General features: G+C 51.2%; 53 protein-coding genes and 17 tRNA genes (2 of these 70 only partly in view). 32 read left to right on the top strand and 38 right to left on the bottom strand.

Annotation, left to right across the window (positions count from 1 at the left end; translation table 11 throughout):
* The 4 genes from flgK to J0X00_RS08270 all read left to right on the top strand — a co-directional run.
* Nucleotides 1-716: the 3' portion of a flagellar hook-associated protein FlgK gene (gene flgK, locus J0X00_RS08285; RefSeq protein ID WP_282477888.1), read on the top strand. Its footprint begins 1,219 nt before the window's first position; the window shows 716 of its 1,935 coding nt (coding positions 1,220-1,935); its start codon lies beyond the left edge, outside the window; its stop codon occupies nt 714-716.
* Nucleotides 717-729: 13 nt separating this feature from the next.
* On the top strand, nt 730-1,923 hold the full coding sequence (gene flgL, locus J0X00_RS08280) for a flagellar hook-associated protein FlgL (RefSeq protein WP_218562788.1): 1,194 nt from the start codon (nt 730-732) through the stop codon (nt 1,921-1,923).
* A gap of 548 nt (nt 1,924-2,471) precedes the next feature.
* A complete protein-coding gene (locus J0X00_RS08275) occupies nt 2,472-3,611 on the top strand; it encodes a flagellin (RefSeq protein ID WP_136482370.1) in 1,140 nt (379 codons plus the stop codon).
* A 526-nt stretch (nt 3,612-4,137) separates the two neighbouring features.
* Nucleotides 4,138-5,271, top strand: a complete 1,134-nt coding sequence (locus J0X00_RS08270; protein ID WP_282477887.1) for a flagellin — start codon at nt 4,138-4,140, stop codon at nt 5,269-5,271.
* 244 nt (nt 5,272-5,515) lie between these two features.
* Here J0X00_RS08270 and J0X00_RS08265 read toward each other — a convergent pair.
* The 22 genes from J0X00_RS08265 to lolB form a co-directional block, all read right to left on the bottom strand.
* Nucleotides 5,516-5,600 (bottom strand) — tRNA-Leu (locus J0X00_RS08265).
* Between the two features lie 49 nt (nt 5,601-5,649).
* Nucleotides 5,650-5,724: transfer RNA gene (locus J0X00_RS08260), tRNA-Gln, on the bottom strand.
* Nucleotides 5,725-5,739: 15 nt separating this feature from the next.
* Nucleotides 5,740-5,826 (bottom strand) — tRNA-Leu (locus J0X00_RS08255).
* 124 nt (nt 5,827-5,950) lie between these two features.
* Nucleotides 5,951-6,035: transfer RNA gene (locus tag J0X00_RS08250), tRNA-Leu, on the bottom strand.
* A 54-nt stretch (nt 6,036-6,089) separates the two neighbouring features.
* Nucleotides 6,090-6,166, bottom strand: a tRNA-Met gene (locus J0X00_RS08245).
* Between the two features lie 36 nt (nt 6,167-6,202).
* A tRNA-Leu gene (locus J0X00_RS08240) sits at nt 6,203-6,287 on the bottom strand.
* A gap of 49 nt (nt 6,288-6,336) precedes the next feature.
* A tRNA-Gln gene (locus J0X00_RS08235) sits at nt 6,337-6,411 on the bottom strand.
* Between the two features lie 15 nt (nt 6,412-6,426).
* Nucleotides 6,427-6,513: transfer RNA gene (locus tag J0X00_RS08230), tRNA-Leu, on the bottom strand.
* 42 nt (nt 6,514-6,555) lie between these two features.
* Nucleotides 6,556-6,630, bottom strand: a tRNA-Gln gene (locus J0X00_RS08225).
* Between the two features lie 31 nt (nt 6,631-6,661).
* A tRNA-Leu gene (locus J0X00_RS08220) sits at nt 6,662-6,746 on the bottom strand.
* Between the two features lie 26 nt (nt 6,747-6,772).
* Nucleotides 6,773-6,857: transfer RNA gene (locus J0X00_RS08215), tRNA-Leu, on the bottom strand.
* A gap of 46 nt (nt 6,858-6,903) precedes the next feature.
* Nucleotides 6,904-6,980: transfer RNA gene (locus J0X00_RS08210), tRNA-Met, on the bottom strand.
* Nucleotides 6,981-7,062: 82 nt separating this feature from the next.
* A tRNA-Gln gene (locus tag J0X00_RS08205) sits at nt 7,063-7,137 on the bottom strand.
* Between the two features lie 15 nt (nt 7,138-7,152).
* Nucleotides 7,153-7,239 (bottom strand) — tRNA-Leu (locus J0X00_RS08200).
* Between the two features lie 43 nt (nt 7,240-7,282).
* A tRNA-Gln gene (locus J0X00_RS08195) sits at nt 7,283-7,357 on the bottom strand.
* Nucleotides 7,358-7,387: 30 nt separating this feature from the next.
* A tRNA-Leu gene (locus tag J0X00_RS08190) sits at nt 7,388-7,472 on the bottom strand.
* A 53-nt stretch (nt 7,473-7,525) separates the two neighbouring features.
* Nucleotides 7,526-7,602, bottom strand: a tRNA-Met gene (locus J0X00_RS08185).
* 329 nt (nt 7,603-7,931) lie between these two features.
* Nucleotides 7,932-9,023, bottom strand: coding sequence for a redox-regulated ATPase YchF (gene ychF, locus J0X00_RS08180; RefSeq protein WP_136482374.1), 1,092 nt, complete (start codon nt 9,021-9,023; stop codon nt 7,932-7,934).
* A gap of 11 nt (nt 9,024-9,034) precedes the next feature.
* On the bottom strand, nt 9,035-9,625 hold the full coding sequence (pth, locus tag J0X00_RS08175; RefSeq protein ID WP_136482377.1) for an aminoacyl-tRNA hydrolase: 591 nt from the start codon (nt 9,623-9,625) through the stop codon (nt 9,035-9,037).
* Between the two features lie 259 nt (nt 9,626-9,884).
* The gene (locus J0X00_RS08170; RefSeq protein WP_136482379.1) at nt 9,885-10,829 is read right to left on the bottom strand and encodes a ribose-phosphate pyrophosphokinase; all 945 of its coding nucleotides are present in this window, start codon (nt 10,827-10,829) and stop codon (nt 9,885-9,887) included.
* 29 nt (nt 10,830-10,858) lie between these two features.
* Entirely contained in the window at nt 10,859-11,761 is a 903-nt protein-coding gene (gene ispE / locus J0X00_RS08165; protein ID WP_282477886.1) for a 4-(cytidine 5'-diphospho)-2-C-methyl-D-erythritol kinase, read from the bottom strand.
* On the bottom strand, nt 11,743-12,357 hold the full coding sequence (gene lolB, locus J0X00_RS08160; RefSeq protein WP_136482383.1) for a lipoprotein insertase outer membrane protein LolB: 615 nt from the start codon (nt 12,355-12,357) through the stop codon (nt 11,743-11,745). The genes ispE and lolB overlap by 19 nt, the downstream gene beginning before the upstream one ends.
* 174 nt (nt 12,358-12,531) lie before the next feature.
* Between lolB and hemA the strand changes: the two genes are divergently transcribed.
* The 8 genes from hemA (at nt 12,532) to ybaK (ending at nt 20,526) form a co-directional block, all read left to right on the top strand.
* Nucleotides 12,532-13,791 (top strand): glutamyl-tRNA reductase, encoded by a 1,260-nt coding sequence (hemA, locus tag J0X00_RS08155; protein ID WP_136482385.1) that lies wholly within the window; start codon nt 12,532-12,534, stop codon nt 13,789-13,791.
* A 32-nt stretch (nt 13,792-13,823) separates the two neighbouring features.
* Nucleotides 13,824-14,912 (top strand): peptide chain release factor 1, encoded by a 1,089-nt coding sequence (gene prfA, locus J0X00_RS08150; protein WP_136482387.1) that lies wholly within the window; start codon nt 13,824-13,826, stop codon nt 14,910-14,912.
* A gap of 3 nt (nt 14,913-14,915) precedes the next feature.
* The gene (prmC, locus tag J0X00_RS08145; protein WP_136482389.1) at nt 14,916-15,767 is read left to right on the top strand and encodes a peptide chain release factor N(5)-glutamine methyltransferase; all 852 of its coding nucleotides are present in this window, start codon (nt 14,916-14,918) and stop codon (nt 15,765-15,767) included.
* Between the two features lie 26 nt (nt 15,768-15,793).
* A complete protein-coding gene (locus J0X00_RS08140) occupies nt 15,794-16,177 on the top strand; it encodes a SirB2 family protein (RefSeq protein WP_136482391.1) in 384 nt (127 codons plus the stop codon).
* A 101-nt stretch (nt 16,178-16,278) separates the two neighbouring features.
* Nucleotides 16,279-17,088 carry a SirB1 family protein gene (locus J0X00_RS08135; protein WP_282477885.1) on the top strand — a complete coding sequence of 270 codons (810 nt, stop codon included), beginning with the start codon at nt 16,279-16,281 and terminating at the stop codon, nt 17,086-17,088.
* Nucleotides 17,089-17,108: 20 nt separating this feature from the next.
* On the top strand, nt 17,109-17,960 hold the full coding sequence (gene kdsA / locus J0X00_RS08130) for a 3-deoxy-8-phosphooctulonate synthase (RefSeq protein WP_136482396.1): 852 nt from the start codon (nt 17,109-17,111) through the stop codon (nt 17,958-17,960).
* Nucleotides 17,961-18,192: 232 nt separating this feature from the next.
* Nucleotides 18,193-19,854: a bifunctional UDP-sugar hydrolase/5'-nucleotidase UshA gene (gene ushA, locus J0X00_RS08125; RefSeq protein ID WP_282478280.1), complete on the top strand. Its 1,662-nt coding sequence runs from the start codon at nt 18,193-18,195 to the stop codon at nt 19,852-19,854.
* A 189-nt stretch (nt 19,855-20,043) separates the two neighbouring features.
* Complete coding sequence (ybaK, locus tag J0X00_RS08120; protein WP_136482398.1) at nt 20,044-20,526, top strand: Cys-tRNA(Pro) deacylase; 483 nt, start codon at nt 20,044-20,046, stop codon at nt 20,524-20,526.
* Between the two features lie 88 nt (nt 20,527-20,614).
* On the opposite strand, the gene J0X00_RS08115 is transcribed toward ybaK, so the two are convergent.
* Nucleotides 20,615-21,862, bottom strand: a complete 1,248-nt coding sequence (locus J0X00_RS08115; protein WP_136482400.1) for a uracil-xanthine permease family protein — start codon at nt 21,860-21,862, stop codon at nt 20,615-20,617.
* A gap of 221 nt (nt 21,863-22,083) precedes the next feature.
* On the opposite strand from J0X00_RS08115, the gene J0X00_RS08110 reads away from it, so the two are divergent.
* The gene (locus J0X00_RS08110; RefSeq protein ID WP_282477884.1) at nt 22,084-23,319 is read left to right on the top strand and encodes a DUF2066 domain-containing protein; all 1,236 of its coding nucleotides are present in this window, start codon (nt 22,084-22,086) and stop codon (nt 23,317-23,319) included.
* Nucleotides 23,320-23,473: 154 nt separating this feature from the next.
* Here J0X00_RS08110 and J0X00_RS08105 read toward each other — a convergent pair whose 3' ends face one another.
* Genes J0X00_RS08105 through J0X00_RS08090 form a run of 4 tightly spaced genes read right to left on the bottom strand, consistent with a single transcriptional unit; the run spans nt 23,474 to nt 26,340 of the window.
* Nucleotides 23,474-23,908, bottom strand: coding sequence for a DUF2069 domain-containing protein (locus J0X00_RS08105; RefSeq protein ID WP_136482403.1), 435 nt, complete (start codon nt 23,906-23,908; stop codon nt 23,474-23,476).
* Nucleotides 23,905-24,480 (bottom strand): NAD(P)H:quinone oxidoreductase, encoded by a 576-nt coding sequence (gene wrbA, locus J0X00_RS08100; RefSeq protein ID WP_218562794.1) that lies wholly within the window; start codon nt 24,478-24,480, stop codon nt 23,905-23,907. The genes J0X00_RS08105 and wrbA overlap by 4 nt, the downstream gene beginning before the upstream one ends.
* Before the next feature lie 30 nt (nt 24,481-24,510).
* Nucleotides 24,511-24,861 (bottom strand): arsenate reductase (glutaredoxin), encoded by a 351-nt coding sequence (gene arsC / locus J0X00_RS08095; RefSeq protein WP_282477883.1) that lies wholly within the window; start codon nt 24,859-24,861, stop codon nt 24,511-24,513.
* 21 nt (nt 24,862-24,882) lie between these two features.
* The gene (locus J0X00_RS08090) at nt 24,883-26,340 is read right to left on the bottom strand and encodes a M48 family metallopeptidase (RefSeq protein ID WP_136482410.1); all 1,458 of its coding nucleotides are present in this window, start codon (nt 26,338-26,340) and stop codon (nt 24,883-24,885) included.
* 269 nt (nt 26,341-26,609) lie between these two features.
* Here J0X00_RS08090 and J0X00_RS08085 point away from each other — a divergent pair, with 269 nt between their 5' ends.
* The 3 genes from J0X00_RS08085 (at nt 26,610) to J0X00_RS08075 (ending at nt 30,013) form a co-directional block, all read left to right on the top strand.
* The gene (locus J0X00_RS08085) at nt 26,610-26,846 is read left to right on the top strand and encodes a sulfurtransferase TusA family protein (RefSeq protein WP_218562795.1); all 237 of its coding nucleotides are present in this window, start codon (nt 26,610-26,612) and stop codon (nt 26,844-26,846) included.
* Nucleotides 26,839-27,912 carry an AI-2E family transporter gene (locus J0X00_RS08080; protein ID WP_218562796.1) on the top strand — a complete coding sequence of 358 codons (1,074 nt, stop codon included), beginning with the start codon at nt 26,839-26,841 and terminating at the stop codon, nt 27,910-27,912. The genes J0X00_RS08085 and J0X00_RS08080 overlap by 8 nt, the downstream gene beginning before the upstream one ends.
* Before the next feature lie 229 nt (nt 27,913-28,141).
* Nucleotides 28,142-30,013, top strand: a complete 1,872-nt coding sequence (locus J0X00_RS08075) for a methyl-accepting chemotaxis protein (RefSeq protein ID WP_282477882.1) — start codon at nt 28,142-28,144, stop codon at nt 30,011-30,013.
* A gap of 57 nt (nt 30,014-30,070) precedes the next feature.
* Here the strand turns inward: J0X00_RS08075 and bcp are convergent, their stop codons facing one another.
* Both bcp and J0X00_RS08065 read right to left on the bottom strand, forming a co-directional pair.
* The gene (bcp, locus tag J0X00_RS08070) at nt 30,071-30,544 is read right to left on the bottom strand and encodes a thioredoxin-dependent thiol peroxidase (RefSeq protein ID WP_136482418.1); all 474 of its coding nucleotides are present in this window, start codon (nt 30,542-30,544) and stop codon (nt 30,071-30,073) included.
* Between the two features lie 22 nt (nt 30,545-30,566).
* Nucleotides 30,567-31,109: a glycine cleavage system protein R gene (locus J0X00_RS08065; RefSeq protein ID WP_136482420.1), complete on the bottom strand. Its 543-nt coding sequence runs from the start codon at nt 31,107-31,109 to the stop codon at nt 30,567-30,569.
* Between the two features lie 437 nt (nt 31,110-31,546).
* Here J0X00_RS08065 and dapA point away from each other — a divergent pair, with 437 nt between their 5' ends.
* Entirely contained in the window at nt 31,547-32,425 is an 879-nt protein-coding gene (gene dapA, locus J0X00_RS08060; RefSeq protein WP_136482422.1) for a 4-hydroxy-tetrahydrodipicolinate synthase, read from the top strand.
* Between the two features lie 57 nt (nt 32,426-32,482).
* Entirely contained in the window at nt 32,483-33,511 is a 1,029-nt protein-coding gene (gene bamC / locus J0X00_RS08055) for an outer membrane protein assembly factor BamC (RefSeq protein WP_282477881.1), read from the top strand.
* A gap of 77 nt (nt 33,512-33,588) precedes the next feature.
* Here bamC and J0X00_RS08050 read toward each other — a convergent pair whose 3' ends face one another.
* Genes J0X00_RS08050 through J0X00_RS08035 form a run of 4 tightly spaced genes read right to left on the bottom strand, consistent with a single transcriptional unit; the run spans nt 33,589 to nt 36,017 of the window.
* A complete protein-coding gene (locus J0X00_RS08050; RefSeq protein ID WP_282478279.1) occupies nt 33,589-33,831 on the bottom strand; it encodes a DUF2897 family protein in 243 nt (80 codons plus the stop codon).
* Between the two features lie 4 nt (nt 33,832-33,835).
* The gene (locus tag J0X00_RS08045) at nt 33,836-34,516 is read right to left on the bottom strand and encodes a M15 family metallopeptidase (protein WP_206208369.1); all 681 of its coding nucleotides are present in this window, start codon (nt 34,514-34,516) and stop codon (nt 33,836-33,838) included.
* Nucleotides 34,516-35,652: a succinyl-diaminopimelate desuccinylase gene (gene dapE, locus J0X00_RS08040; RefSeq protein WP_282477880.1), complete on the bottom strand. Its 1,137-nt coding sequence runs from the start codon at nt 35,650-35,652 to the stop codon at nt 34,516-34,518. The genes J0X00_RS08045 and dapE overlap by 1 nt, the downstream gene beginning before the upstream one ends.
* Nucleotides 35,653-35,669: 17 nt before the next feature.
* Nucleotides 35,670-36,017 carry an ArsC family reductase gene (locus tag J0X00_RS08035; protein WP_282477879.1) on the bottom strand — a complete coding sequence of 116 codons (348 nt, stop codon included), beginning with the start codon at nt 36,015-36,017 and terminating at the stop codon, nt 35,670-35,672.
* Between the two features lie 202 nt (nt 36,018-36,219).
* On the opposite strand from J0X00_RS08035, the gene J0X00_RS08030 reads away from it, so the two are divergent.
* From J0X00_RS08030 to galK, 4 genes are all read left to right on the top strand, one after another.
* Nucleotides 36,220-36,507 (top strand): helix-turn-helix domain-containing protein, encoded by a 288-nt coding sequence (locus J0X00_RS08030; protein ID WP_282477878.1) that lies wholly within the window; start codon nt 36,220-36,222, stop codon nt 36,505-36,507.
* 362 nt (nt 36,508-36,869) lie between these two features.
* Nucleotides 36,870-37,886: a UDP-glucose 4-epimerase GalE gene (gene galE, locus J0X00_RS08025; RefSeq protein WP_282477877.1), complete on the top strand. Its 1,017-nt coding sequence runs from the start codon at nt 36,870-36,872 to the stop codon at nt 37,884-37,886.
* Nucleotides 37,887-37,915: 29 nt separating this feature from the next.
* The gene (locus tag J0X00_RS08020; protein WP_136482438.1) at nt 37,916-38,971 is read left to right on the top strand and encodes a UDP-glucose--hexose-1-phosphate uridylyltransferase; all 1,056 of its coding nucleotides are present in this window, start codon (nt 37,916-37,918) and stop codon (nt 38,969-38,971) included.
* A gap of 54 nt (nt 38,972-39,025) precedes the next feature.
* Nucleotides 39,026-40,186: a galactokinase gene (gene galK, locus J0X00_RS08015; RefSeq protein WP_282478278.1), complete on the top strand. Its 1,161-nt coding sequence runs from the start codon at nt 39,026-39,028 to the stop codon at nt 40,184-40,186.
* A 297-nt stretch (nt 40,187-40,483) separates the two neighbouring features.
* Here galK and J0X00_RS08010 read toward each other — a convergent pair whose 3' ends face one another.
* From J0X00_RS08010 to J0X00_RS07990, 5 genes are all read right to left on the bottom strand, one after another.
* Nucleotides 40,484-41,494 carry a substrate-binding domain-containing protein gene (locus J0X00_RS08010; RefSeq protein ID WP_282477876.1) on the bottom strand — a complete coding sequence of 337 codons (1,011 nt, stop codon included), beginning with the start codon at nt 41,492-41,494 and terminating at the stop codon, nt 40,484-40,486.
* Between the two features lie 64 nt (nt 41,495-41,558).
* Nucleotides 41,559-42,287 (bottom strand): exonuclease domain-containing protein, encoded by a 729-nt coding sequence (locus tag J0X00_RS08005; protein ID WP_282477875.1) that lies wholly within the window; start codon nt 42,285-42,287, stop codon nt 41,559-41,561.
* Between the two features lies 1 nt (nt 42,288).
* Nucleotides 42,289-44,145, bottom strand: a complete 1,857-nt coding sequence (locus J0X00_RS08000; protein ID WP_282477874.1) for a DUF294 nucleotidyltransferase-like domain-containing protein — start codon at nt 44,143-44,145, stop codon at nt 42,289-42,291.
* A 93-nt stretch (nt 44,146-44,238) separates the two neighbouring features.
* The gene (locus J0X00_RS07995) at nt 44,239-45,870 is read right to left on the bottom strand and encodes a sodium/sugar symporter (protein ID WP_136482446.1); all 1,632 of its coding nucleotides are present in this window, start codon (nt 45,868-45,870) and stop codon (nt 44,239-44,241) included.
* 321 nt (nt 45,871-46,191) lie between these two features.
* Nucleotides 46,192-46,542, bottom strand: a complete 351-nt coding sequence (locus J0X00_RS07990; RefSeq protein WP_282477873.1) for a DUF2956 domain-containing protein — start codon at nt 46,540-46,542, stop codon at nt 46,192-46,194.
* A gap of 142 nt (nt 46,543-46,684) precedes the next feature.
* Here J0X00_RS07990 and J0X00_RS07985 point away from each other — a divergent pair, with 142 nt between their 5' ends.
* The 10 genes from J0X00_RS07985 to J0X00_RS07940 all read left to right on the top strand — a co-directional run.
* Entirely contained in the window at nt 46,685-47,149 is a 465-nt protein-coding gene (locus J0X00_RS07985) for a DUF2919 domain-containing protein (RefSeq protein ID WP_136483161.1), read from the top strand.
* Between the two features lie 131 nt (nt 47,150-47,280).
* Nucleotides 47,281-48,186, top strand: coding sequence for a Dyp-type peroxidase (locus J0X00_RS07980; RefSeq protein WP_282477872.1), 906 nt, complete (start codon nt 47,281-47,283; stop codon nt 48,184-48,186).
* 191 nt (nt 48,187-48,377) lie between these two features.
* Nucleotides 48,378-49,514, top strand: a complete 1,137-nt coding sequence (locus J0X00_RS07975; protein ID WP_136482452.1) for a flagellin — start codon at nt 48,378-48,380, stop codon at nt 49,512-49,514.
* Nucleotides 49,515-49,876: 362 nt separating this feature from the next.
* Entirely contained in the window at nt 49,877-51,010 is a 1,134-nt protein-coding gene (locus J0X00_RS07970; protein ID WP_136482454.1) for a flagellin, read from the top strand.
* 230 nt (nt 51,011-51,240) lie between these two features.
* Entirely contained in the window at nt 51,241-52,371 is a 1,131-nt protein-coding gene (locus J0X00_RS07965; RefSeq protein ID WP_282477871.1) for a flagellin, read from the top strand.
* A gap of 68 nt (nt 52,372-52,439) precedes the next feature.
* Nucleotides 52,440-52,898 (top strand): flagellar protein FlaG, encoded by a 459-nt coding sequence (gene flaG / locus J0X00_RS07960; RefSeq protein ID WP_136482458.1) that lies wholly within the window; start codon nt 52,440-52,442, stop codon nt 52,896-52,898.
* A gap of 21 nt (nt 52,899-52,919) precedes the next feature.
* Nucleotides 52,920-54,908: a flagellar filament capping protein FliD gene (fliD, locus tag J0X00_RS07955; RefSeq protein WP_282477870.1), complete on the top strand. Its 1,989-nt coding sequence runs from the start codon at nt 52,920-52,922 to the stop codon at nt 54,906-54,908.
* Between the two features lies 1 nt (nt 54,909).
* Entirely contained in the window at nt 54,910-55,215 is a 306-nt protein-coding gene (locus tag J0X00_RS07950; RefSeq protein ID WP_218562814.1) for a flagellar protein FliT, read from the top strand.
* An 11-nt stretch (nt 55,216-55,226) separates the two neighbouring features.
* Nucleotides 55,227-55,637, top strand: a complete 411-nt coding sequence (fliS, locus tag J0X00_RS07945) for a flagellar export chaperone FliS (protein ID WP_136482464.1) — start codon at nt 55,227-55,229, stop codon at nt 55,635-55,637.
* 227 nt (nt 55,638-55,864) lie between these two features.
* Nucleotides 55,865-57,237, top strand: partial view of a sigma-54 dependent transcriptional regulator gene (locus J0X00_RS07940; RefSeq protein WP_282477869.1) — the 5' portion only. Its footprint extends 94 nt past the window's final position; 1,373 of the gene's 1,467 nt are visible here — the first part of the coding sequence; its start codon is at nt 55,865-55,867; the stop codon falls past the right edge of the window.

Genomic DNA, 57,237 nt, shown 5'->3' with positions numbered 1-57,237 from the left:
AACGGGTGATTATCCGCCCTACCCGTGACGGGGCGGCCAATCTGCGCATGGCCACCGATGATGCGTCAAAAATTGCCGCTCAGAGCTATGAAGCCTCGACCGCTTTTGCGCAGGGGACCGCCAAATTCAATATTGAGCAGGCGGGGGACGTGCGTGAATTTGAAGCTTATGTGATTCAGCCGCGCGATGGGGACGGCAATCCAAGCGGCGGCCTGCAACTGCGGGTGCAGGATAAAGCCGGCAATATCCTGGTCAGTGAGCCTTACCAATTTGACGACAATCAGGAGCAACTGACCATTACTATTCCGGAACAGGAGAATGACGGGCGCGAGACCATCTTCACCCTGAGTCGTGGTGCCCTGCGTGATGATAAGTTTACCGCCAACCTGGTTCCGTCCGATGGTGACAACGGTAACCTGCGCAAAATGATTGATATTCAAAGCGATAAAACCGTGGATGACAACAACTCGACCATTATCGATGTCTACCACAATCTGAATACCGAATTTGGCCTCAAAATGTCGACCGCATCGCGTCTGACCGATGTGGCACGCTTAGAAAAAGAGTCTGCAGAATCACGGGTAGCTTCCGTCTCCGGGGTTAACCTGGATGAAGAAGCGGCCAATATGATGAAGTTTCAGCAGGCTTATATGGCATCGTCGCGCATTATGCAGGCGGCCAACGATACCTTTAACACTATTCTGGCACTGAGATAGGGGGAGCAACTGAATGTTTAATCGTATTTCCAGCTTCCACAATTATCAGTCGGTGCAAAATGATTTGCGTCGTCAGGAATCGAAAGTTCATCACAACCAGGCTCAGCTGGCTTCCGGTAAGAAGTTGTTGTCGGCGGCGGATAATCCGCTGGCGACTCACTATATCCAGAATGTGTCACAGCAGGAAGAGCAGCTGCGCCAGTACATTGATGCCATTACTCTGGTCCGTAACCGGCTTGAGCATCAGGAAGTGATTGTCTCCAACACTGAAGATTTTGCCGATAAGGCGAAACGCAACGTGATGGAAATGATCAACGGCTCACTTTCTCCTGAAGACCGGGCTGCTAAAGCCCGTGAGCTGGAGGAAATTTCGAACAACATGCTCAGCCTGGCCAATGTGCAGGACGAATCGGGTAACTATATTTTTGCCGGCACCAAGCCGACCACTCAGCCGTTCTTTCGCGATAATGCCGGCAATGTGTCGTACGCCGGAGATGATTACCAGCGCAAGATGAAGATCTCTAACAGCCTGGAAGTACCGTTTAATACTCCGGGCAGCAAGATGTTCATGGAGATTGAAAACCCGTTTGGCGATTACGCACCGGATTATCAGTTGCAGGAAGGATCAGAATTGTTGCTTGAGAGAGCGACCAACAGTGATCCGGATGACGATGGTCAATACACGCTGACCTTTGTCGATATGCAAAACGGTCAGTTCGGTTATCAACTCGAGCGCAATGGCTCTGTGGTGGCGGCAGATGATTTTGACCCGAAAACCGGTATTGAATATGAAGGGCTGACCATACACGTCAAAGGACAGCTGACTGCCGGCGACAGCATGTCGCTGACGCCACGCGATAGCTACAGTATTTTCGACACCTTCAGAGATGCCATTGAGCTTTCTAAAGGGTCAGTGTCTGATGCTTCAACCACAGCCAAGTTGCAGCAGATGACCGAAGAATTTCATACCGCTTTTATTCATCTTAACAAACAGCGGACTGATATTGGTGCCCACCTGAGCACTCTGGATATTCAGGAAGAGCAGCATGAAGATTTCAAAATCAGCCTGGCGAAGTCGAAAAGCCAGTTTGAGGATCTCGACTACGCGGACGCGGTGATCGAGTTTAATGAGAATTCCCGTGCGCTGCAGGCCTCTCAGCAAGCTTTTGGTAAAACCAAAGATTTGACCCTGTTTAATTATATTTGATCACGCCTGGCGCTGATTAGCACGATAGGTGGTGGTTGTTCTTTATCTGCTCGCAACTGCATCGTACTTCCCTGCCATATGAGCTATGCCATATGTGCGAAGTGAGATGACAGCAGCGAAATGAAAAAGGCACGCAGGCGAAGTCGGAGGGCCGCGCTACGTTAACGCTTTACCTGATGGGCATTTTTTTGCCGCGTTGGCAGGGCAGGGGTTGCCGCCTCGGGTGGTGAATAAATAAACGGCAATGATTATGGCAATGGTTGTTTGCCGCTCAGGGTAATGGTTAACAGCTGATAGGCCTTTAAAGCACAAGGTGTTAATTAACTCATTGAAAAACAGGTAAATAATTTTTTAATTACTTACAGGTTTTAAAGTTGGCACACAATTTGGATTGTTATTAGTAACCTTAAATTATTACCACAGTTTATAAATACGGTTCTAAAACGCGCAGTGATGCGTGTTTGGCAAGTTATTCACGGTCAGTGCTTCCAAAAGAGTCCAGCTGACCGCTTCGCATAAAGCTTGCGAACTCGATAGGAGAGCAAACTATGACCATTAACGTCAATACCAACGTGTCGGCGATGACCGCACAACGTTATCTGAATAAGTCGTCTAACGAGCTGAACACCTCGATGGAGCGTTTGTCGTCAGGTAATCGTATCAACAGTGCGAAAGATGATGCGGCCGGCCTGCAGATCTCAAACCGTCTGACAGCTCAGTCTCGCGGTCTGGATGTGGCAATGCGTAACGCCAACGATGGCATCTCAATTGCGCAGACAGCGGAAGGGGCGATGAATGAGTCTACCTCGATTCTGCAACGTATGCGTGACTTGTCACTGCAATCGGCGAACGGCACCAACTCAGACTCTGAACGTGGCGCGATTAACGAAGAAGTAAAAGCTCTGCAGGACGAATTGAACCGTATTGCTGAAACCACTTCTTTCGGTGGCCGTAAGCTGCTGAACGGCTCATTTGGTGAAGCTTCGTTCCAGATCGGTGCTAGCTCAGGTGAAGCGGTGATCATGGGCCTGACCAGCATTCGTGCTGATGACCATCGTATGGGCGGTGTGTCGTACCTTGCTGAACAAGGTAAGAGTCAGGACTGGGGTGTACCAGCGAATGCCAACACGATGCAGTTAGAGTACACCGGAGAAGACGGTGAGCCTGTGACGATTAATATCAATGCCAAAGCTGGTGATGATATTGAAGAAGTGGCGACGTACCTCAACGGCCAGACTGACATGTTTAAAGCCTCGGTTGATGATGAGGGACGTCTGCAAGTTTTTGTTGCGGAACCTAATCTGGCCTCTGGTTTGAGCATCTCTGGTGGCCTGGCCAATGAACTGGGTCTGAGTACCGATAACGGTGTTTACACCACAGTGCAGGACATTGATGTGACCTCGGTCGGTGGTTCACAAAACGCAGTCGGTATCCTGGATGCAGCACTGAAATATGTTGACGCACAGCGTGCAGATCTGGGGGCGAAGCAAAACCGTTTGAGCCACAGTATCAGCAACCTGGCTAACATCCAGGAAAACGTGGAAGCTTCGAAGAGCCGGATTAAAGATACCGACTTTGCGAAAGAGACCACGCAAATGACCAAAGCACAAATTCTGCAACAGGCAGGGACTTCGATTCTTGCCCAAGCAAAACAGTTGCCTAACTCTGCAATTTCACTATTGCAGTAAGATAGGGAGCCTTTATTTCCGGCTCAGACGTGAGCTTACGATGAAGGTCCCCTGGCAAAGTATGATAACCGGAGATTGGCAAGCTCTCTCACCTAAACCTGCTTGTTAAGCAAACGTTGTCATACACAATCTGGTAGCCAAAATGTGTTCATTTCTCTGATCTCCACATTGGCGTTGGCTTCCAACCCAGCCCCGGTTCTCTCAAAGGAAAGGGGCTTTTCTTTTGCCTGCTATTTACTCACGTCTGATTGACACCCCATTTACTTGCCCTGATGTGCACTTTGTTGCGCCGTCCGTTTTTGATTAATCTTTAGCCTTTTCTGTCCGGGGTTGTTTACTTTTGCGTCTTATCTCGCACTTCTTGCATCCATTGTTCGTTTTTTAACTTATTCGCTGCGTTTGTCTAAAGCTAAATTTAGCCGGGTCGCTATTAGAGATAACTTTGAGAGAACACTTTGGATTTCCGAGACGTCGGAAACCGTTCGTTAAGTTCCGCTACGTCTGAAAATTAACAGGAGATAATCTTATGGCGGTTAATGTAAATACTAATGTGTCAGCAATGACAGCTCAGCGTTATCTGAACAGTGCGACCAACGCCCAACAGGCTTCTATGGAACGTTTGTCGTCAGGTTACCGAATCAACAGCGCAAAAGATGATGCGGCCGGCCTGCAAATATCTAACCGCCTTAATGTCCAGAGCCGTGGCCTGGATGTAGCGGTGCGCAATGCCAATGACGGCATCTCGATGGCGCAGACCGCGGAAGGTGCAATGAATGAAACCACCAACATTCTGCAACGTATGCGTGATTTGTCCCTGCAATCGGCCAACGGCTCTAACTCTAAATCAGAGCGTCAGGCTATTCAGGAAGAAGTGACGGCGTTGAATGATGAACTGAACCGGATTGCGGAAACCACTTCATTTGGTGGTAACAAGCTGCTCAATGGTACCTTTGAAACCAAAGCGTTTCAGATCGGTGCTGACAGCGGTGAAGCCGTCATGCTGACCCTGAACAACATGCGCAGTGATAACCGCATGATGGGCGGCACCGGCTACCAGGCGTCACAAGGCAAAGGCAGTGACTGGGGCGTGGCAGCCGATGCGAATGATCTGACCATTACCCTCAATGACCGTTTTGGTGGTGAGCAGACCATCTCAATTAACGCCAAAGAAGGTGATGATATTGAAGAGCTGGCCACTTACATCAATGGTCAGACCGACATGGTCAAAGCCTCCGTGGATGAAGAGGGCAGGCTGCAACTGTTTGCTGACAATAACAAGGTCACCGGACCGGTGAGCTTTGGGGGGAGTCTGGCTAGTGAGTTGGGGATGCAGGATGGCCAGGCGCTGACTGTTGATACGATAGATGTTACCTCTGTAGGTGGCGCTCAGCAATCAGTGGCAGTGGTGGATGCCGCGTTGAAGTTTGTGGATAGTCACCGAGCTGAACTGGGTGCATTCCAGAACCGCTTTAACCATGCGATCAGTAACCTGGATAACATTAACGAGAATGTGAATGCGTCGAAGAGCCGTATCAAGGATACGGACTTTGCCAAAGAAACCACGGCACTGACCAAATCTCAGATCCTGGCCCAAGCTTCCGGCTCGGTGCTCGCTCAGGCAAGACAAGCGCCAAATACCGCGTTGGCGTTACTGGGATAAGTGCAGTGACTCAATAGTTGCTTCACAAACAGCTTCGTTGGCTTATGAACTGCGTATTGGCTTAGGATCGATTTAGTGAGTGGGTAGACTAAAGCTTGAGCGCGTAAACTAAATCGTGAATTTGAACATGAGACAGTGACTAACAGATCCCGCTTAGGTTGGATTTTTTAGTACCCAGACAGTAGGGAAATATAGGAACGACAGATAAAACAAAACCCAGCCGAGGCTGGGTTTTGTCAATCTATGGTGCGGAAGGAGAGACTTGAACTCTCACACCTTGCGGCGCCAGAACCTAAATCTGGTGCGTCTACCAATTTCGCCACTTCCGCAACTTGATTTGTGGACAACCCGACTTGGTATATCGAATCATCGTTGTAATGGCAGGTCTACCTGGATTCGAACCAGGGAATGGCGGCATCAAAAGCCGCTGCCTTACCGCTTGGCGATAGACCTACAAGATACTAAATTTGGTGCGGAGGGAGGGACTTGAACCCTCACGTCCTAACGGACACTAGCACCTGAAGCTAGCGCGTCTACCAATTCCGCCACCACCGCAAAATTTAGTATTACTCTGTTAAGCTATCTTGTGACAACCTGTTCCGTAATACTAACCGGAACTTAAGCTGTTGTCACGCAGCTTTTTGATAATATTGAAAAGTTTTTCATATTATCGTCAACATGGTGCGGAAGAAGAGACTTGAACTCTTACACCTTGCGGCGCCAGAACCTAAATCTGGTGCGTCTACCAATTTCGCCACTTCCGCATGTTTCCTAACTACTCTCGGTTCAGATGTTCTGATCTAAAAGCGTTTAGGAAATGGTGGCTACGACGGGATTCGAACCTGTGACCCCATCATTATGAGTGATGTGCTCTAACCAGCTGAGCTACGTAGCCACTCTGTTATTCTTATGTATTAATACTTAAGAATAATGGTGCGGAAGGAGAGACTTGAACTCTCACACCTTACGGCGCCAGAACCTAAATCTGGTGCGTCTACCAATTTCGCCACTTCCGCATCATGTTTTGTAGATAACCCGACTTGGTATATCGAATCATCGTTGTAATGGCAGGTCTACCTGGATTCGAACCAGGGAATGGCGGCATCAAAAGCCGCTGCCTTACCGCTTGGCGATAGACCTACAATCTACTGAATTTGGTGCGGAGGGAGGGACTTGAACCCTCACGTCCTAACGGACACTAGCACCTGAAGCTAGCGCGTCTACCAATTCCGCCACCACCGCAAATTCAGTATGTTGTCTGATAACCTCAGACAAGGTGTAAAATGGCAGGTCTACCTGGATTCGAACCAGGGAATGGCGGCATCAAAAGCCGCTGCCTTACCGCTTGGCGATAGACCTACAGCGGATAACGTGTCGTTATCGCAAATTATGGTGCGGAAGAAGAGACTTGAACTCTTACACCTTGCGGCGCCAGAACCTAAATCTGGTGCGTCTACCAATTTCGCCACTTCCGCAAAACAGTTTCAGAATATCGGGATGATGGTGCGGAAGGAGAGACTTGAACTCTCACACCTTGCGGCGCCAGAACCTAAATCTGGTGCGTCTACCAATTTCGCCACTTCCGCGTCCCGGTATTCTAAGTCAATCAGCAAAATGATTAACTTGAATAAGTGGTGGCTACGACGGGATTCGAACCTGTGACCCCATCATTATGAGTGATGTGCTCTAACCAGCTGAGCTACGTAGCCAACAATTTTGAGCGAGAAACTATAATACAATCTCGCATTCAGTTCCAATGGTTTTTAAATCGCATTGAAATCTAAAGAATTATGGCAGGTCTACCTGGATTCGAACCAGGGAATGGCGGCATCAAAAGCCGCTGCCTTACCGCTTGGCGATAGACCTACAATCTACTGAATTTGGTGCGGAGGGAGGGACTTGAACCCTCACGTCCTAACGGACACTAGCACCTGAAGCTAGCGCGTCTACCAATTCCGCCACCACCGCAAATTCAGTATTCTGCCTGATAACCTCAGGCAAGGTGTAAAAATGGCAGGTCTACCTGGATTCGAACCAGGGAATGGCGGCATCAAAAGCCGCTGCCTTACCGCTTGGCGATAGACCTGCAGGCGATAACTTACGTTATCTTAAATAATGGTGCGGAAGGAGAGACTTGAACTCTCACACCTTGCGGCGCCAGAACCTAAATCTGGTGCGTCTACCAATTTCGCCACTTCCGCATTATTTCCTAATTACTCTTACTTAATCAAGTTAAGCGAAAGCATTTAGGAAATGGTGGCTACGACGGGATTCGAACCTGTGACCCCATCATTATGAGTGATGTGCTCTAACCAGCTGAGCTACGTAGCCAACAATTTTTCATTTTCGTTGCTCGCTTCAAAGTTGCCTTATCGCTGAGAACGGAGCGCATTATGCGGATATGGCTCAGGAGCGTCAACAGTTTTTTTGAATAAATTCCCTGAAATTGACTGTTCGGGTTATTTTTAATCAAAGAGGCGTGTTTGTGATCAAAAAGCGCTAGTAAAACAACAGATTCATTACCTTTGACCTGAGCGAATTTCTCATATTTAACAGCCGTTAAAACAAAAAAGCCAACCGCTTGGTTGGCTTTTGTTCAACTGCCTGATTTTGCCTCAGGCGAGTTGAATGTTATTTAAACGGATAGGTCAACGCAGAGCTTAAACGTTGAAGCGGAAGTGGATAACATCGCCATCTTTTACGATGTAGTCTTTACCTTCCAGACGCCATTTACCGGCTTCTTTGGCGCCACTTTCACCGTTGAATTCGATGTAGGCATCGTAACCCACAACTTCAGCACGGATGAAGCCGCGTTCGAAGTCGGTGTGGATCTTACCGGCAGCTTGCGGAGCCGTTGCGCCGACAGGGATAGTCCAGGCACGTACTTCTTTAACGCCGGCGGTAAAGTAAGTGTGCAGGTTCAGCAAATCGTAACCAGAACGGATAACCCGGTTCAGGCCCGGCTCTTCGATCCCCAGATCGGCCAGGAATTCATCACGCTCTTCTTCTTCCAGCTCAGACAACTCAGATTCGATCGCGGCACAAACCGGAACCACCACGTTGTTTTCTTTGGCGGCGAATTCACGTACAGCATCCAGGTACGGGTTATCTTCAAAACCGTCTTCCGCCACGTTAGCGATGTACATGGTCGGCTTCAGAGTCAGGAAGTTGAGGTAACCAACGGCTGCCAGCTCTTCTTTTGACAGTGTCACCGTGCGGGCAGAACCACCTTCAGTCAGTACTGGCAGCAGTTTTTCCAGTACGGTCAGCTCGAATTTTGCGTCTTTGTCGCCGCCTTTGGCACGTTTGGCCTGGCGCTGGATGGCACGCTCACAGCTGTCCAGGTCAGCCAGAGCCAGTTCCAGGTTGATCACTTCGATATCTTCAATCGGAGAGACTTTACCCGCAACGTGAACGATGTTTTCGTTCTCGAAGCAGCGTACAACGTGACCGATTGCGTCAGTTTCACGGATGTTAGCCAGGAATTTGTTCCCCAGACCTTCACCTTTTGATGCACCTGCAACCAGGCCCGCGATGTCAACGAACTCCATCGTGGTTGGCAGAATACGCTCCGGGTTAACAATGTTTGCCAGTGCGTCTAGGCGCAAATCCGGTACCGGAACGACACCTGTGTTTGGTTCGATGGTACAAAACGGGAAGTTTGCCGCCTCGATACCTGCTTTTGTGAGTGCATTAAAAAGTGTTGATTTACCAACGTTTGGTAGACCAACGATGCCACATTTAAAACCCATGACTGTAAACCTTATTCAGCTTTGAACGTGTGTAAGCGGTTTTGCGCTTTCGTTAGGCCATCTTTGATTAAGATGTCGAGACAGCGAACGGATTCGTCCACCGCTGCATCCAGACACTCCTGCTCTTTAGCCGGAGCTTTACCCAACACATAGCCTGCTACTTTATCTTTATGCCCGGGATGGCCGATGCCAATCCGCAGGCGGTAAAATTCTTTGTTATTACCCAGTTTACTGATGGTGTCTTTCAGGCCATTGTGACCGCCATGACCACCACCTTGTTTAAACTTAGCAATGCCCGGAGGAAGATCGAGCTCATCGTGCGCGATCATGATCTCTTCCGGTTTTATCTGGTAAAACTTGGCCAGTGCGGCCACGGCTTTACCGGATAAGTTCATAAAGGTCGTTGGGATCAGCAGACGCAGATCTTCGCCGTTGACGACGATTCGACCGGTTAAACCAAAGAATTTTGGTTCATTTTTGAGTACCACATTATGAATGCGCGCGAGTTCTTCGACCACCCATGCACCCGCATTGTGGCGTGTCCTGGCGTATTCTGGTCCCGGATTGGCCAGACCGACCAGTAATTTAATTGGTTGACTCAAGGCTAGGATCCCTTCGGAAACAAAAAGCGCGGTATGATAGCACAGAAAAGCGCCGTGGGGCGATACTCTGCATTTTCGTGCGCGATGCGGGTAAATGACATGATGAGTATCAACCAGACCAGGGGTATCAGTGCGATAATAATGGGTTGCTCACGAAATAAGCCGCGCCAGGCGTAAATCTCACACCGTCAGCAAACAAAAAGCGCCTCATCCGAAGATGAAGCGCTCAATTTAGAAGAGATAATCTGAGCGAAGCTACTTAGTTGAACATCGCTGAGATAGATTCTTCGTTGCTGATACGACGAATCGCTTCAGCCAGCATGGTCGACAACGTCAGTTGAGTCACTTTACCGGTCGCAGCCATCTCTTTTGACAGAGTGATTGAGTCAGTGACGATCACTTGGTCAAGCACAGAGTTTTTGATGTTCTTAGCAGCATTGCCTGAGAACACCGCGTGAGTGGCGTAGGCAAATACACGTTTCGCACCGCGCTCTTTCAGCGCTTCTGCTGCTTTACACAGAGTGCCGCCGGTATCGATCATGTCATCAACGATAACACAGTCACGACCTTCAACGTCACCGATCAGGTTCATCACTTCAGATACGTTAGCGCGTGGACGACGTTTGTCGACGATCGCGATATCGATATCGCCCAGAGCTTTTGCAGTAGCACGTGCACGTACTACGCCGCCCAGGTCAGGAGAAACGACTACCGGATCTTCCAGGCCGCGCACTTTCATATCTTCCAGCAGTACCGGTGTACCGAAGATGTTATCTACTGGTACATCGAAGAAGCCTTGGATTTGCTCTGCATGCAGGTCGATGGTTAGCACGCGGTCAACGCCGACGTTAGAAAGGAAGTCTGCAACAACTTTTGCAGTAATTGGCACACGGGATGAACGCACGCGGCGATCTTGACGAGCATAACCAAAGTAAGGGATAACAGCAGTAATACGGCCTGCTGAAGCACGGCGCATTGCATCAATCATGACCACCAACTCCATCAGGTTATCGTTGGTTGGTGCACAGGTTGATTGAATGATGAATACGTCGCTACCACGAACATTTTCGTTGATTTGTACTGCGACTTCGCCGTCAGAGAAACGGGATACAGTTGCATCACCAAGGGAAATGTAGAGACGTTCAGCAATACGTTGGGCTAGTTCAGGTGTGGCGTTACCAGCAAATAGCTTCATATCAGGCACGGTGGAAACCTCAGGGTTGCGTCCAGTTTTTAAATAGGTTGGGTGTAGGCCAATTGGTAATCAGCCAGCGTCTCTTTCAGCGGTGAAACATTGCGCCCATAGGCAATAAACGCAGAGACGTTGTCAGGTAATTTGGCAAGGACAGCTTCCGCTTCTTTCTTGCTCAAAAACTCAGCAAAAACGCAAGATCCCGTCCCAGTCAATCTTGACGGCGCGTATTGTAGCAGCCAAGAAAGTTGCTTATCAACCTCTGGGTAAAGCATTCGGACAATTTTTTCGCAATCGTTTTCGTAACCAGTGTCAACCAGCGTTGCCAGATCACGCTTGGGGGTGTCGCGCGTCAGCTGCGGATGAGTGAAAATATCCTTGGTGGCTATGCTCACATTCGGGCGAACCACCAGGTACCATTTTTGCTCAGGTTCCACCGCGACTAACTGTTCACCCACGCCTTCGGCAAAGGCGGCAAAACCGCGTACAAACACTGGTACATCTGCGCCGAGCGCTAAACCAATCTCAGCCAGTTGCTCATCACCCAGGCCGGTTTGCCATAAAAAATTCAGTGCCACCAACACGGTGGCGGCATTCGACGATCCTCCGCCGATCCCGCCGCCCATCGGCAGAACTTTGTTGAGTTCTATCTCAGCACCTAACGAACAACCGGTTGCTTGCTGCAGGGCCGTAGCCGCTTTCCAGATCAGGTTATCTGTGGTGGCCACGCCCGGCAAAAGCGGCGAAAGGTCTATCTGACCACTGTTATTGGCTCGAATAGCCAGGGTGTCACCATGGTCGAGAAACTGGAAAAGAGTTTGCAGTTCGTGATAACCGTCCGCGCGGCGACCGGTGATGTACAAAAACAAATTCAGTTTAGCCGGTGACGGCCAATGGGTGGTTTGATCAACAATCGGGCCTTGGATCATGGGGTCAGAGTCCATTTAGATACCACCAGATTAATCGCGGTCTGGCGTTGGGTCAGTTTCAGTTTGTCCGGCAGAGGCAGGGCAGTGCTTTGCCACGGATATTCGCGGTAGCGGGCATAATCGACGTGCCAGCTGCGATTACCGGCGGTTTTGTCCAGGCTCTGCAGGGTGTTATTGCTGTTGAGCTGGTACTGATCGGCCTGAGACGGTAAGCCGAGGATCCAGTCCTGGAGCAGGTTGATCGGAATATCAAGTCCGGTCAGTTGCCAGATCAGTTGCTCTGCATTATCGGCAGTGTAGACCTGATCATCATAGGTTTCGACCCGTGCCCCCTGGGCAGAAATGGTCAGGTTGAGAATCGTCTGGCCAAGAAAGTTGGTCAGGCGCAGCTGACTGCTGTCGGCCTTTTTCTGCCATTGGAAATTAAATGATTCGCGTTGTTCCGGAGAGATATAGCCCATTTTTCCGGACAGACGGAATTGCGAAATATTAGCCAATCTGGCCTGGTGTGACTGCCATTGCACTTCACTTACCGGTTCAGGGGCCATGCTACAGCCAGCCAGAATCAGTAAAAGGGCAAAGATCAGGTAAATACGTGGCTTAAAAGTCATGATTTGCTCGTTATTTATCCAGTCTGTGTAAGGGAAGCGCTTCACTATACCATTGAAATCACGCTGTCGGGAAAACAAATCCCGGTGACTCTTTTAATATGACCCTTTCAATAAACGGGCCCATCAAGTAAAATTCGGCGCCTAGTCCATTTCATATCAGAGAACCCTCGATAGATGTCCTTGCTTGCTATTGGTATCAATCACAATACGGCTTCGGTTGAATTGCGAGAAAAAGTTGCTTTTGGTCCAGACAAATTGTCTGAGGCTCTGGGGCAACTGTCGGACAGCGCCTATGTGCATGGCAGTGTTATTCTGTCGACCTGTAACCGCACCGAAATCTATTGCGATGTGAAATCGTCGAGCAAGAATAAACTGATCGAGTGGCTGTCTCAGTTTCATCAGGTTAACCCTGAAGATCTCAAACCCAGCCTTTATGTACATGAAGAGCAGGCCGCGATTCGTCACCTGATGCGGGTGTCGTGTGGTCTCGACTCTCTGGTGCTGGGTGAGCCGCAAATTCTCGGGCAGGTGAAGCAGGCTTATGCCGACTCGCGTGAAGAGCGGGCGGTAGACCCGTCACTGGAAAAGTTATTCCAAAAGGCGTTTTCTGTTGCCAAACGTGTACGTACTGAAACCGAAATCGGCGGCAGTGCCGTTTCGGTTGCGTATGCGGCGTGTACGCTGGCAAAACATATTTTTGAATCACTTTCTGATGCGACCGTCATGCTGGTCGGTGCCGGTGAAACCATTGAGCTGGTGGCCAAGCATCTCGCCAGTCACAACTGTAAACGCATTATTGTTGCGAACCGAACTCGCGAACGGGCCATGACTCTGGCTGAGCAGTTTGACGGTGAGGTTATCGCCCTGAATGAAATCCCTGAGCATCTCGCCGCGGCGGACATCGTCATCAGTTCGACCGCCAGCCCGCTGCCTATTATTGGCAAAGGGATGGTGGAGACTGCGCTGAAAGCGCGCCGTTATCAGCCGATGTTGCTGGTCGATATTGCGGTCCCGCGCGATATTGAGGCTCAGGTCGGCGATCTCAATGACGCCTATCTCTACTCAGTGGATGATTTGCAGTCTATCGTCGATAGTAATATAGAGCAGCGCAAGGTTGAGGCGATTCAGGCCGAGGCGATCGTCAGTGAAGAGAGCGCGGCCTTTATGTCGTGGATGCGCTCGTTGCAGGCGGTCGACAGTATTCGTGATTACCGGAAAGCGGCGAATGAAATTCGTGAGGATCTGCTGAGTAAAAGCCTGCAGGCCTTGGCGGCTGGTGGCGATCCGGAGAAGCTGCTGACTGAATTGAGCAACAAACTGACCAATAAACTGATCCACACCCCAACGCGTGCAATGCAGGCTGCGGCCGAGCAGGGCGAACCGGGTAAACTGGCGGTAATCAGAGAAAGTCTGGGTCTTGATGACCCGCAATAATTTATCACTCCTTATTCATTAAAGAAGAAACTATGAAAGCGTCGATTTTAGTTAAGCTTGAATCCCTGGTAGAGCGTTACGAAGAAGTCCAGCATCTGCTCGGCGATCCAGCGGTGATTGGTGATCAGGACAAGTTCCGTGCTCTGTCAAAAGAGTACTCTCAGCTTGAAGAGATCACCAAGTGTTTCCAGGCTTATCAGCAGGCGCAAGATGACTTGGTGGCCGCCGAAGAGATGGCCAGAGAAGATGACGCAGAAATGCGTGAAATGGCACAGGAAGAGATCAAAGAATCGAAAGCCGCGATTGAGCGTCTCAGCGATGAGCTGCAAATTCTGCTGCTGCCAAAAGATCCTAACGATGACCGCAACTGCTTCCTGGAGATTCGTGCCGGAGCGGGCGGTGATGAAGCGGGCATTTTTGCCGGTGATCTGTTCCGTATGTACAGTAAATACGCAGAAAAGCGTGGCTGGCGTATCGAAGTGATGTCATCCAACGAAGCGGAACACGGCGGTTACAAAGAGATGATTGCCCGGGTCAGCGGTGATGGCGCCTACGGCGTGCTGAAATTTGAATCCGGCGGTCACCGCGTGCAGCGTGTACCGGCGACGGAATCTCAGGGGCGTGTGCATACCTCGGCATGTACGGTTGCGGTCATGGCGGAAGTGCCAGAAGCGGAAATCCCGGAAATTCGTACTGCGGATCTGAAAATCGACACCTTCCGCTCATCGGGCGCGGGTGGTCAGCACGTCAACACCACGGATTCTGCGATCCGGATTACCCACTTACCAACCGGTATCGTGGTTGAATGTCAGGACGAACGTTCTCAGCATAAAAACAAAGCTAAAGCGATGTCAGTGCTGGCTGCGCGTATTGCCCAGGCCGAAGAAGCGAAACGTGCCGCGGAAATTTCGGATACCCGTCGTAACCTGCTGGGCTCCGGTGACCGCAGTGATCGGATTCGGACCTACAACTATCCGCAAGGCCGTGTGTCAGATCACCGTATCAACCTGACTATCTACCGTCTGAGCGAAGTGATGGAGGGTGAACTGCAGACTCTGGTTGATCCTGTGATTCAGGAGCACCAGGCTGACCAGCTCGCCGCTCTGGCTGAGCAACACTGATTTATGTCTTTGACCATAGAAGCCGCCCTGAAGGCGGCGACTTTGCAATTGAGCGCCAGCGGCAGCGATTCGCCGGCGCTGGATGCTGCTGTGCTGCTGTGTCATGCTCTCGACAAGCCGCGATCTTATCTGCTGACCTGGCCGGATAAAGTGCTGGACAGTGACGTGCAACAAGGGTTTGAGGCCCTGCTGGCTCGGCGCAGCAGCGGTGAACCTGTGGCTTATATTCTCGGTGAGCGGGAATTCTGGTCATTGCCGCTTAAAGTTGCCCCCTCAACCCTGATCCCAAGACCGGACACCGAACGGTTGGTCGAACTGGCTCTGGACAAAGCGGTGACCCTGGAGGGGGATATTCTCGATTTGGGAACCGGGACCGGTGCAATTGCCCTGGCTCTGGCATCAGAGTTACCTCAGCGCCAGGTGGTCGGAATTGATTTACGTCCTGAGGCACAGCAGCTTGCCTGCGAAAACGGCCGCCGGTTAAATATCACCAATGTCACGTTTCTGCATGGCAGTTGGTTCTCGCCATTGGCGGCCGGTACAAAGTTTGCTTTGATTGTCTCTAACCCGCCTTATATTGATGAGCATGATCCTCATCTTGACCAGGGCGATGTGCGTTTTGAACCCAAAACGGCACTGGTCGCTGCTGATAACGGTTTAGCCGATATCAAACATATCAGTCAGGCTGCGCGGCAGCATCTGTTGCCGGGCGGCTGGCTGGCGTTTGAACACGGTTATCAGCAGGGCGCGGCTGTTCGCACCATTATGCAGGATTTAGGATATCAGTCAGTGAGCACAGAGCTGGATTACGCCGGCAATGACCGCGTCACTCTGGGGCAATTCCCGGCTTGCTGATTACGTTGAAATAAAAGAGGAATAGAATGTACGAAGGATTAAAACATTTTCACATGCTGACCATCGCCCTCAGTGCGCTGTTGCTGACTGTACGCTATGTACTCATGATGCGCGATTCAGCTCTGTTACAACATAAGTTCCTCAAAGTGACTCCCCATGTTGTTGATACCTTTCTGTTGCTGTCCGGCATCGGTCTGATTTCCATCACAGGTTTTATTCCATTTACGGCCGCCGCGCCGTGGATGACCGACAAACTGACCTGTGTACTGGCTTATATTGCCCTGGGTCTGTTTGCTCTTAAGCTAGGTCGTACCAAGCTGATGCGCACCCTGGCCTTCTTTGGCGCACTGGGCTGGCTGGCGATTGCTGGCAAGATTGCAGTGACCAAAGTTCCGATGTTCTTTGGCTGACAGGCTGCCAGTGGTGTCTTGCCATGTCATGTAAAGGCACGCCCTTGCCGCAGGGCGTGCAGACATAACCTGAAGAAATAACCAACCGATAGAGTAGTTTGATGCTGGATTTGTGTGATGAAGATTTTGATGCGATGGAGCTGGTGGACGGTGCTCTGGCGCTGAATAAAGCCATCAATCCTGACACTCAGGTTGCCTGGGCTAAAGTGGAACTTAAGCGTCTGCTGGATGAAGCCGAGCTTGCTCTGTTGCATGAGCGTGATGAGAAAAAACGCTTTGAGGCGTTTTTGCGCCTGTTTTATTTCGAGTGGGGTTTCGCCGGTGACAGCGAAGCCTACTTTGATTCCAGTAACGCTTTTATCGATAAAGTACTGGAGCGACGTAAAGGGATCCCGGTCAGTCTGGGGGCTCTGCTGCTTTATTTCGGCCGCCAGCTCGGCTTTCCGCTGCAAGGCGTGACATTCCCGACCCAGTTTATTGTTGAGCTGCACTGGCCGGATGAAGGGCCGCGTTACATCAATCCGTTTTCTGGTGAATATGTCTCGCTGCATACGCTGCAGGCGTGGTTGATTGGCCACAAAGGTCCGCTGACGAAACTGAAAACGGATCACCTCAAACCGGCCGATCACCCGACCATTATCGGTCGCTGGCTGGCGCTGGTGAAAAGTGCTCTGCTGCGTGAAGAGCACTATACTCTTGCCCTGCGATGTACCGATCTGGCCCTGACATTTGTGCCCGATGATCCGTACGAAATTCGCGATCGCGGTTTTATCTACCAGCAGCTCGATTGTCATCAGGTTGCCTTGACCGACTACCAATATTTTATAGAACAGTGCCCGGATGATCCGGCCGCAGAATTACTGAAAACTCAACTTAATGCCCTGAGTCACGATGCCGTGACCCTGCATTAAGCCTAACTAAGAGAAAAAACATGGAACAGAAAATTGTTCACGTAGGTGATATCCCGGTAGCGAACGACAAGCCGTTTACTCTGTTTGCTGGTATGAACGTACTGGAATCGCGCGATATGGCGATGCAGATCTGTGAACACTACGTAAAAGTAACTGAAAAGTTGGGCATTCCCTACGTATTCAAAGCGTCGTTTGATAAAGCGAACCGCAGTTCTGTCCACTCTTACCGCGGCCCTGGCCTGGAAGAAGGGATGAAAATCTTTCAGGAACTGAAAGATACTTTTGGGGTGAAGATCATTACTGACGTGCACACAGAAGCTCAGGCTCAGCCTGTTGCCGACGTTGTGGACGTGATCCAGTTGCCGGCGTTCCTGGCGCGTCAGACTGACCTGGTGGAAGCGATGGCGAAAACCGGTGCGGTGATTAACGTGAAGAAACCACAGTTTATGAGTCCGGGTCAGGTGGGTAACATCGTTGAGAAGTTCGCGGAATGTGGTAACGAGAAAGTGATTTTGTGTGAACGTGGTTCTTGCCACGGTTACGACAACCTGGTGGTTGACATGCTGGGCTTTGGGGTGATGAAAAAGGCGTCTAACGGCAGCCCGATCATCTTTGACGTGACTCACTCTCTGCAGATGCGCGATCCATCTGGCGCCGCTTCTGGCGGTCGCCGTGAGCAAACCGTAGAACTGGCTAAGGCTGGTCTGGCGACCGGTATTGCCGGCCTGTTTATCGAAGCGCATCCGACTCCGGATCAGGCCAAATGTGACGGCCCGTCTGCGCTGCCGCTGGACAAGCTGGAGCCATTCCTGGCCCAGATGAAAGCTCTGGATGATATGATTAAGAGCTTTGCGCATATTGATATCCGCTGATTGCTCTGCGCTGCAAATCTGAAAAACCGCCGTTTGGCGGTTTTTTTATGCGCGGCATCTCTCGAACGTACACGCTAAAACTGGCTTGAGCGCGATTTGTTGCACATACTTGGCGGATAAAGCAGATGCCTTCAGTGGGGACGGCCAGCAAGCGACAGATTTGCACCGGCGTAACCTGTTTACCGCTGAAGCGTATCACCGCAGTGGAACCGTATCAGTGGAACGCATTCTCATGAAACAAGGCTTACTCGTAAAATCCGCGCTGGGAAGTGTGCTGGCCGCTGTGCTGGCAGGCTGTGCCAGTTCACCTCAGCCCGCCTGGCAGGAAGATAAAACCTACACTCTGACCATCTTGCACACCAACGATCATCATGGCCGCTTCTGGCCGAATCAGTATGGCGAATATGGCCTGGCCGCACGTAAGACTCTGATCGAACAGATCCGGGCCGAGGTGACCGCGCAGGGTGGCAGTGTGTTGCTGCTTTCCGGCGGTGATATCAATACCGGTGTGCCGGAATCAGACCTGCTGGATGCGGAGCCGGATTTTAAAGGTATGAGTGTGCTGGGTTACGATGCGATGGCGATTGGTAACCACGAATTTGATAATCCGCTGGAGGTGCTGTTTAAGCAGCAGCAATGGGCTAATTTTCCGCTGCTATCCGCCAATATTTATGATAAAGCGACCGGGCAGCGTCTGTTCCAGCCGTATCAGATCATCAATAAGCAGGGGATTAAAATTGCTGTGATTGGCCTCACTACCGAAGATACCGCACTGATCGGTAATCCACAGTATATTGAGGGGCTGGAATTTCGTGATCCTAAAACCGAAGCCAAACAGCTGGTGGCTGAACTGCAGCATAGTGAACAGCCGGATGTGGTGATTGCGGTCACCCACATGGGGCACTATCAGGATGCGCAGCATGGCAGTAATGCGCCGGGCGATGTCTCCCTGGCCCGAGCTCTGCCGCATGGTGCGCTGGATATGATTATCGGCGGTCATTCGCAGGAGCCGGTGTGCATGGAAGGCCCGAATGTGATGGTGAAGAACTTTGCTCCCGGCGATGCCTGTCAGCCTGATCAGCAGAATGGCACCGATATCCTGCAGGCCTATGAATGGGGCAAATATGTCGGCCGTGCGGATTACCAGTTCCGCAATGGCGAACTCAACCGGATCAGTTATCAGTTGATCCCGGTTAACCTGACAAAAAAAGTCAGCGTGAACGGAGAGAGCAGCCGGGTTATCGCCACTCAAGCTATCGAGCCTGATCCGGCGCTTGAGGCTTTCCTGCGTCCGTATCAGGAGCAGGGCCAGGCACAGCTGAATGTCAAAATTGCCGAGACCAACGGCAAGCTGGAAGGCGATCGTGATGTGGTGCGTTTTAGGCAGACCAATCTGGGTCATCTGATTGCCACTGCGCATATGCAACGGGCAAAAGCCGATTTTGCCATCATGAACTCAGGCGGTGTGCGCGATTCGATCGCCGCCGGTGAGGTGACCTATAAAGATGTACTTCAGGTTCAGCCGTTTGGTAACACACTCAGCTATGTCGAGATGGACGGTGAGGAGTTGCTGGCGTATCTGAATGTCGTGGCGACCAAACCGGTCGACAGTGGTGCGTTTGCCCAATTTGCCGGTATTTCGATGACGATTGCTGACGGTCGGGTATCGAATGTGTTTATCAGTGGCAAACAGTTGCGTCTGGACGGACATTATCGCTTCAGCATTCCGAGTTATAACGCTGCGGGTGGCGACGGTTATCCGGATATTACCCGGCATCCGGGTTTTGTGAACACCGGCTTTGTTGATGCCGAGGTTTTGAAGGATTATCTGCAGGCGATGAGTCCGATTGACGTCAATCTGTATGCCCCATCCGGTGAGATTATTTATAAGTAAGGTGTGTCTATCCGCTGCCGAGGAATATTCCTGACAGTTTGACCGCAGAGATTGACGTTATGCGTGCGATCCCTTTTACTAGCCGCTGAGCGGCGCAGTTGCCAGAATTGAGCCGCTTTTGTGGACAGGCCGGCGGCATTAAGTCCGCCTGTTTTTGTGTTTGTTATCGGGGATAAGGACCTATTTCGCATGACTCCTGCCATTAATCTTGCCAAGAAGAAGAAAATTGCCCACACCATTCACCAGTATGAGCATGATCCCAGCCACAGCAGTTACGGACTGGAAGCGGCGCAGGCGTTAGGTCAGGATCCGAAAACCGTATTTAAAACCCTGCTGTTCTGTCTCAACGGTGAAGCCAAGAATCTGGCCGTGGCTATCCTCCCGGTTGATCAAAAGCTCAATCTCAAGCTGGCGGCCAAAGCGGCAGGCGCCAAGAAAGCAGATATGGCTGATCCGGATATCGCGCAGAAAACCACCGGCTACGTGGTCGGGGGCATCAGTCCGCTTGGCCAGAAGAAAGCGTTACCGACCTTTATTCATCGCAGTGCCGAGACCTTGCCGACCTTGTGTGTCAGTGCCGGAAAGCGCGGCCTGGAAATTGAGCTGGCCCCACAGGATTTAGCCCTGCTGACCCGGGCTAAGTTCGCGGAGTTGTGTCAGCCCGAGGGTTGAGTGGATACGCATCCAATAAAAACGGCCTCTGCAGAGGCCGTTTTGTGGTGAATTCTTACTGAACTCGCGCTGTGTTCAGACACGCAAATTAGTTGTCTTCTTCCATCTGGGCATTATCGACCACATGGTTTTCACCCAGATCCTGTGGCAGAACCAGGTTAAGAATAATCGCCACAATTCCGCACAAGCTGACGCCCTGCAGGCTGAACTCGCCGATGCCGAAGGCCATGCCACCGATACCAAAGACCAGAGTAATCGCCACAATCACCAGGTTACGTGATTTGTGCAGGTCAACATGGTTTTTGATCAGGGTGTTGAGGCCGACCGTAGCGATTGAACCAAACAGCAGAATCATAATACCGCCCATCACCGGAACCGGGATGGTTTGCAGCAGCGCGCCCAGTTTACCGACCAGAGCCAGAATGATAGCCGTCACGGCAGCCCAGGTCATGATGACCGGGTTGAATGCTTTGGTCAGCATGACTGCACCGGTTACTTCACTGTAGGTGGTGTTTGGCGGCGCACCCAGGAAAGTCGCTGCGATGGTTGCCACTCCGTCACCTGCGATGGTGCGGTGCAGACCCGGTTTTTTGATGTAGTCTTTACCGGTCACGTTCGAAATGGCCAGCATATCACCCACGTGCTCGACCGCCGGAGCAATGGCCACCGGAATCATAAACAGGATCGCATTGATATTGAATTCAGGGAAAGTGAAGTTTGGCAGTGCAAACCAGGCAGCTTGTTGCACCGGTGCAAAGCTGACCACTCCAAAGTAGAGTGACAGTGCATAACCGGCCGCAATACCGCCACAAATCGGCAGTAGTTTAAAGAAGCCTTTGGCAAAAACACTGATGACCACAGTGACCAGCAGCGAGACACAGGAAATCCACAATGCTGCGTCGCCGTTGACCAGCTGGACTGAACCGTCGCCGGTTTTACCCAGAGCCATATTGACCGCAGCCGGAGCCAGGCCCAGACCGATGACCATGATCACCGGGCCAACCACAACCGGTGGCAGCAGTTTATGGATGATGCCAACACCGCGCACTTTAATGACCGCACCCAGAATAATGTACACCACACCCGCGGCCATCAGGCCACCCATGGTCGCCGCAATACCCCAACTTTGGATACCGTACATAATAGGAGCAATAAAAGCGAACGAAGAGGCAAGGAAGATTGGCACTGAGCGGCGAGTAATGAGTTGGAAAAGAAGGGTGCCGACACCAGCCCCGAATAGTGCAACGTTAGGATCCAGACCGGTCAGAAGCGGTACAAGAACCAGAGCACCAAATGCAACAAATAGCATTTGTGCGCCTTGAATGGCATTTTTCATCGTTTTTTCCCTGATGCTGAAACAAAATTCGCGCGATTCTATCACTTTTGCAAACGATTGCCATGCAAACTGGATCAAAGTTTTTGTGGTTTTTATCACTAAGGCGGCAAAAGTACGCTGGAGCTGGCAGAGCCAATTTGACCTGAGACAGTAGGCGCGCCTTGCCCGAAGCGGGAGAGTTGCTTATCATCAGGCTTCACGATGTGGAAGGTAGGAAGAGTATGCGTTATTTAGCTTGGTTGATGATGGGGCTGATGAGTCTGCCCGCGTTTGCCCTGACAAAAGTCAACTTGTATCAAACGGAAGTGGTACTGGATCAGCAACAGGATAACGCCGATGCTGCCGCCCGTGCCGCGGGATTGCAGCAAGTGATCATCCGCGCCAGCGGCAATAAAGATGCGGCCAGTAATAGTGTGGTGCAAAAAGCCCTCGGCCGCACGTCTCAGTATCTCAATCAAATCAGCTATGCCCAGCAGGATGACGCCAAAGTGGTGCGTATGGGCTTTAGTGCGCCTAACGTTCGTGCATTACTGACCCAGGCTCAATTACCATTCTGGCCGCAGGAGCGTGCCAATCTGCTGGTGTGGCTGGTAGAAGAGTCCGATTATGATCGCAGCATCAGCTGGGAACACAGTGATTCAGCGCTACTTAAACACATCAGGCTTGCCGCTGCTGCCCGAGGTTTGCCATTGACGGTACCGGTGGGTGATTTTGATGATATCACCGGTGCACAGATTTCCGATTTGTGGGGTGGTTTTAGCCGGCCAATCAGCCAGGCCAGCCAGCGTTACGCTACGGATGCGGTACTTGTGGTACGCGCCCAAGGTTCTGATTTACGCTGGACCTTGTATGATCAGCAGGCCGAGAGCATGATTTCCGCACCGAAAACGCCGTTGAACGGCCAAGCATCCGGTGCGGATGCGGCGACCCAGATGGTGGATGAGCTTAGCGATTACTATGCCAAGCAGAATGCGGTTGTGGTCAATGGCGAATCATCGCAAGCTGTACTGGCGGCCTTTAAACCGATTGATGGTGCGATTGCTTTCTTTACTCTGGAAGAGCAGTTACAGCGCCTGAGTTCAGTGGCGTCACTGGACATAGTGAAAATTCAGGGCGATGAAGTCACCTTCAAGGTGAATCTGCTGACCAGTGAAGCTGAGTTTGAACAGGAAGCGCTGCGTATTGGTGCAGTCGGTAAGCGTGAAGCGCCACCAGCACCACTTGTCGCGCCTGTACCTGAGGTGACGCCACAGCCACTGAGTGATGACGCATCTGTGACTGATGAGGCAGAGATTGATGGCGCTGCGGTTCCGGCGCAGGAAAGCAGCGCCGATCCGATATCGCCAACAGACATTACTCCGGTATTGGCAGAGCCAACAGTGGCGCAAGCGCCGCTTGCTGAGCCTGAGCCGCAACTACCTGCACTGCCAGTGTTGTACTTTAGCTGGCAACAATAACCGTCGGCGGCAATAAGAATGAGCAGTGATAACAGCAGCAAATCATGTCAGCGGGAATCAGTCACGATTCGTCATCATTAAAAAAGCGCCATTAGGCGCTTTTTTAATGTCGTCTGTCTTTACCATCAGCTGCGCTATTTGCGGTGCTGAGGCATTACTTACGTGGCTGATCAAATCGGGCCCGCTCCTGCTTTTCCACCTCTGACAAGCGGGTCAGTTTCAAGCCCAGCTCTTTACCACGGTGACGGGCGTAGAGGATATTGCCGATAAAGGCGGCAAAGGTAAGGACAAGTTCCACCGCCGCCAGCAAGCGTTCACCGTTATCGATGTACAGCAGAGTCAGGGCGTGCAAAAAGTAGAACATCAAAATGAAATTGGCCCAGGCATGCGTGTACGGTTTGCCGGCCAGGATTCCCGGCAGTGGCAGTAGCAAGGGGATCATCCAGGCGATGGCCAGGGTCAGCGCATTAATGTGCGGATGAGGCGATAGCGACAGTTGCCACAGTGCTATCCAGGCCAGCAACGCTAAATTTCCGCCCAGTGCCAGCCAGCGGAACAGCGCAGTGCGGGGAGACATGTCGACACTCATGAATTTTCCTTCAGTTGGCTTGCGATACGCGCAAGGCGTTGCCCTAAGCGTTGCGCCAGCTGGTTTTCCTCTGCGCTCAGTTTGTCCTGATGACCCGACACATGACTGGCGCCATAAGGCGTGCCGCCGGAGCTTGTGGTGTGCAGCGCCGGCTCGGAATAGGGGATGCCGAGAATCAGCATGCCGTGATGAAGCAGGGGTAATTGCATGCTTTGCTGTGTGGTTTCCTGGCCGCCATGCAAAGTGGACGAGGAAGTGAATACGCAGGCCGGTTTGTCGATGAGATCTCCGCTCAGCCACAGCGGAGTGGTTTGATCCCAGAAGTGTTTCAGGGGAGCGGCCATATTACCAAACCAGACCGGGCTGCCCATCGCCAGACCATCGCACTGCTTGAGCTCATCCAGAGTCAGATGGGGATCTTCTCCATCGGCCTGCTGCGGGCTGAGCTCCGGCACAGTGCGCAGTACGGCCTCACAGCCAGCGACCGACTCAATGCCACGTGCGACCTGACGCGCCAGCGCACGGGTGCCGCCATGGCGGCTGTAATACAGCACCACGAGTTTCAGACTCATACCTGTTCTACTCTCATACCTGTTCTACTGTCATAGAATGTCCAGTACCTGCTCCGGTGGACGCCCGTGGCGGGCTTTTCCGTTGGCAACCACGATTGGACGTTCAATCAGCTTCGGGTGTTCGGCCATGGCGGCAAACAGGTCATCATCCGATAGGGAGCTGTCAGTCAGGTTGAGTTCTTTATAGAGTTCTTCTTTGGTCCGCATCATCTCGCGCACCTGACTCAGGCCCAGCTGGGTGTACAGCTCTTTCAACTGGGCCACGTTCAGCGGCTCATCCAGGTATTTCACCACTTGTGGGTCGATGTGGTTGGCTTGCAACAGCACCAGTGTTTCACGGCTTTTGGAGCATCTCGGGTTGTGATAAATCACGACAGACATAAAAACTTCCTCTTAAGTAGGTTATTGCAGTGTCAAGAAGCGCTCTCGTTGCACCATCAACTGGTCGATACGTGCATCGTAGCGCGCCTGTTCCAAACTGCCCAGTTTCGCCAGCTGGCTGGCCTGAGTATAAAACTGAATCGCTTTGTTCCAGTTGGCTTGCAGAGCGAGGATTTCAGCCCGTGCCGCCAGCTCCTCGGCGCCGTTCCCCCCCAGGGCACTGGACTCAGATAACAGGTGCCAGCCATTGGGATCGTTGGGGTTGTCGTGGGTGTAGCGCTGCAGGGTACGTATTGCCTGCGGATACTGCTCCGCTTTGATCAATGCGTTGGCATAGTTGATGACCAGCACCGGGTTATTCGGCTTCTGCTTCAGCGCGCTGCTGAGGCGTTCGACTGCCTGTGGCGCGCGGTCTGTGGCCAGATACAGGTCGGTCAGCGCATCGAGATAGAAATTATTGTTGGCATCGCTTTTGAGCAGCGAATCGAGCAGGGGCTCTGCCTCATCAAAACGGCGGCTGTCGAGATACACCAGCGCTTTGCCATAGTCAAAGGCCGGTTTGAGCTCGGGAGCCGCTTTTTTCTGCGTGCGCTCAAACCAATCCAGCGCGGCATCTGAGTCAATCCCGGCATAACGGGCAACCACGCGCGCGCGCGCCAGGTGATAATGCAGCGACGGCGGCAACTGAACCGGACTGAACTGCTGGGCACGCACCCGGCTGTCGGTGATACGATCAGCCGGCAGCGGGTGAGTCAGCAACATAGGCGGTGGTGTGCTGGCATAGCGATATTCATCGGCCAGACGACCAAAAAAGCGTGGCATGGCATTGACGTCAAAACCCGCTTTGGCCAGGGTATTGATGCCAAACCGGTCGGCTTCTTTTTCATTGGCTCGGGTGTAGTTGATCTGACTCTGAATATTACCGGCGGTCGTGGCGGTAATGGCGGCAATACCCGCTTGCGGGGCTGCGATAGCCAGCAGCAGTGAGCCAGCCAGGGCGGCAATGGTGGCCGGCGTTCGCTGGGCCTGATCTTCCATACTGCGCGCCAGGTGACGTTGGGTGACATGGGCGATTTCATGCGCCATCACCGATGCCAGTTCACTCTCAGACTGGGCATGCAGGAACAGGCCGGAATGCAGGGCCACATAACCGCCGAAAAACGCAAACGCGTTAATGTTACGATCGCGAATCATAAAAAAGGTGAACGGCGTTTTGACATCATCGCTATTGGCGACCAGGCGGTGACCGAGCGCATCGATGTATTCGTTCAGGACCGGGTCATCGATAACCGGTTGGTTATTGCGCAGCATGCGCATGTATGCGTCACCATAGATCAGTTCCTGATCTATGGTCAGGGTTGAGCCGGCGACGGTGCCGATGTCGGGCAATTCAATGCTGTCGGCATAACTCGGCACCGGAGCGGCCAGGGCCGCTGCGAGGCAGAGACATAACAGTGAACGAGTACGTTTGACTATCATAGCTACAGGTAATACTCCAAAATCATCTCTCACTAAGACACTGTCTCATCGGAATGGTTTCCCTGCGGGCGGCCGGGACTGATACGCTGACAAGGTGCGCCGGCATGGCAGCAGCGCTGCACCTTTGACCATTAGTCAATCTTGCGCGGGTTTGCCGATTCGCTATTGCTTGGTAATGAAAGGTAACGATTTTTTCTCCGAGAGAAAAACTGGCACGCCGCGCAAAAGACTATACAATATCTCACCTATATTAAGGATTGAGCCGCAGAATGGAACCGAATATTCTCGATTTACGTCAGCAGCGCTGCCCTATGGCGTTATTACTTGCCAAACGTCACACTGTGCAGCTGGATGCTGGTGAATCGACCACCATTTTGCTGTCTGATCCAAACTCAAAACGCGATATTGAAGCCTACTTGCTCCGGCAACCGTTTACCTGCCAGAGTGACTATGCCGATGGTTATTTTTCGCTATACATAGTTAAGGAGAGAGGATCCAATGTTTGAACTGGTGAGTCGTTGGTATAAGCGACGTTTCTCCGATCCACACGCTGTCAGCCTGGTGGCGATACTGTTCTTTGGTTTTATTACCATCTATTTCTTTGGTCATCTAATTGCCCCTCTGCTGGTCGCTATTGTACTGGCTTATCTGCTGGAATGGCCGGTGATCCAATTGTGCCGAATGAAAATCCCGCGCACTCTGGCGGTGATATTAGTCATTATGCTGTTTACCGGCCTGATGTTGCTGGCGGTGTTTGGCCTGGTACCGACCATCTGGCAGCAGATCGTTAACCTGATTAACGATATTCCCAATATGTACAACGGGCTGCAAAAATTTATCGCCATGATTCCAGAGCGCTATCCGGAACTGGCCAATCTGCAAATCGTTGAATCGATTGTAACCAATGCCAAAAATAAAGCGTTGGGCATGGGCGAATCCGTGGTGAAAGGCTCTCTGGCTTCCCTGGTCAGTATTGCGACCTTAGCGGTTTACCTGATCCTGGTGCCTTTGCTGGTCTTCTTCCTGCTCAAAGACAAGCAGGAAATGTTGGGTATGGTGCGCGGCGTTCTGCCACGCAACCGTAAGCTGGCCAACAAAGTCTGGCATGAAATGAATCAGCAAATTTCCAACTATATTCGCGGTAAAGTATTGGAAATATTGATTGTGGGCAGTGTCAGCTATGTCACTTTTGCTATTCTTGACCTGCGTTATTCGGTGCTGCTCGCGGTCGCGGTCGGCCTCTCGGTGTTGATCCCGTATATCGGTGCTGCCGCAGTGACGGTTCCGGTGGCAGTGGTCGGTTTGTTCCAATGGGGAATGACGCCGCAGTTTTACTACCTGCTGATTGCTTATGGCATCATACAGGCACTGGATGGGAATGTACTGGTTCCGGTGCTGTTTTCTGAAGCGGTCAACCTGCACCCGGTTGCCATCATCGTCTCTGTGCTGGTGTTTGGTGGATTATGGGGTTTCTGGGGGGTGTTCTTTGCTATCCCGCTGGCGACTCTGGTGAAAGCGGTCTGGAATGCCCTGCCGAGTACCGAAGAAGAGCCACCGGAGCAACTGAGCTGATTGCAGCACTAAATTTTGCGGCGCCCTGTCATTGTATGATGGGGCGTTAATTTATCCGGTGAATAAAATGTAAATAAAGTATTATTGATTGAACTATAACTAACGGTTAAGTTAGGCCTTAAGTTTTGTTATGGCTAGTCGATATATACACAATGATGGATCAAATAATAATAAATGACTTTTTATTGATTGCAGTTAATCGCTACAAGCTTATGAGTTGAGGGAAAATATGAGATTTAGCCAAAAAATTGTGGCCGCTTCATCGGCGCTACTGTTACTGATTATATTGCTGTTATCGATTCAGCAGCTGAGCACAGTGCGCACAGAAGTCGAGTCTTTGGTTAACAGCAGCCTGAAGGAGATGGTTGCCGGGGTAAATAACACGATTACCGCACAGATGACCAGTAAAAAGGCGCTGGCTCAGTCCACCACCGAAGTTCTGGAACTGGATCCGCAGAACCGCACTTACGTTAAAAACGTGTTGGAAAAACCGGCACTGAAAGGCAGTTTCCTGGCGGTCGGTCTTGGCTATCAAGCCGACGGCAGCGTGGTTGAAAATGACGATGGCTGGGAGCCAAGCGGCGATTATGATCCGCGTAAACGCCCTTGGTTTATGGCCGCCAAGCAAGAGCGTAAGCTAACGCTGACTGCGCCGTATGTTGATGTATCAACTAAGAAAACCATTATGTCTATCGGTACGCCGGTGTTTGACAACGGTCAGTTTGTCGGTGGCATGTTCTACGATCTTGAGCTGACCAAGCTGGCAGATCTTATCAACTCCATTAACCTTTTCGATGCCGGTTACCTGTTCATCGTTACCGCCGATGGCACCACTATCGCGCACCCGACCACGGCGAACAACGGCGAGAAGCTGAGCAGCTACCTGCCACAGGTCACCATTACTCCGGGAACGCAGGAAATAGAGATTGATGGTAATCCGTTTATGGTCAACTTCACCAAGGTGCCAAGTGAAAACTGGTACATAGGTGCGATTGTCGATGAAAATAAGGCTTACGATGCAGTGGATACGCTGCGTACTAATACCATCATTTACACTGTGATTGGCGTATTGGTGAGTATCGTCGGCCTGACCTTGCTGATTAAGTTCCTGATGCGTCCGCTGGGTACGCTCAATGAAGCGATTAAAGATGTCGCGTCCGGTCAGGGTGATTTAACCAAACGTCTCAGTACGGACACCGATAAAGAGTTTGCTGAGCTGGCACAGGGCTTCAATACCTTTACCGAAGCACTGCAAAAGCAGATTCAGCAGTCCAAGGCGATTGGCGTAGAAATCATGCATGGTGCTGAGCAAACCATGGGAACAGTGCAGGGCTCTGCGGCGGCGATGCGCGATCAACTGCAGGAGCTTGAGCAGTTGGCGACCGCGATGCACGAGATGGCGGTGACAGCAACGGAAGTGGCCAATAACGCCCAAGGGGCCGCTTCAGCGGCGAAAGAAGCCGATGATGCGACCGTGGAAGGTTCACGTGTGGTGAGTGATACCGCCCAGTCGATTGACCGTTTGTCCGCTCATATTGAGATGGCGGTGGAAGAGGTGCGCGGTCTGGAATCGGCGACATCCAATATCGAAACCATCTTGAAAGTGATCAACGATATTGCCGATCAGACCAATTTGCTGGCGCTGAACGCGGCGATTGAAGCAGCCCGTGCCGGTGAGTCTGGCCGAGGTTTTGCTGTGGTTGCCGATGAAGTTCGGACCCTGGCGCAACGTACTCAGCAATCGACGACGGAAATCCGCAGCATGATTGAACAGTTGCAGGCGGGGGCAGGTTCCGTTTCTGTGGCGATGAAAGAGAGCAAGTCGACCGCAGAAGATGCCGTGGAAAAAGCTCAGCTGGCGGATGAAGCGCTGCAGCGTATCCGCGCGTCAATTCAGCAGATCAGTGATATGAATATGCAAATTGCTTCTGCGGCGGAAGAGCAGAGCCTGGTTGCGGAAGAGATCAACAGCAATACGGTGAAAATTAAAGATCTGTCGACTCAGGTATCGGAATCTGCGCAAGAGGCGAGTATTTCGATGCAGGCCCAGACAGAAAATGTGCGTGAGCAAGACGCCATTCTGAACAAGTTTATTGTCTGAGTGGTGTATAGCTTCACACAAAAAAAGGGCCAGTCTTGTGACTGGCCCTTTGACTATTTATGCATTTTTCTCATTGAGATAATTAAGAACAACTTCGTGATGATCTTTGGTTTTGAACTTATTAAATACATGTTCAATTGTGCCGTTTTCATCAATCAGAAAACTGATGCGGTGCAGGCCATCGTACACCTTACCCATGAATTTTTTCTCGCCCCATACGCCAAACTGTTCCGCTACGGCATGGTCTTCATCTGACAGCAGCGTGAAGTTGAGATTGTCGCGTTCAATGAATTTGCCCAGACGTTTAACCGGATCAATGCTGACACCCAGAACGACCACATTGTGCGCATCCAGTTCTGCTTTGACATCACGCATTCCTTGTGCCTGGACAGTACAGCCCGGAGTCATGGCTTTCGGGTAAAAGTAGAACAGCACTTTTTTACCGGCAAAGTCAGACAAAGAGACCGTATTACCATCCTGATCGGGAAGCGCAAAAGCCGGTGCTGGTGAGCCTGCGGTTAGTGTATTCATCATCCTTCCTTTTATTGCTTGTTCAGAGACTGTTTTTAATAAAGTTCAGCGAACCTTTGACCTGTAATTGAGCGCACACCGCATCAAAATCTTCCTGCAGTTGCATCAGATTACAATTACCGTCGACGTGCGCGGTGATCGCGAGCTGGAACTGGTCGTGTTCACTTTCAAGTTTTTGCTTATCGATGGTCTGGGCACTGAGTGAGGCCATACCGATATTACGTTCGGCAAAAAACTGGGTGAACTTTTCAGTCAGCCCGGGCTTGTCATCGGATTCGACGTAAATGTCTACGATGTAAGCGTTGTTTTGGCTCACATGAGGTGAGGTGCGTTTCATCATGGTGATCAGCTCCTGCTCCTGCCCCAGTAACGGCAGCAAGGTTTCCACCCGTGTGACACTGTTGGCATTGCCCGACACTAACATAATCAGGGTAAATTCGTTTCCGAACAAGGCGATACGACTGTCGATGATATTGCATCCGGCCTGAGTCACCAGTTTGATCACCTGATTACAGATGCCTGGTCGGTCGCTTCCTACTGCGGTAATTACTAAATGTTGAGTCATAGCATCACTTCGCTGAATTTTTCCGGCATGTTAACACAGTTAAAGTATAGAGAAAGCGCACCAAAACGTCTTTTTCTGTGCGACGACAAAGCGTTATTTTGACATACCCGAAAGTGATAAAAATAAACCCTCTATAACGCGACAATTATCCTTTGCATGCAGTGATTTCATGATACAGTCGGGAAAGCAGGCATAGAGCCTTTACCAAGTTGCGGTTCGCATCGAGCGCAGAAAGGGGTGTCTTTGGGCACAAATGACCACCGTTTGACATCCGGTGGTTTGTACTGTGTATAAAGCAGAGTACAGAATAGAATGAGCCTAAAATCTGACATCTGATAAATATTCACTCATAAGGGCTATTTAAGCGGTTTGCCCCTCTTGTGTTTTTCAAGCGCCATGCAGTACCATGCAAGAGTTATCAATCTAGGGAGATAGACATGTTTTCAGGAAGTATCGTCGCGTTAATTACACCTTTTAATTCAGACGGTGAGGTCGATTATCGTAGCCTGAAAAAGCTGGTCGATTACCATATCGATGCTGGCACTGACGGAATCGTTTCTGTGGGGACGACCGGTGAATCAGCCACCCTCTCGATCGAAGAGCATGTCAAAGTTGTGGAGAAAACTGTTGAGTTTTCCGACGGGCGTATTCCGGTCATTGCGGGCACTGGTGCGAATGCAACCCACGAATCAGTGACCTTCAGCCGACTACTGAACAATACCGGCATCTCAGGTTACCTGAGTGTGACGCCGTACTACAACAAACCGACTCAGGAAGGTTTGTATCAGCATTACAAAGTGATTTCTCAGGAAACCGACGTGCCGGTTATCCTCTACAACGTACCTGGCCGTACCGCGGTTGACATGAAACCAGAAACAGTGGCTCGTGTTGCGGAACTAAAAAACATTGTCGCACTCAAAGATGCAACAGGTGATTTGAGCCGTGTTGCCCTGCACCGTGAACTGTGTGGTAAAGATTTCGATCTGCTCAGTGGTGACGACGCGACCGGCCTCGAGTTTGTAAAACTGGGTGGTCAGGGGGTCATTTCGGTGACCAACAACGTTGCAGCTGCAGACATGGCAAAAATGATGCGTCTGGCGCTGGAAGGTAAGTTTGAAGAAGCTGAAGTGATTAACCAGCGTCTGATGGCGCTGCACAAAGGTTTGTTTGTTGAGTCCAGTCCGATTCCGGTTAAATGGGCTGCTCACAAAATGGGTCTGATTGCAGAAGGTGATCTGCGTCTACCTTTAACGGAACTCTCTGAACAAGCTCGTCCACTTGTTGCCCAAGCAATGACAGAAGCCTGTATTTTCTAAGGCACTATCCAGTACAATGCCGGGGTTTTCATACCCCGGTACATTTTAGGAGTTTCAATGAAGTTATCGCGTCAGCTGGTGGTTGGGTCACTGGCTGTTTTGGTGTTGAGTGCCTGTTCAAGCAGCCCAACGCAACGCCGCCAGGCCAAAGATGATTTTGCCTATCTAGAGACCAAAGATTTTAAACAGTGGGCATTGCCTGAAGGGGCGACGCCGCAGTTTTATCCCGATTACGATATTCCTCAAGGTGATTTCAAAGGTGGTGTCGGCACTGTGGTCGATATTCGTCCGCCGCAACAGGTGCTGGAACTTATTCCAGGCGCCAGAGCCGAAAGCCAGAATGGCAAAGTCACTTTGTGGATGATCCGTAAAGATGAAGCCGATCAAGTGTGGCAGACTGCGCTGACGATGATGCGTGAGCATAATATCAAAGCGCGTCAACAATCAGACACCCAAGTTGAAACTGACTGGGTGAACTGGGTCTCGGAAGATGAAGATGCCGAAATCGGCAGCCGTTACGAACTGAGCCGGGTCGAAGCGAATAACCGTTATGGTTTCTCGGTCGCCCTGGTCGACTGGCAGCAGGCTGGTGAGCGTCAGGCGGTCTCTATGACCAATAAAGAACGTTATAGCGTGTTGATGACCAACCTGGTGACCGCTCGATACGATCAGGAAGTGCGCGCGGAAGCGGAGCGTAAAGCTCAGGCGCTGGTGAAACAGATCCCGATCTCTATGGGTGCTGACCGCAGTGGCTTCCCGGTCATTATTGCTCGCTCTCCTTATAATGTTTTGTGGCCTCGACTGCCGGAGCTGTTGCCTCGCATGGGCTTTACTCTGGAAGAACGTAATCAGTCACAAGGTACGATTAAGGCTAAATATGCCGCGCCGGATGATGAGTTCTGGCAGCAAATCGGTGTGAAACCGATGAACCTCAAGGCGGGTACTTATACCTTCCTGTTTGGTGATTTGGGTAACCGCACGTCAATCAACGTGACAGATTCAGCGGGTAAACCGGTTGAAGAAGCGCTGTTGAAAGAGATGATGCCGGTGCTGGCGGCGATTTCGGAGCGTAGTAAAACGCAATAAAGCCTTTATTGACGTTACATCGTTATAAACAACAAAAGGGACGCATCAGCGTCCCTTTTTACTGTCATTGCACTTTATTATTGCATTTTATCACTGTGTGATCGCTTATCCTCACTGGCCGGGTCTTGCGCTGACTCGGGCTGCGCCGCTGATTCTCCGTGGTGCGCTTTATCCAGTTCATTGAGCTTGTCCAGCTCGCTTTTTGGCCGCTTTTCGCCAAACTTGACCGTATTGGCCGTCTGTTTCAATGCTGCAATATTGCCCACGAACACAAATATCACCAGCAGGGTGATAACCCAGGGATTGAGTAAGAAGTCTATCATCTCAGTCACTATCGCAAATATGGCTAATATATTGAGTGTAGATCTGATTGAGGTGTTCGCGCACCCACTGTTTCGCCAAAATGGGCGCCTGTTCTAACTGCTGATCCAGGATTTGCGGCGTGAGGGCACTCAGACATTCACGTGCGGTCGCACGGTGGCTGATATGCCAGGGTTCAAATGCCACTCCGGAACCATGCTGCTGGTAAGGGAAAAAGAAGCCGAAGCGGTGCAGGTTGCATTGCAGCCATTGATAAAAAGGCCGCTGATGGGCTTCTAAGTACTCCCAGGGCTCAAGTTGCAGCGTTTGTCCCTCAGGCAGGGCATGACGGTCAAAGACATCAAAATCACTGCCCCAATGATGACGGCTGCCACCGGGCAGGGCGGACCAGCGCAGGATGGCCTGCGCCTTTTCACCTTGCGATAACCGCGCCGTATCTAACGGCTGATTATCGGCATCGCGGATCACCGCTTCGCCGTTCATCTTACGGTTCCAGATCGCGAGCTGACGTTCAAACGAGCGAAAACCGCTGGCAATATTGAAATTAAAGCCGGCCGCATCGGCGGCTTGTTTCAACGCCAGCAAATCGGCGCTGACCTGTGGGTGGACCAGAAAGGCTTTCTGGCCCACCACGACTTCGGTCAGGTGTGACTCGGTTTGCCCGGTCAGCTGCTCCGCGGTCATCATTGCGCGAGTAGGTTCTCGAGAGTTTTCTGATACATATCAGTCAGCTTTTCCAGATCCGCAATGTTCACGCACTCGTTGACTTTGTGGATAGTGGCGTTAACCGGACCCAGCTCCACGACCTGCGCTCCCATGCGGGCGATGAAACGGCCGTCTGAAGTCCCGCCTGTGGTCAGCAGTTGCGGCTGCTGATGGTTAACTTCACTGACCGCTTTAACCACCGCATCGCGCAGAGCACCGGTATCGGTCAGGAACGGATGACCGCTCAGTGTCCATTTCAGATCGTACTCAAGACCGTGCGCATCCAGAGTTGAGTGTACGCGACGTTTGATTTCTTCATCGCTCAGTTCGGTACTGAAACGGAAGTTGAACTGGACATTAAACTCACCCGGAATCACGTTGGAGGCGCCGGTACCGGCATACAGATTCGGGATCTGGAAGCTGGTTGGCGGGAAGTATTCATTACCCTCATCCCAGGTGGTCGCAGCCAGTTCTGCCAGAGCAGGCAGTGCCTGATGAACCGGGTTATTGGCCAGATGCGGGTAGGCCACGTGGCCCTGGGTACCGTTTACAGTCAGATCGCCGGTGATAGAGCCGCGACGACCATTTTTCACCACATCACCCACGTACCGCGTGCTGGATGGCTCGCCGACAATGCACATGTCGATTTTCTCGTCACGTGCCATCAGGGTGTCGACCACACGCGTGGTACCGTTGATGAACGGTCCCTCTTCGTCAGAGGTGATCAGGAAGGCGATTGAGCCTTTGTGATCCGGATTTTCAGCGATGAAGCGCTCCACGGCCACCACCATACAGGCCAGTGACCCTTTCATATCCGCAGCGCCACGGCCATGCAGGTGGCCGTCGATAACGGTCGGTTCGAACGGAGGCGTATGCCATTGCGCCAGCGGTCCGGCCGGTACGACGTCAGTGTGACCGGCAAAAGCAAACAGCGGCGCTTCGCTGCCGCGGCGCGCCCAGAAATTGGTGGTGTCTTCAAACACCATCATCTCAATCTCAAAACCGAGTGCTTTAAGACGTTCGATCATCACGTCCTGACATCCCGCATCGAGCGGGGTCACAGACTGGCGACTGATTAAATCTTTTGCGAGAGCCAGAACAGGGCTGTCTGTCATCCTTGAAATCCTTGTATTTAAGAGAAAAGAGAAGCGTATTGTTCGGCTTTAAAACCGACATGGAGCTGACCATCGACACGCAGAACCGGGCGCTTGATCATCGCGGGTTGTTCAACCAGCAAAGGGACTGCGTTGTCCTGATTGAGACCATCTTTCTGTTCTTGTGTCAGTTGACGATAGGTAGTGCCACGTTTGTTGAGTACATTTTCCCAGCCGAGAGCCTGACAAAATTCACTTACCAGATCAGTGTTGACGCCATCTTTACGATAGTCGTGAAACTGATAATCCACACCTTGTGCTTCCAGCCATTTACGCGCTTTTTTGATCGTGTCGCAATTGGGAATACCGTACATAGTGATGGTCATAGGAATCCTTTGAATACTGCTTATTATGAGGTTTGCCAAATCGTAACAGGAAGGCTCCCTTCTGACAAAAGTGTGATGAAACTATTTTAGTGAATTGAAAAATTATGCACTGGGCTACGGCGATTAGCGAGTTATTGATCGAACTCAACACCTTGAACTGCAAAACAGAAATAATGTGCTTAGCATAATTAGGAGGTTATCAATGGAATTGAGTCCTGTATTTGCAAGGCGCCTGTATTTAGCCTTGCTGGTGGAGAGTCTTGAGCGACCGAATGTTCCCAAACTGATTGAGAAGACTGGCTGGCCGCGGCGTACTATTCAGGATGTGATCAAAGCACTGCCGGGGATCGGCATTGAATTGATGTTCATTCAGGATGGCCGGCGTCATAACGATGGCTACTACCAACTGTCTGATTGGGGGCCGTTCGACAGCCAGTGGGTACTGGAGCGCAAAACGGCTATCGCTACCAGCCTGGGTTTCAGTGCCTGAATACGGTCATAAGTCCGACCGACCAGGATGCGTCGTCCGCCAGGGCGGCGCATTTTTTTCATTTCCGTCATTGCCGTGTTTATGGTGTCTGTCCTGCTACGTCGTTTTTCTAATATCAGAACACTCGGATTGTGATCCGAGAAGCTAAGTAACGCCTGTTTAACGGCTCTGATAACTCAGATAGTGAAAACGCTATCTCTTTCTCTGGCTCTCTTATTTTAATGATCTCTGTTTTTCTTAAAGCCATTTTTTGCCAATTTTGTGGAAACGTTTACACCTTGAGAGCAGAGTCACAGAAAGTGCGCTTAGGTTGAGGATAAACTGCATCCTATCGTCAACAGACAACGAACAAGAGGTGACAGGTGAACGTTCTTATTACAGGTGGTATGGGATACATCGGCAGCCACACATGTGTACAGATGATAGCGGCCGGTATCACGCCGGTGATTGTCGATAACCTGTGTAATGCCAAGGCAGAAGTACTTAACCGGATAGAAGCGTTGACCGGCGCACGCCCGCGTTTCTTTGTCGGCGATATTCGCGATGAAGCGTTTTTGGATTCGGTGTTTGCCCAGACGTCAGTCAAGGCGGTAGTTCATTTCGCCGGTCTGAAAGCGGTCGGGGAATCGGTCAGCAAACCGATTGAGTATTACGACAATAATGTCAACGGCACGCTGGTTCTGCTGCGCAGTATGCGCAAAGCCGGAGTGAAAAGTCTGGTCTTCAGTTCATCGGCGACGGTGTACGGCGACCCGCAACAAGTGCCAATCACTGAATCGTCTCCGACCGGTGCCACCACCAATCCGTACGGACGCAGCAAATACATGGTGGAGCAGTGTCTGACCGATCTGTTTGCTGCTGAGCCGGACTGGAGTATCACTCTGCTGCGTTATTTCAATCCGGTCGGTGCTCACCCGTCCGGCAGCATGGGCGAAGACCCGCAAGGAATTCCCAACAACCTGATGCCGTTTATTGCTCAGGTTGCCGTCGGGCGCCGTGACAAACTGGCGGTGTTCGGTGATGACTATGCCACGCCGGACGGTACCGGCGTGCGTGACTATATCCATGTGATGGATCTGGCCGATGGCCATATTGCCGCACTGGATAAAGTCGGTTCTGAGGCCGGATTGCATATTTTTAACCTCGGCACAGGGAAAGGGTCGAGTGTACTGGATATGGTCAATGCGTTCAGCGATGCCTGTGGTCAGCCGGTGCCTTATGAGATCTGCCCGCGTCGTCCCGGTGATATTGCCGAATGCTGGGCCAGTACCGAAAAAGCCCGTCAGCAACTGGGCTGGCAGGCAACACGCAGTGTGGCTGAAATGACCAGAGATACCTGGCGCTGGCAGTCACAAAACCCGCAAGGTTATCAGGACTAACGGCCCATACATTGTTTAGGTAAGCACAGATGACAAATCTTAAATTTAATCCGGTGGATCATCCGCATCGCCGCTATAACCCTTTGACCGGACAATGGGTATTGGTCTCTCCCCATCGAGCCAAGCGCCCGTGGAGCGGTCAGGACGAAACACCGTCTACCGCCCAGTTACCGAGCTATGAGCAGCACTGTTTTCTCTGTCCGACCAACGCCCGGATTTCAGGCGATGTTAACCCGGATTATTCGGGGACTTATGTGTTCAATAATGATTTTGCAGCGTTAATGACTGATTCACCGCAAGCTCCGCAGTCGGACAGTCCGCTGTTTAAAATTCAGGGTGTGACCGGTTTGAGCCGGGTGATTTGCTTCTCACCGGATCACAGCAAAACCCTGCCAGAACTTCCGCTGGCGGGAATTCGCGCCGTGATTGACACCTGGAATGAGCAGATTGAAGAGCTGGGTAAAGAGTACCTCTGGGTGCAGGCGTTTGAGAACAAGGGTGAAACCATGGGTTGCTCGCAGCCGCACCCGCATGGCCAGATTTGGGCCAACAGTTTCTTACCCAATGAAATTGAGCGTAAAGAAGCCCATCTTAACGCCTATTACCAGCAACATGGCACTAACCTGCTGGTGGATTATGTTCAGGCAGAGCTGGCTGACGGTTCACGCATCGTGGTGGAAACGGAGCATTGGGTGGCACTGGTGCCTTACTGGGCTGCCTGGCCGTTTGAAACCATGCTGCTGCCCAAGGCCCATGTTCGCCGCATGAATGAACTGAGCGACGAGCAACGTGATGATCTGGCGCTGGCGATTAAAAAGCTCACCAGTCGTTACGATAACCTGTTCCAGTGCTCTTTCCCGTATTCAATGGGCTGGCATTATGCGCCGTTTTTCAGTGCCGGAACCGATATAGAACACTGGCAGTTACATGCACTGTTCTATCCGCCTCTGCTGCGCAGTGCCACAGTGCGCAAGTTTATGGTTGGTTATGAAATGCTGGCTGAAACCCAGCGCGATCTGACCGCGGAACAAGCGGCACAGCGTCTGCGTGATGTCGCGGACATCCACTACAAAGAACAAGCCTGATTAGTCGGTACGGCGTGCTTTAAGGCGCCGTCCTTAACCAAAGAGAATTTAATGATGTCTGATCTTAAACACACGGTAAGCGCGTCTTTCCACGCCGCGTTCGGCTGTCAGCCAAGCCATATTATTCAAGCTCCGGGACGGGTCAACCTGATCGGTGAACATACCGATTATAATGACGGCTTTGTCCTGCCGTGCGCCATCGACTATCAGACTGTCGTGGCCGCGAAAAAACGCGATGACAATGTAGTACGTGTCGTGGCCTGTGACTATGACAACCAGATGGACGAATTTACCCTTGATGGTGAAATCCGTTTTGTGGATGACAAAATGTGGGCCAATTACATCCGTGGTGTTGTACTTTGCCTGCGCGAACGCGGCCAGACTTTCCGCGGGGTTGATCTGGCGGTCAGCGGCAACGTGCCTCAGGGAGCAGGGCTGAGTTCCTCAGCGGCGCTGGAAGTGGTGATAGGTCAGACCTTTAAAGAGCTGTACCAGTTGCCGTTGTCACAAGCGGAGATCGCACTCAATGGTCAGCAGGCCGAAAACGAATTTGTCGGTTGTAACTGCGGCATTATGGACCAGCTGATTTCCGCTCAGGGCGAGGATAATCATGCGCTGCTGATTGATTGCCGCAGCCTGGAAACCGAGGCGGTTTCGATGCCGCAGGACATGGCGGTGGTGATCATTAACTCCAACAAGCAGCGCGGGCTGGTTGACAGTGAATACAACACCCGCCGTCAGCAATGTGAGCAGGCCGCGCAGTGGTTCGGCGTCAAAGCTCTGCGCGATGTCAGCCTGGAGCAGTTCAATGCCCGCAGCGCCGGGCTCGATGAAATGGTGGCCAAACGCGCCCGTCATGTGATCAGTGAAAATGCCCGCACTTTACAGGCGGCGCAGGCGCTGCGTAACGGTGATATGGTCGTTCTGGGGCAACTGATGGCCGAATCCCACGCTTCCATGCGCGATGATTTTGAAATCACCGTGAGTGAAATTGATACCCTGGTCGACATTGTAAAACAGGTGATCGGTGAGCAGGGCGGCGTACGTATGACTGGGGGTGGTTTTGGCGGTTGTGTGGTCGCGCTGGTTCCGCCGCTGCTGGTAGACAAGGTCACCAGCGCGGTTGCTGAGCGCTATCAGGCTGCGACCGGACTGAAGGAAAGTATCTATGTCTGCCAGGCTAAATCAGGGGCGGGGTTGATGGCGGTGCTGTAATCAGCACCGGTTTAAGTTGTTCTCACTGTTTTAGATTTTCTATAGCCAGTTACCCATGGCAACATCTTGAGCATAGTCGCGTTGCCTTGTAGGGAGTGGCGCGGCGCGCGAACTGCATTTTCGGGGGGAGAAAGCAGTGCGTTGTGGCAAGATTGTTGATCATGGGTTTTTTTATGATTGATCAGGCGCTGTTGCGTGCACAATCAGTACGTGGCCTGCCTGCCAGAACGAAAAAGCTCACTTTGTCAGTGAGCTTTTGGGGGAGAATTTTTCTTGGTAGGCAGCGGCGTCAGACGCTTAATCTGCCATAGTCCCTGCGACGGAATCACGTTTGACCATAGTCGGAGAGTAGCGTTTCGGACTGGTGTCCGCTTCCGCCGGCTGTTTGGCCAGGTACAGGGCGAGCTGGGCCGCATTTTCCGCCATCATCTGAATCGGATAACGTACTGTGGTCAGGCGCGGTTTAACGTAGCGCGCAATCAGTCCGTCATCAAAGCCGACAATCGAAATCTGCTGCGGAACCGCAATGCCGTTTTCTTCCATCACTGACAGGGCGCCAGCGGCCATATTGTCATTGTAGGCGACGATGGCGCTGATCTCGAGTCCTTTACTGAGCAGATTGAGCATCGCCTGCTCACCACCTTCACTGCTCGGATCGCCATATTCAACATAGCTGTCAGGCTGGGCTAAGCCATGCTCCTGCAGCGCATCGCGATAACCGCTCAGCCGTTCGTCCACATCCGTTATCTGATGGCTGGAAGCGATAAACGCGATTTTGCTGTGTCCCTGGCGAATGAGAAAATCCGTCGCCAGATGCGCACCTTTGTGGTTGTCGAGATAGATGCAGCGCTCAGCCAGTTCGGGGATAAAACGGTTGATGATCACCATGCCCGGCGCTTCTTGGGCAAAGGCAATCAGTTCGGCATCACTCAGCGCTTTTGCGTGGATCACCAGCGCATCGCAGCGGTTGTTGATCAGCAGTTCGATAGAGCGGCGCTCATCTTCCGGGTTATGGTAACCATTACCGACCAGCAGATGCTTGCCGTGCTGGCGCGCGACCGTATCTACAGCTTTGACCAGAGTGCCGAAAAACGGATCAGACACATCCGATACCAGCACGCCCATCGTCTGGGTACTCTGACTGACCAGAGCCCGCGCGGCGGCATTGGGGCGATAGCCGAGTTCACTCATTGCTTTAGTGACAGCGTCAATCGACGCCTGACTCGCTTTCGGTGATTTATTGATCACGCGCGATACGGTGGCGACGGATACGCCGGCGGCCTTTGCTACGTCTTTGATGGTTGCCATGGGCTGTAAACCTTTCTTGTTAGCTGTTGTGGGGGCCGGGCAGGGCGCGGTTCGTGCATCAGTATTACCCGGACGCTTTCAACACGGTTTCTAATGGAACGTACTCTTTGGCATACAGACGTTTTTGTTGAGCCAGATAGAGTTCTGCAGTCGAAATAGCGTCCGACAGTGCATGATGCGCCTGATAATCGGGCAGATTATAACGTTGGCGCATTGCACTCAGTCGCCAGTCGTTAATCGCCTGGTGAGGCGCAGTGTGGGAAGCGAATTGACGGTAAGTCTGTTCGATTTTCAATGTGTCCAGCCAGATTAATGGCAACTCGGGCCAGCCTTGTAACTGAGTGAATTGCCGGATAAATTGCCGTTCAATCACGCTACCGTGCGCGAGTAATACTTTACCTTTTAACTCAGTAAATAGTACCTCAATTGCTTGCGACAGTGGTATCCCCTGTTGTTGCATTTGCGGCACGATATGATGAATCAGGGCCTGTTGGTGATGATTTTGTGATAACGGTTTCACTAAAAAGTACTGTGCGCCTGACAAACGGATAATGTTGTTGATGACAGGCACCCAGCCAATACTGACAATCTGGTCTCTGCTGGCATCCAGACCAGTGGTTTCAATATCCAGCGCCAGTATCGGTTGCTGGCGTACATCATAATCGGCCTGGGGCAGCGGGTGGCTCAACCAGGTTTGCAGGTATGGCGGTAGATGTGTGCTCTTATCGAGTACCTGCTGACGTTGTTGTTCCAGTTGACGCAGCAACGATGATGTTGCGATTTTGTTTAACATCTTATTGTCCGAACTTGACCCGCATTGCATCTTGTAAGCCGGAGATGATGCGGAAGGCGTCTTTGAGATGCTGGCGTTCAAAGCTGCCAAACCGGTTCGGCTGCAGCAAATTATTGACAGGACGACCACTGCGCAGCGCATCAACCTGATGCTGGTTACGCAGGTCGGTGACAAAGTGATAGATCCCCAGGCAGTCCTGATAAGAGGAGTGGCTGAGCAGCGAATGTTGCTCGGCAAATTGCAGTCGAGACAGGGTGTCCTGCATCTGACCGCCGGCACTGAGCGCAGAAATACGTGCCATGTCGACCAGGCAGCTCAGAGCCGCGTGTTTGATATCGAGCGTTTTTTCTCCGCTGAGGCCATCTTTTTTAAGGACCAGATTGTTGAAGATGCCAAGCGGAGGACGGGTGCGCAGTGTGTTCGTTACCAGCGCTGCCATCAGTTTCGGATTGGCACTGATCTGCTGTTGGCGCTGGCTATCAAGGGCGGCAAACAGGCGCTGATCACCGGCGATATGACGAATTTCGATAAACACGTTTAGATTGAGCAACTGGTCATATTCCGGCGCCCGCGCCCACTTGCGGTAGTACTCCTGCCAGATGTGCAGCGGCTGACACCATTGCCGGGTCACGGCCATAAAACGACCATTACATAACGCATAGCCACATTGATCCAGCCCCTTACACACGTACATCGCCAGATGGCTGAAATAGGCTTTATCGCTCTCTGTCGCACTATCAGCAAGGATCAGGGCATTATCCTGATCGGAACCGAGATGGACTTCATGCCGGGCATGGGAGCCAGCTGCAATCCAGCTGAACGCACACGGCGCGATGCCAAGATGTTGCTCAGCCAGTTCCAGCAGGCGGCAGGTAAACGCATCGTAAATCCGTGTCATAACCTGACCGATGATGTCACTAGAGACGCCGCTTTCCACTAAGGCACAAAACAGCGCATTGCGCTCAGAGCCAAGTTCACTCAGTGCCACAACCGAATCGGCCTGGCGAATCTTTTCGTTGAGAAACACGGCCTGAATACTGTGTTTCTGAATCAATTGTTGCGGGGTAATGATGCCCAGAATGGCAAAGTTATCGTCAACGACCGGAATATTCTGGATGTGATGCTGCATCATCAACTCAGTGGCATTCAAGACCAGATCGCGGCTGTTTACCGCGTAGAGGTGCGTGGTCATGATAGAAGATATCGGTTGCTGTACATCCCAGCCCTGGGCTACGACCCGTTTGGTCATGTCTTTATCTGTCACCAGGCCAATCAGTTTTTGCTGTTCATCGACAATCGCCGCACATGAGCTGCGCAGTTCGTTACGCATCCGGTGTGCAACCTGCTGAATCGTGGTGTCTGGTGAAACAATCGCAATCTTTGGGTCGAGCAACTGACTGACCGGCTGGAGAAAAATAGTGTCAGCGCTATCGGTGACCGGCCGATGGATTGAGTGGGCAAGACGGGTGGGGATATTTGGCGCAAGCTGGGCAATCACTTGTGGGTAGTCCGCCACTTTTTCCAGCAAAGATGCATAATCAATCCGGTACAGCAGCGTATGTTCCAGCGCCACAACATGGTACTCAGGTTGGTGGTTTTGGCTGAGACCAAATATGTCATCACTGCCAAGACGTGAACGCAGGCTGCCATCCTGATAACGTTGTTCAATCACGCCAGCCCTGATCAGGTACAGGAATTGTTGCTGTGCGGATTGGTGCGAATCAAGGTATTCATTTTTTCCCAGATAAAGGATTTCGACCGAATGCGCTATTTGATTGACGGTTTCAGCCTTGAGCTGGCTGAATGGTGACATGGATTGCAGAAAAGTAACGATATTCGGCAGTAACTCTTGATGCATATCTGGCTCACTGAGTGCGGATTGATAAAACGGATGAAGCCCCGCCGTCGGGCGGGGCTTGATGTCATAACCTTAGGTCATGTCTGACTAGATTTACCAGAAAATGGTGTACAGCACAGCCAGTGCAATCATGATGGCATAGGCGGCAATATTGAAGTTTTTACCGGTGGCAAACATCGATGACGTTAGTGTGATGCCTTTTGGATCGTCATCATTAGCCGAGGTACTCAGGCTGGTGAGTGCGATGACCACCATAGTGAACAGCAGGGTGTACAGCATCTGGTCCATGAATGGCATGTTGAGAGGCATGAATTTCAGGAACAGAGCAAACGGAATGGAAAGTACCACACCTGTGATTGCGCCCTTGCTGGTGGTTTTTTTCCAGAACAGACCCAGCAGGAACACCGCCAGAATGCCCGGGCTGACCAGACCAGTGTACTCCTGGATATACTGGAATGCCTGGCCGATACCGCCTAGCATAGGCGCGACCATACAAGCAATAACTAAAGCGACCACCGCAGTGATACGGCCGACGTTAACCAATTTGTGGTCACCGGTTTGTGGTGCAATGTACTCTTTGTAAATGTCCATGGTGAAGATGGTGGCGGTTGAGTTCAGCATCGAGGCCAGTGACGACACGATGGCTGCAGCCAGAGCTGCAAAGACCACACCTTTCAGACCCACCGGCAGGAACTGGGTCAGCCATGGGTAGGCTTTATCCGCGTGAGCGGCATTTGGCATATTGTTGGTCGCCATCTCGCCCATGCTCGCCATCAGTTCCGGTGAGTTAGTAATCACGTAGGCCGCGATGCCCGGAATAACCACTAAAAATGGCACAATCAGTTTCAGAAATGCGGCGAACAGAATCCCTTTTTGCGCTTCAGGTACCGATTTAGCTGCCAGCGTGCGCTGGATAATGTATTGGTTAAAGCCCCAGTAATACAGGTTCGCTACCCACAGACCACCGATCAGTACGGCAATACCCGGCAGGTTCATGTACTGCGGATTGCTTTGGTCGAGGATCATTTCAAAGTGACCAGGTGCTGCGTCAATCATGGTCGACAGACCGCTGAACCAGCCGTTGTCACCGCCGATAAAGCCCACTGCCATGTAAGTCGTCAGCAAACCGCCCAGTACCAGGAAGAACACCTGAATGACATCGGTCCAGACCACGGCTGACAGACCGCCATAGATAGAATAGACCAGAGCAAACAGTGCCAGACCCAGGATGGAGTACATCAGCGGAATACCTAGGATGGTTTCCAGAGCCAGGCCACCCAGATAAAGCACTGAGGTCAGGTTGACGAAGACGTAGAGGGCAATCCAGAACACCGCCAGAATGGTTTTAAGGTTTTTATTAAAACGTTGTTCAACAAATTCCGGGATGGTGTAAATGCCTTTATCGATGAAAATTGGCAGGAAGTATTTACCGACGATGATCAGGGTTAACGCGGCCATCCACTCGTAAGAAGCAATCGCCAGGCCAATAGAAAAGCCAGAGCCGGACATACCGATAAACTGTTCAGCAGAGATGTTAGCGGCAATCAGCGAGGCACCGACGGCCCACCAAGGCAGTGATTTACCGGCCAGGAAGTAATCTTCAGTACTTTTTGCCACGCCTTTTTTATCGCGGGATACCCAGAGACCGACAGCGATGATGATGGCAACGTAGATGGCAAAAACCATGATGTCTATAAAGCTCAGACCATTTTGTATATGGGACATTTTTTGTTCCTAATGATAATTATGTTTCACGCCGCAACTGTAAACGTTTCCATATAATATGGATGCTAGCTTAATCACATTTTGATAAAGAGAGTTATAACAAGAAAAATTACGATAAAAAGTGGGGCCGAAATAGCATGATGTCAGAATAAAAATAATAAATTCTTATAGATAACAAGGCTATTGTGGCGGAGTAGGTGTAACGGTCGACAGGAATAATCTATCGTTATAGTTATCGATATGTTGGTATCGTTTACATTGATGTCGTTTACATGTGGAGGATGAGCAGGAGAGGCCCGATTGTGCTTCTCCCGGCAGACATTAAGCGAGGGTGATATAGAGTGCAAAACCGATCCAACTCACTATCAGCAGTATCCATGGTAGTCTGGTTTGCCATGCAGGTGATGAAGATGTGGTATTAAGCGACGGTTCTGAATCGATGTTATTGTCATCGCTTTGCGCTGACTGCTTGCTTTTCAGCGCTTTTTTGCGTGCCCGATCAGCCTGGCGCTGTTTCTCTTTTTGTTCTTTCTTATACAGGGCAATGCCTTTTTCGATACCTTGGGCAATCAGCTTGGTTTGCTCTTTGGTTTGGCCGGGCTTTTGTGTCGCCCTGGCAATTTTATTGGCGTCGTCCTGAGTTTGCGGCGACGCGACGATTTTGTTTTTCATTTCAGCCGTCCTATCAGTTTTCACCAAGGGTAACATGAAGCTTGGTTGGCACCAAAAGTAGCGCTTGCATATAGCTATTTGAAATCATTGCGCTAAAGTGGAAGGCAATAACATGAAGTTGCTAAGTGGTACAGGGCGAGCAGTGCGTTACGCGATTGAACAATATGATACACATGGTTACCTGAAGGCACCGGTCTGGCTATGGCTGGGCTGGATATTTCTGGCCCGGGCCTGGCTGGTGTTTGTGATGGCAGGCGTCAGCCGCAGCAGTGGTTCTGATATTCTGGCCTGGGTCTATCCGAATTCGGCCACCCTGTATCTTGGTTTGCTGTCTGGCTTGCCCGGTCTGGCACTGATGTGGCTGATAGGCCTGCGCCATCAGCAGCGGACAAAAATTAACGCTTTGGTGCGTAACGGGCGCTGGCTGACGATACTGACGGTGCTTGTACAGTCAATCCAGGTGGGATACCACACGTATTTGCAACACGGCATTTTTCATTGGGCGAATGCCCTGACCTTATTGATTCTGTTATGGTTAGTTCTGTATCTGCTGCGCAGTCGCCGGGTAAAAGACTGCTTTTGTGAACCGATAGACGCTAATCGATAACCGCGCCGGACACGTACAAACCAGCACTTATTTTTAGGATAAGCACAGCGGCGCCGGGATTGGCACGCAGCACTGAGTGGGCTTGTCTGATGATTGAATACACTGAGCAAAAACAAAAGTGAGGACTTAATATGTCAACGCCACAGTCGGCTATTTTGCCGGAAGCGAAACCCTTCGCACTGTACAGTCTTTTGAAAATTAAGCAAAACTACGCTCAGGTTCTTGAGCAGTTGCAGGCTTTACCTGCGCTGGTGGAGGAACTGAACGCAACGCAGCCAGGCGCGGAATTGAGCTTGTCTATCGCATTCAGTAAGGCGTTCTGGCAACAGCTGGAAACGCCGATGCCGGGAGAATTAATTGATTTTTCTCCGCTGGGAGAAGGCGTAACTCAGGCACCGGCAACCGATGTCGATGTGCTGATTCACTGTCACAGCCTGCGTCACGACCTGCTGTTTTACGTGATGCGCCAATGTCTGGAGCAGGTGGCGGAAGATGTCGAGGTGGTCGATGAAACCTATGGCTTCCGTTATCTGGACTCCAGAGACATGACCGGTTTTATTGACGGCACAGAAAACCCGAAACAGGAGCAGCGCCGTGAAGTCGCCATCATACCCGATGGTGAATTTGCCGGGGGCAGCTATGTGTTGGTGCAGCGTTTTGTCCACAAACTGCCGGCCTGGAATCGCCTGAATGTGTCCGCGCAGGAAAAGGTCATTGGTCGAACCAAAGTCGACTCAGTCGAGCTGGATAATGTGCCAGCCGCTTCCCATGTCGGCCGGGTGGATATTAAAGAGCAGGGTAAAGGGCTGAAAATTGTGCGCCACAGCCTGCCTTATGGCAGTGCCAGCAGTGAACATGGTCTGCTGTTTATTGCTTACTGCAACACACTGCATAATATTAAGACGATGCTCGACAGCATGTATGGGGTAACCGATGGCAAAACCGATCAGCTGTTGCGCTTTACTCAGGCCGTCACAGGTGCTTATTTCTTTGCGCCGTCTGAGGCGATGTTGCAGTCACTCAGTCTGAAAGCCTGAACGAGCGCAAAAGTTTTTATTGGTCAGGATTGAGTTCAAGCCAGGCTTTGCCTGGCTTTTTCTTTATCTCGTTGCTGCTTAAAGTAACATCTGGTCTGAGTGAGCTAAATCTGCTAGCGGCACTAAAGTTTAGTGCCGGTCTGCCGATAGAGCTTGCATACACGATACTCAGCACAGGGTGCCTTCACTGCATGGCGATTACGGTCAACACCAATATCTCAGCGCTTATAGCCCAGCGGCATTTGACCAGCGCGACCGATATGCTCAATCAGTCAATGGAGCGGTTGTCTTCTGGAAACAGAATCAACAGCGCCAAAGATGATGCGGCAGGTTTGCAGATCTCCAATCGACTCAAAGCGCAAATGAGTGGGCTGGATGTGGCGGTACGTAATGCTAATGACGGCATTTCAATCATGCAGACTGCCGAAGGCGCGATGCAGGAAACCACCAATCTTCTGCAGCGAATGCGGGATTTGTCTTTGCAATCGGCTAACGGGTCAAACAATAAACAGGATCGAGTCGCTTTACAGGAAGAAATGGGCGCTTTGAATGATGAACTGAACCGAATCGCTGAAACGACCTCTTTTGGTGGGCGAAAATTGCTCAACGGTTCTTTCGGTCAGGCGTCCTTCCAGATTGGTGCCTCATCCGGCGAAGCGGTGCAGTTATCGCTGAAGAGCATGCGCTCTGATGACATTAATATGGGTGGTTTCAGTTATGTTGCCGCTGGGATGGCAGATAAAGACTGGCGGACCGGTAATGGCCGCAATGAGCTGAACATCTCCTACCTTAATGCGCGTGGTCAGCAAGAGCAGATCACCCTCCAGGCCCGCAATGGCGATGACATTGAACAGCTGGCTACCTACATTAATGGTCAGACCGATAAGGTCTCGGCATCGGTTAATGACAAAGGACAGTTACAGATTTTCATGGCCGGTAAAGAAACGGCGGGCACTTTGTCTTTCAGCGGCAGTCTGGCCGATGAGCTGCAGATGAACCTGCAAGGTTATGAAGCGGTTGATAATCTTGATATTACTTCGGTTGGCGGTGCGCAGCGCGCTGTGTCGGTGCTGGATACTGCCATGCAGTATGTCGACAGCCATCGCTCTGAACTGGGGGCGCTGCAGAACCGTTTTGGTCATGCCATTAACAATCTGGATAATGTGCATGAGAATCTTGCTGCATCCAACAGTCGGATTAAAGATACCGACTACGCCAAAGAAACCACTCAAATGATTAAGCAGCAGATCCTGCAGCAGGTTAGTACCACGATTCTGGCCCAGGCACGCAATCAGCCCAATATCGCCCTGACTCTGCTGGGTAACTAGTATTCTGTCAGCTGTTACTTAGCAAGAGGCTTGTTCCTATCTCATGTTCATCATCGCCTCAGATAATGAATAGGTGTAATGCAACGAATAGGCCTTGTTACAACCAATAAGTCTTATTGGTAAGCCGAACCAAGCAGTATCGACAAGCGCTTGAAAAGCTTTAGTGAAAAACGCAATTTTTTAGCTCTTTTTGTCGTTTCGTCACTTTTAATCCGCTAAAGCAGCTTTTTTCAAAAAAATCTTAAAATCGACCTAAAGCTTTTCAAACCCACGCCGTTAAAGAAAGTAACTTTGAGAGAACTACTTGGTTTTCCGAGACGTCGGAAACCGGAAATATCGGAAAATCAATTGGAGATACCACTATGGCAGTAAATGTAAATACCAACGTATCAGCGATGACCGCGCAACGTTACCTGAACAGTGCAACCAGTGCTCAGCAAACCTCAATGGAGCGTCTGTCTTCTGGTTCACGCATCAACAGCGCAAAAGATGATGCGGCTGGTCTGCAAATTTCAAACCGTCTGAATGTACAAAGCCGCGGTCTGGATGTCGCGGTACGTAACGCCAACGATGGTATTTCGATGGCGCAGACAGCAGAAGGTGCGATGAACGAAACCACCAATATCCTGCAACGTATGCGTGACCTGTCTCTGCAATCTGCTAACGGTTCGAACTCTAAATCAGACCGTGTCGCGATTCAGGAAGAAGTTACAGCACTGAATGATGAGCTGAACCGTATCGCAGAAACCACGTCTTTTGGTGGTAACAAACTGCTGAACGGCACCTTCGAAACCAAAGCATTCCAGATTGGTGCGGATAACGGTGAAGCGGTGATGCTGACCCTGAAAGATATGCGCAGTGATAACCGTATGATGGGTGGTACCAGCTACCAGGCAGCCAATGCTAAAGACCAGGACTGGACAGTCGCTGATGGTTCAAATGACCTGAGCATCACGCTGAACGATGCGCAAGGTACAGAGCAGACCATCAACATCAGCGCGAAAGCGGGTGATGATATCGAAGAGCTGGCGACTTACATCAACGGTCAGACTGACATGGTCAAAGCGTCGGTAAACGAAGATGGTCAGCTGCAAGTGTTCACGGACAACAACAAAGTGTCTGGCCCTGTTTCCTTCAGCGGCGGTCTGGCTGGTGAACTGGGTATGGGTGACGGTCAGCAAGTGACAGTCGACAACATCGACGTAACCAGCGTAGGTGGTGCTCAGGAATCGGTTGCTATCGTTGATGCTGCCCTGAAATATGTTGATAGCCACCGCGCAGAGCTGGGTGCATTCCAGAACCGCTTCGGTCACGCTATCAATAACCTGGACAACATTAACGAAAACGTGAATGCGTCTAAGAGCCGTATCAAAGACACCGATTTCGCGAAAGAATCGACGGCAATGACGAAGGCACAGATTCTGTCTCAGGCTTCAAGCTCAATCCTGGCTCAAGCCAAACAGACTCCGCAAGCGGCACTAAGTCTGCTGGGCTAATCGCCTCCAAGAACAAAAAAGTCCAGCTTCGGCTGGATTTTTTTATGCCTGATTTTTGTGTTCTTGGTCACGTTTTATTCATAAATGGACAATTGTTGGAAAAAAGGTCGCAGTTCGGCCTAAAGGATGTTGAGTGGTCGCCGTTAAAGGATACGAGAGAAATGAGGTGCGTGGACGAGAGGTGAGAGACTCGAAAACGCGCCAACTATTCCGCCTTAGGAGATCACAATATGGCAATTAATGTAAGTACCAACGTCTCGGCGATGACCGCCCAGCGTTATCTGAACGGTGCAGCTGACGGTGCCCAGAAGTCGATGGAACGTCTGTCTTCCGGTTACCGTATCAACAGCGCTAAAGACGACGCGGCGGGGCTGCAGATCTCAAACCGACTGAGTTCACAAAGTCGTGGTTTGGATATGGCTGTACGTAACGCAAATGATGGTATCTCAATCGCGCAAACCGCTGAAGGTGCGATGACCGAGAGCACCAACATTCTGCAACGTATGCGTGACCTGGCATTGCAATCCTCAAACGGCTCTAACTCAGGTTCTGAGCGTCAGGCAATTCAAGAAGAAGTGTCGGCGCTGAATGATGAGCTGAACCGTATTGCGGAAACCACTTCATTTGGTGGTAACAAACTACTAAACGGTACTTTTGGTAATAAATCATTCCAGATTGGCGCAGATTCCGGTGAAGCGGTAAATCTGAGCATGGGCAACTTGCGTTCTGATACCATGGCAATGGGCGGTAAATCTTACCGTGCAGCAGAAGGGAAAGCCGCGGACTGGACAGTGGGTGATGCCACTGAGCTGACTCTGAGCTATACCGATCGTCAGGGTGAGGCGCGCAATGTGACCATCAATGCTAAACAGGGTGATGATTTAGAAGAAGTAGCGACTTACATTAACGGTCAGAATGATGATGTAAAAGCGTCTGTCGGCGAAGATGGTAAACTGCAACTGTTTGCTGCTACTCAGAAGGTAAACGGTGAGGTCACTATCGGCGGTGATCTTGGCTCTGAGATTGGCTTTGCGGCTGGTCAGGATGTGACAGTGAAAGATATCGATGTGACCAGTGTGGCCGGCTCGCAAGAAGCGGTCGCGTTGCTGGATGGCGCATTGAAATCGGTTGACAGTCAGCGTGCTTCTCTGGGTGCATTCCAAAACCGTTTTAACCATGCAATCAGTAACCTTGATAACATCAATGAGAACGTGAACGCGTCTCGTAGCCGTATCAAAGATACTGACTATGCACGTGAAACGACGGCGATGACCAAGTCACAGATCCTGCAACAAGCGAGTACGTCGGTACTGGCGCAGGCGAGACAGGCACCATCTGCAGCTCTTAGCCTGCTGGGTTAATCCTGGCAGCTGGGAGCTTTAGGTCGTCGTTCTCTTAACGACGGCTGATAAGGTGGAGGGAGATTGTTATGGACGGACCATCCTATACATCGAACGTCCAGCCTTACGGCTCGCAGAGTGGCATTAAATTTGCTTCAGAAAACGATAGCGTGAAAGGCGCTTCTGATTCGAAAGATGACTACCGCATGGTTCAGCGTGGCGATAATACTGCACGTTTGGCACAGCAGACACAACGAGGTCAGGACCAGGCATTGGCAAGCGCCGTTGAGCAATCCCGTGAACAACAGCGGGTCAGCGAGGAGCAACGTGCTAAGATTGTTGAACAGATGAATGAATTTGTTGATTCGTTCAACAAGGGGCTGGCATTCAGGGTGGATGAAGAATCAGGGCGGGATGTTGTGACGATTTATGAGGCCTCAACCGGCGACATAATACGTCAGATTCCAGATGAAGAAATGCTTGAGGTTTTACGACGCCTGTCGCAGGGACAGAGCCCGACATCGGGCCTGTTACTGACCAAGGTGTAATCGTTTTTTTGAGGTGAAATAATGAGTTTAGGCCCAATGGGAATGAACACTGGTTTTGATATTAATTCAGTGGTCAGCGGAATTGTTAATGCAGAGCGTGCTCCCAAGCAGCAAAGCATTGACAACAAGCGTACTGAAATTGATACCAGTATCAGTGCCTATGGCAGACTCAGAGAGTCGCTGGATACCATGCGTAACCTGATGACGAATTTTCGTCAGCAGGAGGCTTTTGCCGTGCGCAAAGTCGATACAAGCGACGACAAGGTGGTAACTGCGACCGCATCCACAGACGCAATCGCAGGCAGATACGCAGTCGATGTGCTGCAGCTTGCCCAAAGTCATAAACTGGCATCAGCGGTATTACCGGAAGATGCCAGATTTGGTCCGGGTAAGCTGCAGATTTCTCTTGGTGATCAATCATTTAGTGTCGATGTACGTGGTCGATCCCGATTGATTGATGTCGTACGTGGCATTAACGACGAGGACCGTAACCCAGGAGTTCGTGCTTCGGTCATCAATGACGTTGACGGGCCGCGTTTGATTGTCGCTTCAAATTTATCCGGTGCGAATCACCGCATTAGTATTCGCGCCGATGCCCCATCCGGGGATGTGTTGCATCGCCTGGAATACAAAACGTTAGAAGATCGGGTCAAAGATCTGGAATCAGCACGCGCCAAAGCACAGCAGCTGATTGCCCCTCTGACACCCGAGCAGCAAAAAGTTGCCGCTCAAGTTGCCGACCGGATTGGCGAGGCGGCACGAAATGTCGATCAGGCCATGTCAGAACACGTCAATTCTGCTGCACAAAGCACAGATCAAAGTTCTGATTCAGATGAGCTGTCCGAAGACGCAGTCCGTGCAGCGGCACAAGCCGGCACGGATGCCAACCGTTATCTGAGACCACAAGACAGAATTCCGGGCTGGACTGAAACGGCTTCGGGGACTTTACTCGATTCCTATTCAGAGCCGGAAGCTGAGTTAGACAGTACGGCGCAGGAAAAATCATCGCAAGTGCCGGGCTGGAGCAACACTGCCTCCGGTACGCTCACGGATTCTTATGTTACGCCGCAAGAGGCTCAGGCTCGTCTCGATGCCCAACTAGCCCGTGAAAAGGCTGCCATTGACGCAGCCGTGCAAAGCGGCAATATGACGCCACAAGAAGCTAAGCAAGCTGCTCGCGCGAAACTGCCGGAAGCAGAGCGCGAACGTCTCGAGCAACTCGAACAGGCGCAGCAGGAACTGAAAGCGGCGCAAGATTCATTCGATGGTTATTCAGGAATGATTCAGGTTCAGGCCGGGCAGGACTCCATGGTGATGCTGGACGGTGTCGCTAAGTTGTCGAGTGAAAACAACGTGATTGAAAATGCCATTGACGGGGTTGATTTAACCCTGAGTGGTAAAACCAATCCGGGTGATCGACCGGCTGAAATCGATATTGAATATGACCGTGACAGTGTGCGTCAGGATATCGAACAATTTGTCGCAGCGTATAACCAGTTTTTTGCGGTCAGCCAGGATCTGAGCAGTGTTGATCCCACGACCGGGAAGGCGGGGCCTTTGGCCGGTGACAGTGTGGTGCGCAGCGCGCATTCACGTTTACGCTCGGTGTTTTCATCGCCGGTAGAAGGTGCTCCGCAAGATATTCGTAGCCTGACTGAGTTTGGTATTACGACGACCCGTCAGGGAACACTGGAGATCAATCATGACATGCTCGATCGCCAGCTGAACAATAACTTCACTCGTCTGGGCGAGTTTTTTGGCGGCAACCAGGGATTCGCACGCAAAGTAGAAGATGCGATTCAGAGTATGACCGGGGTGACCGGTTCGATTCGCACTCGTGAGCGTAGCCTTGGTGAGCAGGACAGACGCCTGACGGATGACCAGGCGGCATTAGATCGCCGCATGGATAATTTACAGCAGCGCACCCATGCGCGCTTCTCTGCCATGCAGGATGCAACCAGCAACATGCAGTCCCAGCTGTCGAGCATGATGAGTATGTTAGGTCAGTAACATGGATGATGAGCTGCAAGTTTTACGTGATCTGGATCACCAATTAAAGCAGAGTCTTTCAGTGCAAGACATTAACACTGAAGAAATTGTAGACTTGGTCGATAAGAGAGAACGGTTATTGCAAGGATTGTTACTCTACGCAGCTGACAATCCGGAATTTGCCCATTCTGAGGTTTGGCGCAAGGCAATTTTGCAAACACAACAGCTTGTTGAACAGATGCAGTCACAAACGACTGCAATAGGTCGATTGTTGCATAAATATCGCTACGGCAACAAATCAGTTCAGCAATACAAAAAGTTTTTATAAAGAGGAAGACTATGCGTGGTTCTTTACAGGCGTACAAAAAAGTATCAGTGGATAGCCAGCTAAGTGCGGCCTCACCGCATAAAATCGTTCAGATGCTGATGGGCGGTGCAATTGAACGTCTTATTCAAGGTAAGGCGGCGATGTTGCAGGGTCATATCCCGGTTAAAGGTGAACGTCTTGGTAAGGCGTTAGAAATTGTCATCAGCCTGCGCAGCTGTCTGTCGATGAATGATGGTGGCGAAATCGCCGAGAATCTCGATCAGTTGTATGAATTTATGATCACTCAGATCACGACGGCAAACTATGAGAATGACCCTCAGCCTATTGACGACGTTATTGATATTTTGCGTGAAATCAAGTCCGCCTGGGATCAAATTCCGGCTGAATACCACAATCTGACTGCCTCAGAAGTGGGAATCTAAGGAATTTTTGAAACTTTTAACTGATATCACATCGGTTAATTGCCAGGTTGCCTTATTTTTATAATTAAATAGAATAGAAGCCACTAACTAGCCAGTGGCTTTTTTGTTGCTGAATTCCACAAATTGTCTGTCGTTTAGACAGATAGATATTATAAATTGTCGGGTCTGATGATGACAGTCAGCAGTGCGACAACAACATTCCAGAATTAAGGCAAATAATCTCACCTATGCAAGGTTTAGCAAAACTACTTGTGATTGAAGACGATCCCTCGATTCGTCTGAGTCTCAGTACCATATTAGAATTTGTTGGAGAGCAATGTGAGGTGATTGAGTCTTCTCAGTTGGATCAGATTGACTGGTCGGCTGTTTGGGCTGGATGCATCCTGGGCTCCCTCGGAACGCAGTGCTTACCTGAGTTGCTGTCGAATTCTCTTGCAAAAGCTAACCACATCCCGCTATTGGTCGCGAATAAGCAGCCGTACTCGCTGGAAGAGTTTCCCCATTTTGTTGGTGAGCTGGATTTCCCTCTCAATTATCCGCAGCTCAGTGAAGCACTGAGACACTGCAAAGAGTTCCTGGGGCGTAAAGGCATTCAGGTCATGGCGAGTGCGCGTAAAAACACGCTGTTTCGCAGCCTGGTTGGGCAAAGTCATGGTATCCAGGAAGTTCGTCACCTGATTGAACAAGTTGCGGGCACCGAAGCCAATGTGCTTATCCTGGGGGAATCCGGGACAGGCAAAGAAGTGGTGGCACGTAACATCCATTACCATTCGTCACGTCGCGGCGGCCCGTTCGTGCCGATTAACTGCGGCGCTATTCCGGCCGATCTGTTAGAAAGCGAACTGTTTGGTCATGAAAAAGGCGCCTTCACCGGGGCAATTACCGCGCGGAAAGGACGTTTTGAACTGGCTGACGGCGGTACACTGTTCCTGGATGAAATCGGTGATATGCCGATGAGTATGCAGGTGAAGTTGCTGCGAGTGCTGCAAGAGCGCTGTTTTGAGCGTGTCGGCGGTAACAGTACGATTAAAGCCAATGTCCGCGTGATTGCGGCGACGCACCGCAACCTGGAAACTATGATAGATGATCAGCGTTTCCGTGAAGATCTTTACTATCGTCTCAATGTGTTCCCGATTGAAATGCCGGCGCTGAAAGAGCGCAAAGAAGATATTCCGCTCCTGCTGCAGGAGCTGATGACCCGTCTGGAAGCGGAAGGCAGCCTGCCTATCTGTTTCACACCACGCGCGATCAATTCTCTGATGGAGCACGACTGGCCGGGGAATGTGCGCGAGTTGGCCAACCTGGTCGAGCGCATGGTTATCCTGTATCCGAACAGCCTGGTGGATGTTAACCATCTGCCGACCAAATACCGTTACAGTGATATTCCTGAATTCCAGCCTGAGCCAAGTCGTTTCAGTTCGGTTGAAGAGCAGGAGCGCGATGTGCTGGCGGATATTTTCTCGGAAGACTTCAGTTTTGGTCAGGATGAAGACTTTAGTGAGCAGCTCGATGCCCCACAATCACTGCCTCCGGAAGGCGTGAACCTGAAAGAGTTGCTGGCCGATTTGGAAGTGAACCTGATTAACCAGGCTCTGGACGC

This window comes from Vibrio sp. ABG19 (genome assembly GCF_029962385.1).
Lineage (GTDB): Bacteria > Pseudomonadota > Gammaproteobacteria > Enterobacterales > Vibrionaceae > Vibrio > Vibrio ostreae.
Note: the sequence above shows the minus strand (reverse complement) of the source record. Positions and strands in the feature narration are given on the sequence as shown.

Bases quoted from the DNA above. Each gene is read 5' to 3' on its own strand.
- flgL (WP_218562788.1), top strand. From the start codon at position 730: ATGTTTAATCGTATTTCCAGCTTCCACAATTATCAGTCGGTGCAAAAT.
- J0X00_RS08275 (WP_136482370.1), top strand. From the start codon at position 2,472: ATGACCATTAACGTCAATACCAACGTGTCGGCGATGACCGCACAACGT.
- J0X00_RS08270 (WP_282477887.1), top strand. From the start codon at position 4,138: ATGGCGGTTAATGTAAATACTAATGTGTCAGCAATGACAGCTCAGCGT.
- ychF (WP_136482374.1), bottom strand. From the start codon at position 9,023: ATGGGTTTTAAATGTGGCATCGTTGGTCTACCAAACGTTGGTAAATCA.
- ispE (WP_282477886.1), bottom strand. From the start codon at position 11,761: ATGGACTCTGACCCCATGATCCAAGGCCCGATTGTTGATCAAACCACC.
- lolB (WP_136482383.1), bottom strand. From the start codon at position 12,357: ATGACTTTTAAGCCACGTATTTACCTGATCTTTGCCCTTTTACTGATT.
- hemA (WP_136482385.1), top strand. From the start codon at position 12,532: ATGTCCTTGCTTGCTATTGGTATCAATCACAATACGGCTTCGGTTGAA.
- prfA (WP_136482387.1), top strand. From the start codon at position 13,824: ATGAAAGCGTCGATTTTAGTTAAGCTTGAATCCCTGGTAGAGCGTTAC.
- prmC (WP_136482389.1), top strand. From the start codon at position 14,916: ATGTCTTTGACCATAGAAGCCGCCCTGAAGGCGGCGACTTTGCAATTG.
- J0X00_RS08140 (WP_136482391.1), top strand. From the start codon at position 15,794: ATGTACGAAGGATTAAAACATTTTCACATGCTGACCATCGCCCTCAGT.
- J0X00_RS08135 (WP_282477885.1), top strand. From the start codon at position 16,279: ATGCTGGATTTGTGTGATGAAGATTTTGATGCGATGGAGCTGGTGGAC.
- kdsA (WP_136482396.1), top strand. From the start codon at position 17,109: ATGGAACAGAAAATTGTTCACGTAGGTGATATCCCGGTAGCGAACGAC.
- ushA (WP_282478280.1), top strand. From the start codon at position 18,193: ATGAAACAAGGCTTACTCGTAAAATCCGCGCTGGGAAGTGTGCTGGCC.
- ybaK (WP_136482398.1), top strand. From the start codon at position 20,044: ATGACTCCTGCCATTAATCTTGCCAAGAAGAAGAAAATTGCCCACACC.
- J0X00_RS08115 (WP_136482400.1), bottom strand. From the start codon at position 21,862: ATGAAAAATGCCATTCAAGGCGCACAAATGCTATTTGTTGCATTTGGT.
- J0X00_RS08110 (WP_282477884.1), top strand. From the start codon at position 22,084: ATGCGTTATTTAGCTTGGTTGATGATGGGGCTGATGAGTCTGCCCGCG.
- J0X00_RS08105 (WP_136482403.1), bottom strand. From the start codon at position 23,908: ATGAGTGTCGACATGTCTCCCCGCACTGCGCTGTTCCGCTGGCTGGCA.
- wrbA (WP_218562794.1), bottom strand. From the start codon at position 24,480: ATGAGTCTGAAACTCGTGGTGCTGTATTACAGCCGCCATGGCGGCACC.
- arsC (WP_282477883.1), bottom strand. From the start codon at position 24,861: ATGTCTGTCGTGATTTATCACAACCCGAGATGCTCCAAAAGCCGTGAA.
- J0X00_RS08090 (WP_136482410.1), bottom strand. From the start codon at position 26,340: ATGATAGTCAAACGTACTCGTTCACTGTTATGTCTCTGCCTCGCAGCG.
- J0X00_RS08085 (WP_218562795.1), top strand. From the start codon at position 26,610: ATGGAACCGAATATTCTCGATTTACGTCAGCAGCGCTGCCCTATGGCG.
- J0X00_RS08080 (WP_218562796.1), top strand. From the start codon at position 26,839: ATGTTTGAACTGGTGAGTCGTTGGTATAAGCGACGTTTCTCCGATCCA.
- J0X00_RS08075 (WP_282477882.1), top strand. From the start codon at position 28,142: ATGAGATTTAGCCAAAAAATTGTGGCCGCTTCATCGGCGCTACTGTTA.
- bcp (WP_136482418.1), bottom strand. From the start codon at position 30,544: ATGAATACACTAACCGCAGGCTCACCAGCACCGGCTTTTGCGCTTCCC.
- J0X00_RS08065 (WP_136482420.1), bottom strand. From the start codon at position 31,109: ATGACTCAACATTTAGTAATTACCGCAGTAGGAAGCGACCGACCAGGC.
- dapA (WP_136482422.1), top strand. From the start codon at position 31,547: ATGTTTTCAGGAAGTATCGTCGCGTTAATTACACCTTTTAATTCAGAC.
- bamC (WP_282477881.1), top strand. From the start codon at position 32,483: ATGAAGTTATCGCGTCAGCTGGTGGTTGGGTCACTGGCTGTTTTGGTG.
- J0X00_RS08045 (WP_206208369.1), bottom strand. From the start codon at position 34,516: ATGACCGCGGAGCAGCTGACCGGGCAAACCGAGTCACACCTGACCGAA.
- dapE (WP_282477880.1), bottom strand. From the start codon at position 35,652: ATGACAGACAGCCCTGTTCTGGCTCTCGCAAAAGATTTAATCAGTCGC.
- J0X00_RS08035 (WP_282477879.1), bottom strand. From the start codon at position 36,017: ATGACCATCACTATGTACGGTATTCCCAATTGCGACACGATCAAAAAA.
- J0X00_RS08030 (WP_282477878.1), top strand. From the start codon at position 36,220: ATGGAATTGAGTCCTGTATTTGCAAGGCGCCTGTATTTAGCCTTGCTG.
- J0X00_RS08020 (WP_136482438.1), top strand. From the start codon at position 37,916: ATGACAAATCTTAAATTTAATCCGGTGGATCATCCGCATCGCCGCTAT.
- galK (WP_282478278.1), top strand. From the start codon at position 39,026: ATGTCTGATCTTAAACACACGGTAAGCGCGTCTTTCCACGCCGCGTTC.
- J0X00_RS08010 (WP_282477876.1), bottom strand. From the start codon at position 41,494: ATGGCAACCATCAAAGACGTAGCAAAGGCCGCCGGCGTATCCGTCGCC.
- J0X00_RS08005 (WP_282477875.1), bottom strand. From the start codon at position 42,287: ATGTTAAACAAAATCGCAACATCATCGTTGCTGCGTCAACTGGAACAA.
- J0X00_RS08000 (WP_282477874.1), bottom strand. From the start codon at position 44,145: ATGCATCAAGAGTTACTGCCGAATATCGTTACTTTTCTGCAATCCATG.
- J0X00_RS07995 (WP_136482446.1), bottom strand. From the start codon at position 45,870: ATGTCCCATATACAAAATGGTCTGAGCTTTATAGACATCATGGTTTTT.
- J0X00_RS07990 (WP_282477873.1), bottom strand. From the start codon at position 46,542: ATGAAAAACAAAATCGTCGCGTCGCCGCAAACTCAGGACGACGCCAAT.
- J0X00_RS07980 (WP_282477872.1), top strand. From the start codon at position 47,281: ATGTCAACGCCACAGTCGGCTATTTTGCCGGAAGCGAAACCCTTCGCA.
- J0X00_RS07975 (WP_136482452.1), top strand. From the start codon at position 48,378: ATGGCGATTACGGTCAACACCAATATCTCAGCGCTTATAGCCCAGCGG.
- J0X00_RS07970 (WP_136482454.1), top strand. From the start codon at position 49,877: ATGGCAGTAAATGTAAATACCAACGTATCAGCGATGACCGCGCAACGT.
- J0X00_RS07965 (WP_282477871.1), top strand. From the start codon at position 51,241: ATGGCAATTAATGTAAGTACCAACGTCTCGGCGATGACCGCCCAGCGT.
- flaG (WP_136482458.1), top strand. From the start codon at position 52,440: ATGGACGGACCATCCTATACATCGAACGTCCAGCCTTACGGCTCGCAG.
- fliD (WP_282477870.1), top strand. From the start codon at position 52,920: ATGAGTTTAGGCCCAATGGGAATGAACACTGGTTTTGATATTAATTCA.
- J0X00_RS07950 (WP_218562814.1), top strand. From the start codon at position 54,910: ATGGATGATGAGCTGCAAGTTTTACGTGATCTGGATCACCAATTAAAG.
- fliS (WP_136482464.1), top strand. From the start codon at position 55,227: ATGCGTGGTTCTTTACAGGCGTACAAAAAAGTATCAGTGGATAGCCAG.